Origin of the sequence: Flavihumibacter sp. UBA7668, from assembly GCF_002483205.1 — a bacterium.
Lineage (GTDB): Bacteria > Bacteroidota > Bacteroidia > Chitinophagales > Chitinophagaceae > Flavihumibacter.
Genome location: NZ_DLHM01000005.1, coordinates 807,147 through 864,817 on the forward strand (window position 1 = coordinate 807,147; position 57,671 = coordinate 864,817).

General features: G+C 43.2%; 47 protein-coding genes and 1 tRNA gene (2 of these 48 cut by a window edge). 26 read left to right on the top strand and 22 right to left on the bottom strand.

The genetic code is table 11. From position 1 onward, the window contains the following. Both B2746_RS15545 and B2746_RS15550 read right to left on the bottom strand, forming a co-directional pair. Positions 1–80, bottom strand: partial view of an alpha/beta hydrolase gene (locus tag B2746_RS15545; RefSeq protein ID WP_290795722.1) — the 5' portion only. 703 nt of this gene lie to the left of the window's left edge; only the first 80 of its 783 coding nucleotides appear in the window; it begins with the start codon at positions 78–80; the stop codon falls past the left edge of the window. Between the two features lie 220 nt (positions 81–300). Continuing rightward, on the bottom strand, positions 301–2,286 hold the full coding sequence (locus B2746_RS15550) for a KUP/HAK/KT family potassium transporter (protein ID WP_290795724.1): 1,986 nt from the start codon (positions 2,284–2,286) through the stop codon (positions 301–303). Positions 2,287–2,482: 196 nt separating this feature from the next. Here B2746_RS15550 and B2746_RS15555 point away from each other — a divergent pair, with 196 nt between their 5' ends. The 5 genes from B2746_RS15555 to B2746_RS15575 all read left to right on the top strand — a co-directional run bounded on the left by B2746_RS15555 (position 2,483) and on the right by B2746_RS15575 (position 8,330). Further along, on the top strand, positions 2,483–4,021 hold the full coding sequence (locus B2746_RS15555) for a hypothetical protein (protein ID WP_290795726.1): 1,539 nt from the start codon (positions 2,483–2,485) through the stop codon (positions 4,019–4,021). A gap of 14 nt (positions 4,022–4,035) precedes the next feature. After that, positions 4,036–5,025 carry a hypothetical protein gene (locus tag B2746_RS15560; RefSeq protein ID WP_290795728.1) on the top strand — a complete coding sequence of 330 codons (990 nt, stop codon included), beginning with the start codon at positions 4,036–4,038 and terminating at the stop codon, positions 5,023–5,025. Positions 5,026–5,035: 10 nt separating this feature from the next. Further along, positions 5,036–5,713, top strand: a complete 678-nt coding sequence (gene purQ / locus B2746_RS15565; protein ID WP_290795730.1) for a phosphoribosylformylglycinamidine synthase subunit PurQ — start codon at positions 5,036–5,038, stop codon at positions 5,711–5,713. Between the two features lie 129 nt (positions 5,714–5,842). Continuing rightward, entirely contained in the window at positions 5,843–6,295 is a 453-nt protein-coding gene (locus tag B2746_RS15570) for a protein-disulfide reductase DsbD domain-containing protein (RefSeq protein ID WP_290795732.1), read from the top strand. A gap of 76 nt (positions 6,296–6,371) precedes the next feature. Continuing rightward, complete coding sequence (locus tag B2746_RS15575) at positions 6,372–8,330, top strand: protein-disulfide reductase DsbD family protein (protein ID WP_290795735.1); 1,959 nt, start codon at positions 6,372–6,374, stop codon at positions 8,328–8,330. A gap of 82 nt (positions 8,331–8,412) precedes the next feature. Here the strand turns inward: B2746_RS15575 and B2746_RS15580 are convergent, their stop codons facing one another. The 3 genes from B2746_RS15580 to B2746_RS15590 all read right to left on the bottom strand — a co-directional run bounded on the left by B2746_RS15580 (position 8,413) and on the right by B2746_RS15590 (position 14,008). Beyond that, on the bottom strand, positions 8,413–9,720 hold the full coding sequence (locus B2746_RS15580) for a RagB/SusD family nutrient uptake outer membrane protein (RefSeq protein WP_290795736.1): 1,308 nt from the start codon (positions 9,718–9,720) through the stop codon (positions 8,413–8,415). Between the two features lie 23 nt (positions 9,721–9,743). After that, complete coding sequence (locus B2746_RS15585; RefSeq protein ID WP_290795738.1) at positions 9,744–12,854, bottom strand: SusC/RagA family TonB-linked outer membrane protein; 3,111 nt, start codon at positions 12,852–12,854, stop codon at positions 9,744–9,746. 572 nt (positions 12,855–13,426) lie between these two features. After that, positions 13,427–14,008, bottom strand: coding sequence for an RNA polymerase sigma factor (locus B2746_RS15590; RefSeq protein ID WP_290795740.1), 582 nt, complete (start codon positions 14,006–14,008; stop codon positions 13,427–13,429). Positions 14,009–14,319: 311 nt separating this feature from the next. Here B2746_RS15590 and uvrA point away from each other — a divergent pair, with 311 nt between their 5' ends. Beyond that, complete coding sequence (gene uvrA, locus B2746_RS15595; protein WP_290795742.1) at positions 14,320–17,124, top strand: excinuclease ABC subunit UvrA; 2,805 nt, start codon at positions 14,320–14,322, stop codon at positions 17,122–17,124. Here uvrA and B2746_RS15600 read toward each other — a convergent pair. The 4 genes from B2746_RS15600 to glyA all read right to left on the bottom strand — a co-directional run bounded on the left by B2746_RS15600 (position 17,117) and on the right by glyA (position 20,533). Further along, on the bottom strand, positions 17,117–17,542 hold the full coding sequence (locus B2746_RS15600) for a DUF4293 domain-containing protein (RefSeq protein WP_290795744.1): 426 nt from the start codon (positions 17,540–17,542) through the stop codon (positions 17,117–17,119). The genes uvrA and B2746_RS15600 overlap by 8 nt on opposite strands. A 39-nt stretch (positions 17,543–17,581) precedes the next feature. Then, positions 17,582–18,223 (bottom strand): hypothetical protein, encoded by a 642-nt coding sequence (locus B2746_RS15605; RefSeq protein ID WP_290795747.1) that lies wholly within the window; start codon positions 18,221–18,223, stop codon positions 17,582–17,584. Further along, a complete protein-coding gene (locus B2746_RS15610; protein WP_290795749.1) occupies positions 18,217–19,161 on the bottom strand; it encodes a hypothetical protein in 945 nt (314 codons plus the stop codon). The genes B2746_RS15605 and B2746_RS15610 overlap by 7 nt, the downstream gene beginning before the upstream one ends. Before the next feature lie 91 nt (positions 19,162–19,252). Beyond that, positions 19,253–20,533 (bottom strand): serine hydroxymethyltransferase, encoded by a 1,281-nt coding sequence (gene glyA, locus B2746_RS15615; RefSeq protein ID WP_290795751.1) that lies wholly within the window; start codon positions 20,531–20,533, stop codon positions 19,253–19,255. Between glyA and B2746_RS15620 the strand changes: the two genes are divergently transcribed. The 4 genes from B2746_RS15620 to B2746_RS15635 are packed head-to-tail and all read left to right on the top strand — an operon-like array spanning position 20,532 to position 23,149. After that, the gene (locus B2746_RS15620; protein WP_290795753.1) at positions 20,532–20,705 is read left to right on the top strand and encodes a hypothetical protein; all 174 of its coding nucleotides are present in this window, start codon (positions 20,532–20,534) and stop codon (positions 20,703–20,705) included. The genes glyA and B2746_RS15620 overlap by 2 nt on opposite strands. 37 nt (positions 20,706–20,742) lie before the next feature. Then, positions 20,743–21,741 (top strand): sugar phosphate nucleotidyltransferase, encoded by a 999-nt coding sequence (locus tag B2746_RS15625; protein WP_290795755.1) that lies wholly within the window; start codon positions 20,743–20,745, stop codon positions 21,739–21,741. 9 nt (positions 21,742–21,750) lie between these two features. Next, positions 21,751–22,710, top strand: a complete 960-nt coding sequence (locus B2746_RS15630; RefSeq protein WP_290795757.1) for an NAD(P)H-dependent flavin oxidoreductase — start codon at positions 21,751–21,753, stop codon at positions 22,708–22,710. 10 nt (positions 22,711–22,720) lie between these two features. Beyond that, positions 22,721–23,149 (top strand): carboxypeptidase-like regulatory domain-containing protein, encoded by a 429-nt coding sequence (locus B2746_RS15635; protein ID WP_290795760.1) that lies wholly within the window; start codon positions 22,721–22,723, stop codon positions 23,147–23,149. 78 nt (positions 23,150–23,227) lie between these two features. Here B2746_RS15635 and B2746_RS15640 read toward each other — a convergent pair whose 3' ends face one another. The 4 genes from B2746_RS15640 to B2746_RS15655 all read right to left on the bottom strand — a co-directional run bounded on the left by B2746_RS15640 (position 23,228) and on the right by B2746_RS15655 (position 28,216). Beyond that, on the bottom strand, positions 23,228–24,046 hold the full coding sequence (locus B2746_RS15640; protein ID WP_290795762.1) for a hypothetical protein: 819 nt from the start codon (positions 24,044–24,046) through the stop codon (positions 23,228–23,230). A gap of 283 nt (positions 24,047–24,329) precedes the next feature. Then, complete coding sequence (locus B2746_RS15645; protein ID WP_290795763.1) at positions 24,330–25,619, bottom strand: ABC transporter permease; 1,290 nt, start codon at positions 25,617–25,619, stop codon at positions 24,330–24,332. Between the two features lie 16 nt (positions 25,620–25,635). Beyond that, the gene (locus B2746_RS15650) at positions 25,636–26,598 is read right to left on the bottom strand and encodes an ABC transporter ATP-binding protein (protein ID WP_290795765.1); all 963 of its coding nucleotides are present in this window, start codon (positions 26,596–26,598) and stop codon (positions 25,636–25,638) included. A 61-nt stretch (positions 26,599–26,659) separates the two neighbouring features. After that, the gene (locus B2746_RS15655; protein ID WP_290795767.1) at positions 26,660–28,216 is read right to left on the bottom strand and encodes an NAD(P)/FAD-dependent oxidoreductase; all 1,557 of its coding nucleotides are present in this window, start codon (positions 28,214–28,216) and stop codon (positions 26,660–26,662) included. A 138-nt stretch (positions 28,217–28,354) separates the two neighbouring features. On the opposite strand from B2746_RS15655, the gene B2746_RS15660 reads away from it, so the two are divergent. From B2746_RS15660 to B2746_RS15685, 6 genes are all read left to right on the top strand, one after another. Beyond that, positions 28,355–29,113 carry a 5'-nucleotidase C-terminal domain-containing protein gene (locus B2746_RS15660; protein ID WP_290795784.1) on the top strand — a complete coding sequence of 253 codons (759 nt, stop codon included), beginning with the start codon at positions 28,355–28,357 and terminating at the stop codon, positions 29,111–29,113. Then, positions 29,103–30,041: a bifunctional metallophosphatase/5'-nucleotidase gene (locus B2746_RS15665; RefSeq protein ID WP_290795786.1), complete on the top strand. Its 939-nt coding sequence runs from the start codon at positions 29,103–29,105 to the stop codon at positions 30,039–30,041. The genes B2746_RS15660 and B2746_RS15665 overlap by 11 nt, the downstream gene beginning before the upstream one ends. Positions 30,042–30,134: 93 nt before the next feature. Continuing rightward, a complete protein-coding gene (gene dnaA / locus B2746_RS15670; protein ID WP_290795788.1) occupies positions 30,135–31,568 on the top strand; it encodes a chromosomal replication initiator protein DnaA in 1,434 nt (477 codons plus the stop codon). Positions 31,569–31,668: 100 nt separating this feature from the next. Further along, a tRNA-Ser gene (locus B2746_RS15675) sits at positions 31,669–31,759 on the top strand. 509 nt (positions 31,760–32,268) lie between these two features. Then, positions 32,269–33,333, top strand: coding sequence for a HipA domain-containing protein (locus B2746_RS15680; RefSeq protein WP_290795790.1), 1,065 nt, complete (start codon positions 32,269–32,271; stop codon positions 33,331–33,333). Between the two features lie 16 nt (positions 33,334–33,349). Beyond that, on the top strand, positions 33,350–33,742 hold the full coding sequence (locus tag B2746_RS15685; RefSeq protein ID WP_290795792.1) for a HipA N-terminal domain-containing protein: 393 nt from the start codon (positions 33,350–33,352) through the stop codon (positions 33,740–33,742). 90 nt (positions 33,743–33,832) lie between these two features. On the opposite strand, the gene B2746_RS15690 is transcribed toward B2746_RS15685, so the two are convergent. After that, the gene (locus tag B2746_RS15690) at positions 33,833–34,573 is read right to left on the bottom strand and encodes a hypothetical protein (RefSeq protein WP_290795795.1); all 741 of its coding nucleotides are present in this window, start codon (positions 34,571–34,573) and stop codon (positions 33,833–33,835) included. Positions 34,574–34,588: 15 nt separating this feature from the next. Continuing rightward, positions 34,589–35,632 (bottom strand): helicase-related protein, encoded by a 1,044-nt coding sequence (locus tag B2746_RS15695; protein ID WP_290796192.1) that lies wholly within the window; start codon positions 35,630–35,632, stop codon positions 34,589–34,591. Between the two features lie 32 nt (positions 35,633–35,664). Here B2746_RS15695 and B2746_RS15700 point away from each other — a divergent pair, with 32 nt between their 5' ends. The 5 genes from B2746_RS15700 (at position 35,665) to hxsC (ending at position 40,019) form a co-directional block, all read left to right on the top strand. After that, positions 35,665–36,171: a hypothetical protein gene (locus B2746_RS15700; protein WP_290795797.1), complete on the top strand. Its 507-nt coding sequence runs from the start codon at positions 35,665–35,667 to the stop codon at positions 36,169–36,171. 136 nt (positions 36,172–36,307) lie between these two features. After that, positions 36,308–37,021 (top strand): peptidoglycan-binding domain-containing protein, encoded by a 714-nt coding sequence (locus B2746_RS15705; protein ID WP_290795799.1) that lies wholly within the window; start codon positions 36,308–36,310, stop codon positions 37,019–37,021. A 10-nt stretch (positions 37,022–37,031) separates the two neighbouring features. Further along, positions 37,032–37,406, top strand: a complete 375-nt coding sequence (gene hxsD, locus B2746_RS15710) for a His-Xaa-Ser system protein HxsD (RefSeq protein WP_290795801.1) — start codon at positions 37,032–37,034, stop codon at positions 37,404–37,406. Continuing rightward, positions 37,366–38,892, top strand: a complete 1,527-nt coding sequence (gene hxsB, locus B2746_RS15715) for a His-Xaa-Ser system radical SAM maturase HxsB (RefSeq protein WP_290795803.1) — start codon at positions 37,366–37,368, stop codon at positions 38,890–38,892. The genes hxsD and hxsB overlap by 41 nt, the downstream gene beginning before the upstream one ends. Beyond that, complete coding sequence (gene hxsC, locus B2746_RS15720; protein ID WP_290795805.1) at positions 38,889–40,019, top strand: His-Xaa-Ser system radical SAM maturase HxsC; 1,131 nt, start codon at positions 38,889–38,891, stop codon at positions 40,017–40,019. The genes hxsB and hxsC overlap by 4 nt, the downstream gene beginning before the upstream one ends. Positions 40,020–40,810: 791 nt before the next feature. Here hxsC and B2746_RS15725 read toward each other — a convergent pair. Both B2746_RS15725 and B2746_RS15730 read right to left on the bottom strand, forming a co-directional pair. Then, the gene (locus B2746_RS15725) at positions 40,811–41,263 is read right to left on the bottom strand and encodes a hypothetical protein (protein WP_290795807.1); all 453 of its coding nucleotides are present in this window, start codon (positions 41,261–41,263) and stop codon (positions 40,811–40,813) included. A gap of 56 nt (positions 41,264–41,319) precedes the next feature. Further along, positions 41,320–41,784: a DUF3885 domain-containing protein gene (locus B2746_RS15730; protein WP_290795809.1), complete on the bottom strand. Its 465-nt coding sequence runs from the start codon at positions 41,782–41,784 to the stop codon at positions 41,320–41,322. Positions 41,785–42,045: 261 nt separating this feature from the next. Here B2746_RS15730 and B2746_RS15735 point away from each other — a divergent pair, with 261 nt between their 5' ends. The 5 genes from B2746_RS15735 to B2746_RS15755 all read left to right on the top strand — a co-directional run bounded on the left by B2746_RS15735 (position 42,046) and on the right by B2746_RS15755 (position 48,395). Then, positions 42,046–42,363: a hypothetical protein gene (locus tag B2746_RS15735; protein ID WP_290795811.1), complete on the top strand. Its 318-nt coding sequence runs from the start codon at positions 42,046–42,048 to the stop codon at positions 42,361–42,363. A 62-nt stretch (positions 42,364–42,425) separates the two neighbouring features. Next, the gene (locus B2746_RS15740; protein WP_290795812.1) at positions 42,426–44,168 is read left to right on the top strand and encodes a PAS domain S-box protein; all 1,743 of its coding nucleotides are present in this window, start codon (positions 42,426–42,428) and stop codon (positions 44,166–44,168) included. Between the two features lie 82 nt (positions 44,169–44,250). After that, a complete protein-coding gene (locus B2746_RS15745) occupies positions 44,251–44,562 on the top strand; it encodes a helix-turn-helix domain-containing protein (RefSeq protein ID WP_290795814.1) in 312 nt (103 codons plus the stop codon). Positions 44,563–44,569: 7 nt separating this feature from the next. Then, positions 44,570–45,826: a type II toxin-antitoxin system HipA family toxin gene (locus tag B2746_RS15750; protein ID WP_290795817.1), complete on the top strand. Its 1,257-nt coding sequence runs from the start codon at positions 44,570–44,572 to the stop codon at positions 45,824–45,826. 316 nt (positions 45,827–46,142) lie between these two features. Beyond that, complete coding sequence (locus B2746_RS15755) at positions 46,143–48,395, top strand: hypothetical protein (protein WP_290795819.1); 2,253 nt, start codon at positions 46,143–46,145, stop codon at positions 48,393–48,395. Positions 48,396–48,682: 287 nt separating this feature from the next. Here B2746_RS15755 and B2746_RS15760 read toward each other — a convergent pair whose 3' ends face one another. From B2746_RS15760 to B2746_RS15780, 5 genes are all read right to left on the bottom strand, one after another. Then, entirely contained in the window at positions 48,683–52,243 is a 3,561-nt protein-coding gene (locus B2746_RS15760) for a hypothetical protein (protein WP_290795821.1), read from the bottom strand. Beyond that, positions 52,240–53,523 (bottom strand): hypothetical protein, encoded by a 1,284-nt coding sequence (locus tag B2746_RS15765; RefSeq protein ID WP_290795823.1) that lies wholly within the window; start codon positions 53,521–53,523, stop codon positions 52,240–52,242. Before B2746_RS15765 ends, B2746_RS15760 begins: the two co-directional genes overlap by 4 nt. 80 nt (positions 53,524–53,603) lie before the next feature. Further along, positions 53,604–54,332: a DUF3823 domain-containing protein gene (locus tag B2746_RS15770; RefSeq protein WP_290795825.1), complete on the bottom strand. Its 729-nt coding sequence runs from the start codon at positions 54,330–54,332 to the stop codon at positions 53,604–53,606. Between the two features lie 17 nt (positions 54,333–54,349). Next, on the bottom strand, positions 54,350–56,311 hold the full coding sequence (locus tag B2746_RS15775) for a RagB/SusD family nutrient uptake outer membrane protein (protein WP_290795827.1): 1,962 nt from the start codon (positions 56,309–56,311) through the stop codon (positions 54,350–54,352). An 11-nt stretch (positions 56,312–56,322) separates the two neighbouring features. Continuing rightward, positions 56,323–57,671: the end of a SusC/RagA family TonB-linked outer membrane protein gene (locus B2746_RS15780; RefSeq protein WP_290795830.1), read on the bottom strand. The gene runs 2,131 nt beyond the window's last position; only the last 1,349 of its 3,480 coding nucleotides appear in the window; its start codon lies beyond the right edge, outside the window — the gene reads right to left on this strand; the stop codon is at positions 56,323–56,325.

The following is a 57,671-nucleotide window of genomic DNA, read 5'->3' on the forward strand; positions in this document are numbered from 1 at the left end:
TTAAAGATGAATTTCTCCTGCAGAAAATAACCCAGAATACTGAGGAGAAGGAGAGAGGAGATGATGTAGAGGAGGAGCATGGAGAATGGTCAATGGTGAATAAGGTGAATAAGGTGAATAAGGTGAATAAGGTGAATAAGGTGAATAAGTGAAGGAGGTGAATAAGTGAATAAGTGAATAGGTGAATGAGGTTGTTGTTAATTACTTTTATTGAGATTCATTGAACAAATTATATCCTCCACTCACCCGAGCCTCCTTCACTTATTCACCTCCTTCACCTATTCACCTCCTTCACCTCCTTCACTCTTCCTCCTCATGATACACTCTCTTGAGTCTAATGCTCGTTACCGGTGCCACAATCAAGGGGAATTTTTCTACCACCACATTGGAGGGATCGAGTCCGAAGCCCCGTTCTTCTGAAAGACTGGTTTCTTTCAACCAGAAATAAATTTTCATGATGATCCGCTCCAGGAAAGGCAGTTCATTATCCTGACTCAGGTATTTCTCCATCACAATAAACTGGAAATCGCCCACCACATTGTTGCGCTCCAGACTCTCATACCGGCTGTAAATATTTACTTCTTTATTGTTCACCAGTTCTTCCACCACTTTTCTGAACAGCAGGTTGATCTTGGGTTCCATCCGGAAACCCAACCTGAATTCCACGCGGATAATATCATTCGGGATGATATGATCCACTACATATTCGCAGGTATACGGATCATCCAGGGTATCCACATGCACAAACCAATAGATATCAGCCCGCTTTGGTTTTTTATTCAGTATGGAATAAATGATTTTATGTTCAATCTCCTTTGGATTATTCGCACTGGTCATATAAACCAGGTGGGTTGCATGTTTCGGTACCGTTTTATCATTACTCAGTTCCTGGATCATGGGTACATAATGTTCCAATCGCACAAATTCCACGTAGCGGTTTTTAATCTTCCTGCTGCGATAGGAAACATACATGATGATGAACATGCCCAATCCAATGATCAGGGTAATATAACCCCCATGCGTGAATTTTTCCAGCAGAGCAGCAAGGAAGGTGATCTCGATTATGAGGAAGCTGATCAGAAAGAGATAAATCAAAACAGAGGGAATGCGTTTTGCCACCATATAATTGGAGAAAAGAATGGTGGTGGTAATCAGCGTTACAATAATCGCCAATCCGTAAGCGGCTTCCATTCGGGAAGATTCCCGGAAATAAAGTACAATACCCACACAACCCACAAACATCATGGTATTGATACCGGGAATAAATAACTGTCCTTTTTCTTCCGAGGGATACCGGATTTTCAGTCTCGGCCAGAGATTGAGTCGCATAGCCTCACTGATCAGTGTGTAGGCGCCTGAAATCATAGCCTGACTGGCGATGATGGCCGCCGTGGTGGCTATGATTACACCCGGTATAATAAACCATTGCGGCATCAGGTCATAAAAAGCATTGATCCCTAATTCCGCTTTAACAGCCGGTGTAACGGTGATGCCTGTACGATTGGCAAGCAGAAAAGCACCCTGACCAAAATAATTCAGAAGCAGACAAAGTTTTACATAGATCCAGGAGGTTCGGATATTGTCGCGGCCACAGTGACCCAGATCGCTGTACAATGCTTCCGCCCCCGTGGTACAAAGGAAAACTGCACCCAGCAGCCAGATGGCTTTGGGGTAGTTGGTCAGGAAATTTACAGCATAATAAGGATTGACCGCTTTTAGTATGGTGATATCATCTGTGATATGCATCAGTCCGAGAATACCCAGCATCGTGAACCAGATCAGCATAATGGGACCAAATAGCTTACCAATGGATGCAGTCCCAAACTGCTGCATAAAGAAAAAGGCCGATATGATGGCCAGTACAATATAGACGATGGTGGATGTCTGTAATTCATGGAAAACCGGTAATTCGCGCAAACCCTCAATGGAGGAGGTGATGGTCATGGGAGGGGTGATGATTCCATCCGCCATCAGCGAAGCGCCGCCGATCATGGCCGGCAATACCAGCCATTTTTTTCGTCTGCGTACCAGGGCATAAAGGGCAAAGGTTCCCCCTTCTCCCCGGTTATCGGCACGCAGCACCAGCCACACATATTTTACCGTGGTAACCAGGGTGAGGGTCCAGATGATACAGGATAAGGAGCCAAGGATCAGGTCATCGGTTATTTCCCGTCCGGATATGATCGCATTAAATACGTAAAGAGGAGAAGTACCGATGTCACCGTAAATAATTCCTAAGGCGATTAGCAGGCCTCCAAGGGAGACTTTGTCTAAATTTTTTCCCACAGTTGGACTATTGCGCCGGGGTTTTTACCCCAACTGGTATTCAGAATAAGCCGGGTTTTATTCCGGCTGTCTTGCAAAGGTATAGTTAAAATATTCATACCTTATGTTTATGTTGTGAACATAAACAACCGACTGATGTGTAAAATTGTCTCCTAATTATATGCATTGGATATTACCTTTAACTAAAGCGTACGAAATGAAACTCAAGCTTGTTATTGTCGGCTTTTTTTTGTTTGCCTTCATAGGAGTAAACGCCCAGGCCCCGCGGATAGTATATACCGAACCGGAAAAGGAGGATACCCGCCGCACCTCCTTTGAAATCCTGGGAAAGATTGATGGCGATGTGCTGATCTATAAGAATAACCGTTCGGAGCATGCGATTTCCATCTATGATGAGGAGATGAAGCTGAAGCAGCAGGTTAGTATGGATTTTATGCCAGAGCGCATTATCAATGTGGATTATATCACGTATCCGGATAAGGTCCTGTTTTTCTATCAGTACCAGAAAAAGCGAATTGTGTATTGTGATTATGTAGCTATCGGGGCAGGCGGAAAACCCCTGGCTAACCCCATCACCCTGGATACTACGGAAATCGGCTATTCTTCCAGCAACAAGATTTACACGGTTGTAAACAGCGATGACAAACAAAAACTCATGCTGTTTAAAGTGAACAGCAGCAATCCACGCCGGTTCTTCATCACCTCCTTTCTTTATGATGCCGATCTGAAACTGATTACCCGCAATTTCAGTGAAGTGGCCATGGACGAAAAAGGGGATTATTTTTCTGATTTTCATTTAAGTAATGCCGGCGAACTGGTGGTGGCGAAATTTATCCGGGCAGGCAATAATTCCGATTTTATTGCCGGGGTTTCCATGCTGGTCAAACACCCCGATTCACTGGGTTTCAGTATCCGCAAGGTGGAAATCGGTAAAATGATTCTGGATAATCTCCTGCTGAAAATCGATAATAACAATAACCGGATCCTGATGGCTTCCTTCTTCTCCCGGCAGAAAAGGGGTAATATGGAGGGGCTATACCTGGTAAAATGGGATAAAGGCGCCCATACCAAAGTGATGGATACGGCCATGGTATTTAATGATGAGTTACGGGTGATGGCCAAGGGCACCGATGCCAATAAAAAATCCGCTTTCAACGATTTCTTTATTAAAAATATTTTCACGCGGAAAGACGGAGGGTTTGTAATTGTGAGTGAATCGCTTTATACGACATCGCGGAATAATAGTTTTAATCGATGGGATTATATGGGCTTTGGCAATCCGTGGATGAGCCCCATGAATTACGGGTACTGGTCGCCGATATACTCTCCCTATGGCATGCCCTGGAACCGCTATGGCTGGAATAACAATATGCAGAACCGCTATTTTGCGGAGAATGTACTGGTGCTGTCTTTTGGTCCGAACGATAACGTCGAATGGAGCAATGTGATCACCAAAAATCAGTTTGATGACGAAAGCGATAACATGATTTCTTACGGAAATATGAATACAGGTGGAGAAGTACACTTTCTTTTTAATACTTTCGAAAGGCGGACATTCGTTTTAACTGACCAAAGCCTTGACCCGGCGGGTAAAATAACACGATATCCGACATTGAAAAACCTGGATAAAGGGTACGATTTCATGCCAAGATTCGCGAAGCAGGTAAGTGCGAGGCAGATTATCATACCCTGTTTGTACAGGAATTACCTGTGCTTCGCCAGGGTTGACTTTTAATAAACCATGCCATAGTGATAGGAGTTTTCCGGCAAAAGAATCCAGGGAATGCATTCGTTTTGCTTATTTATGCCCTGATTCTGAAATTTCCCATATTCCTGCATTCCGCCGCTCCTTTGCGGCAGGAGGATGATAATTATCTCTATCGGTTATTACTGAATACCCTTGCGCCCGTTTTTGGGAAGCAGGGGTATTTTTATGCACTACTGGCTTTTTTGCTACTGTATGTACAGGCAAGCCTGCTCAACCGGATTGCCAATAATGTAAAACTGTTGCCCAAACCCAATTACCTGTTTGGGATGTCCTTTTTGCTCGTAAGTTCCCTGTTGCCCGAATGGAACCAGTTTTCCAGCACCCTGCTGGTTAATTTCTGCCTGATCTGGATCTGGTACGGAATGGTCAGGTGGTACAATAATACCCGGGCCATGGGGGCGATTTTTAATACCTGCCTGCTGGTGGGGGTGCTGCCACTGCTGTATACGCCTTCCATTGGATTTGTGGTGATGGTGGTACTGGGCATTTTTATAACCCGACCGCTTCGGATAGGAGAGTTCGTGGTGGCACTGATCGGTTTTCTGGCGCCTTTTTATTTTTTGATGGTCGTGATGTACCTGACGGATAACTGGAAACCGGAGGAATTGCTGCCTTCCATCCAGTTTCACCTGCCCAAATTGCCGGCATCACTCTGGACTACCGGCGGGATGTTATTATTGGTGGTGCCTTTTCTGGTAGGTGCCTATTTTGTGCAGGATAACCTGAATAAAATGCTGATCCAGGTGCGCAAAATCTGGAGTCTGTTACTGGTGATTATGCTGGTCGGACTCATTGTTATATTGGTGAATCCGGGTGAAAATTACCAGCACTGGATGCTGAGTGTAATCCCGATTGCCTGTTTTCATGCCGCTGCTTTTTATTATCCTGAGCGCAAATTGTTTCCCCTGGTTTTACACTGGATCCTCTTTGCCTTTGTTGTGGCGGCGAATTATCTTAGTTTTGCGCTTTAAATCCACTTACATGAAGTTTGGTGTAGTTGTTTTCCCCGGTTCCAATTGCGATCGCGATATGCAGGATGCTCTGCAAAATGACCTCGGACAGGAAGTGATCATGCTTTGGCACAAAGACCGCGACCTGTCGGCCTTTTCAACCGAGGATTGCATTGTTCTGCCCGGTGGATTTTCCTATGGCGATTACCTGCGTTGTGGTGCAGTGGCCCGTTTCAGCCCGATGATGCAGAGTGTAATTGAATTTGCCAACCGCGGGGGTAAAGTGCTGGGAGTTTGTAATGGCTTCCAGATTCTTTGCGAGGCGCACCTCTTACCCGGTGTATTATTGCGAAATGCCAATCAGCAGTTTATCTGTAAAAATGTATTTATAAAAGGAGCGGGGTCCGATCAGGCCCTGAAAATTCCCATTGCGCATGGTGAAGGCCGTTATTTCGCCGATGAAGCAACCCTTGATCAGCTGGAAGCCAATAACCAGGTGATTTACCGCTATTGCGATGCGGGCGGTGAGCTGACGGCTGCAGCCAATCCCAATGGAGCGCTCCGCAATATTGCGGGTATCCGGAATGCATCGGGGAATGTATTCGGTATGATGCCGCACCCCGAACGCGCCACCTCCCTTGCCCTCGGCAATACCGATGGCCGCCTCGTGATCGAATCTCTATTAAGTGTCAGACAGGTGTTGGTATAGGTGTCAGACAAATGTTCTGACATATATCTGACACCTCTCTAACATCGTTCTAACATATATCTGACGTTTTTGGCTTCTTGTGTGACTTGGTTAACATAACATTTGAAATTTTTCATTCAATTTTGTACCATGAAAAAAATGTTACTCTCCTTGTTGGTTATGGTGCTGGCTACAGCCACCTTCGCACAAAGTGAAAAACAGGTTCGCTGGACCTTCGAATCCAAAAAGATTTCAGATAATACCTACGAAGTACGCATCACCGCCGACATCGGTGGAAATTTTCATATGTATGCGCAGGACGGTGGCGATGGCCCCGTATCCACCACCTTCGATTTTACCAAAAACCCCCTCATCAGCTTCGATGGCAAAGTGAAAGAAGTGGGTAAAATGAAAAAAATCTACGAAGAAGCCTTCGGATCCGAAGTTCGGTACTACGAGAAAAAAGTGGATTTTGTTCAGGTCGTGAAAGTGAAAGGCAAAGCAAAACCAACCCTGGCAGGTAAAGTAGAATTCATGGTTTGCAACGATAAAGAATGTCTGCCTCCTTCCACTGTCAATTTTAAAGTAGCATTAGGCGGTTAATTCCCGCCAATACCCATAGTCTGAACGAGTTCCAACCGAACTCGTTTCTTTTTTCACTCCCAAACCCTGGTCGGTTATGTTTAATCGTTTTTGCCTGTTGCTCAGTACCCTTCTGCTGCAGTTAACCCTGTTTTCACAGGAAACCCAATCCCCGGTGCAATGGACCTTTAGCAGCGTCAGTTCCCCCAGCGGCTCCGAGCTCATACTCAAAGCCAGTATCGCTCCCGGCTGGAAACTCTATTCCCTCACCGCCACCGACGATCAACCCAATACCCGTATCGTTGCCGATTCTGCCTGGCTCTCCAAAATGGGCCAGCCCATCGAAATCGGGGCCCTCCAAAACCAACCCGAACCCCTGTTCGAAAACGCCCGAATCCCCTATTTCGAAAAGGAACTCGAAATAAAAATCCCGTTAAACAGGCTCGATGGTATTCAGCTAATCAAAGGATCCATCCTGTTCATGGCGTTAAAAGGGGAAGAAATCATCGGGCCCGAAGAAGTCCCCTTTCGGTTCGAAGTGCAGGCCAATGGACAACTGGCCCTATCCACACTTAAAGCCACCGAAGGAACCCAAAACCAGATCAAACGATCCGCCATCCAGCTGGATCAGCCCGCCGCCGATTGCGGAGGCTCAGGTGTGGCCACCGCAAGCGAAAGCGGACTCCTCAATATTTTTATCCTGGGTTTCCTCGGCGGATTAATCGCCCTGTTTACTCCCTGCGTATTCCCGATGATCCCGCTCACCGTTTCCTTTTTTACCAAAAAATCACAGGATCGCAGAAAAGGTGTCGGAAACGCCCTGCTCTACGGGTTTTTTATCTTCCTGATTTATATCCTGCTCTCCATTCCCTTCCATTTTCTGGACAGCATCAACCCCGAAATCTTAAATAATATCTCCACCAATGTCTGGCTCAACCTGCTCTTCTTCGTGATTTTCGTAGTCTTCGCCCTTTCCTTTTTCGGACTCTTTGAAATCACGCTGCCCAGCAGTTTGTCCAATACCATCGATTCCAAATCCGGCGTTGGCGGCGGCATCGGTATATTTTTCATGGCCCTGACCCTTGCCCTGGTTTCTTTCAGCTGTACCGGACCAATCCTCGGATCACTCCTGGCAGGTTCACTGTCCACCAATGGCGGAGCCATGCAGCTTACGGTTGGTATGGGCGGATTTGGTCTCGCTCTCGCCCTGCCCTTCGCCTTATTTGCCCTTTTCCCGAACTGGCTGAACGCTATCCCTAAATCAGGGGGATGGCTTACCACAGTTAAAATCGTACTGGGTTTTGTGGAACTGGCCCTCGCCATCAAATTCCTGAGCAATGCCGATCTCGTAATGCATTGGGGCATCCTGAAAAGAGAAGTCTTCTTTGGTATCTGGATCATCATCGGTGTGCTCACCACGCTCTATCTGTTTGGCTTACTTCGGTTTTCGCATGAGGGTCCGGTTAAGAAACTCGGCACCACCAGAAAGCTATTTGGTTTCCTGTTTGCGGTTTTCACCCTCTACCTAATACCCGGACTCACCAACACTCCCTATGCCAACCTGAAACTCTTAAGCGGATTTCCACCACCACTTACCTATAGCGTTTACAAACACGAAGAAACCATTATCGTAAACGATTATGAAAAAGCCCTGGCTTTATCCAAACAATTGAACAAACCATTGCTGATCGATTTTACCGGATGGGCCTGTGTCAATTGCCGACGCATGGAAGAAAATGTTTGGCCCGATGCCGATGTAAAAGCACTGATGGAAAAATATATCCTGGTATCGCTTTATGTGGATGACCGGAAAGCATTGCCGGATAAGGAACAGTTCATCTACACAAATGAGAAAGGCGTTAAGAAAGAAATCAAAACCATCGGAGATAAATTCGTCACCTTCCAGACAGAGAATTTCAAGAATGCCTCACAACCCTGGTATGTGGTGCTTTCTCCGGATGAAAAACTGATGAGTCAGCCGGTGGGTTATACCCCCGATTCCAAAGAATATGCAGATTGGCTGCAATGCGGATTGGACGCCTTCAGCAAACAATAAAAACTTAAAAGGCCGCCTCCGGAGAGACGGCCTTTTTTCTTACTGCAAAGAGCCTGACCTATAGTTAATAACCAACTGAATGCTAAAAATTCGGATCGCCCGGGGTATTCGGATTATTATCTCTTTCCCTGAACGGATAAGGGAAGAAATTCCTTTTCTTTTCTACGTTCGGTTCATTCGACCGATTAAACCGCCGCATGTCTTCCAACTTGAATCCCTGCATGTATAATTCGAGTGCACGTTGACGATAGATTTCAGTCAGCACTGCGTCTTGTGTTACAGCACCGGCATAGGGGCCCTGATTGGCGCCAATTCCAAATGGATCAGTAGCACTTGTTTTGGTAAGGATTTTATTGAGTTCTGTAATCGCATCCGGCAAACTTGCGGCTCCCGCACGGGCATGTGCTTCGGCTTTGATGAGCGTCATCTCACCAGGAACATATATTGCCCAGGGAGTAGCCAGATCAGCTCCGAATCCTTTGATTCTCCAGCGGGGAGCGATGGTGGTATTCAGGTTCATATAAAATGCCAGACGACCATCCGACATATCCGGTCTTAATGCTTCCGGTAATCCAAAAGTAGAATCAATTACCTGGAAAACATTGTTGGTGGCAGTTGCTACATTGAAAACCGGATTTGGAGAGATGGCATCAAAATTCATGGTGCTCTTCGATGTCAGGTTAACCGCATTGGCTGCGGTTAGTGCCGCCGGAAAATTGCCTGTAAATAATGAGTAGCGTGCTTTCAATGCCTGTAGGGTATTGGGAATTTCAATGCCTGCAGGAATGTTTGCTAAAAACTGATTGCTGATTGGATTTGCTGCGATGGCTGCCAACGCTGCGTCAATCGTTTCGATTGCCTGCGCAAATCCCTCTTCTCTGTCAACAAAGCTCACATTTGTTCCTATTGATTCAGGAACCTGCTCCCAAAACATGGCCAGATTTCCCAATGCAAGCGCTTTAAAAATTGAGGCATAGGCGATTAATCCGGATGCATAATTTTTGTCACCCAGTTTAGGAGCATTGTCAATGACATTGTTTGCATCGAAAATTACTTTCAAACTACTGGTCCAAAGATTGCCAAGGACACCATTGTTACCATCTACGTTAATTCCACCTTTTGATAAATTAAACTCATCCACATTTCCTTCGTTGCGCAAACTCAACTCAAAACTGGTAAATCCATTGGCGGTTACCAGGTTATAGAGTGCAGATTGGCGGCCTACACTGTATTGCTTTTGCACACCAACCGCTACACCTGTTAAACCTGTTGAAGTGCTTAGCGCATTATTATTAGGAGTTGCACTGGGGTCATCGAAATTCTTGCTGCAACTAGCCAAACTTAGTGCCAGTGTTGCAAGCAGTAAAAATTTACTATTATATTGTTTCATACATTTAATTTGGAGGTTAGTCACTAGAATTTTGCACTTACATTAAAGGCAAATGTTCTTGGAATGGGTACGTTTCCAAAATCAATACCGCGGGCAATATTGCTGCCTCCACCTGCATTGGTTTCCGGATCAAATCCTTTATAATTGTCCCAGCTGATCAGGTTTCTGCCGGAGAAGCCTAAGCGCAGATCACTGATCACTTTATTGATTTTGCCCAAACTATAACTCAAAGAGATTTCCCGCAGTTTTACAAAACTTCCATCATCAATTCTCCACTCTTCAATGGCATACACACCACTGATATATCCTCTTGGAATTAAACCGCGATGTTCTTTTTCTGCAAATTCTGCACCGTTACCTACGCCCTGGCGGGTACGGAAATCGGCATTGAATACATCCACTCCCTGAACAGCATCCAGTTGAACACGCAGGGAAAGTTTTTTGTACTCAAAGGTGTTCACCATAGTTCCGGTCCAATCAGGATTGGGATCGCCAATGATTTTTCTTAATGGAGTTCCTGTTGGCAAACCATCCGCCCCTCTTTGTGTAGTATAAGACTGCGGATTATTTTGAACGCCTCTTTCCTGAACAGGTATGCCTGTTGCATTTTTGATTTCGTTTCCGTTTTCATCTTTCGCAAAGAAGAATCCATAAAATACACCAATGGGTGCACCTCTAAGCAGGGATACTGATCCTGCAGGAAGATTGAATTGAATAAGTCCCTGTGGAATTTCTTCTACCCGGTTGCGGTTACGGTTATAAATCACATCCACATCCCAGCGGAAGTTTTTGCTTTTTATTGGCGTAGCTCCAATCATCAGTTCAATTCCCTTATTACGAACCATACCCACATTGTCCAGTAAACTGCTATAACCGGTGGATGGTGCAATAAATCGGCCGATCAGTAATTGGGATACTTTTTTGTTATACCAGTTGAACGTAATATTCAAACGGCTATCAAAGAAGGCCATATCTGTTCCGATCTCCAACTCTTTCTGTACCTCCGGCTGCATATTCGTGTTTGCTAATTGAGAACGGGACATCAATGAGGTTCTACCCACCAGTGGCCCTGCAGAGTATGTATTAAATCTATCGTATGCACCAATACCAGTCAGGTTGCCACTCTCACCATATGCCGCACGTAATTTGAAATAGTTCCAGGTTTTAGCCAGTCCCAGTTTCTCCCAGAAATTTTCATCGCTCATTACATACGAGCCACTGAGTTTCAGGTAGAACTGATTGCGCTGGTCTTCCCCAAATACGGAGGAACCATCCACCCTTCCCGCTGCTGTTAGAAAGTACCTGTTTCTAAACTTAAAGTTTTGTTGCAGATAAGCACCGGAGATGGAGATCTCAGAACGTGCATCCACACCGGGTAATACTGTACTGGCACCTCCTACTGTTTGAACAAAAGGAGCCAACCCACGGCCTTGTGCAACCGAATAATTGGTTCGCTCGTATTGTAAGGAGTATCCCACCTGTGTGGTGGAATTGAAATCATCCGTAATGTTTTTATTCAGCGTTGCATTGATCTCGTGGTTGATAAGGAACTGCTGGTTATTACCTACCGAAGCATACCCATTCTGAGCAGGATCAAGTGATGGACCTCCGCCCCAGAAACCCGGACTCGCATTATAGGTATAGGGAGGAATATAAGTGGTTCCAACCTGGGCAATATTGTCAATCCCCATTGTATAATCAATTGTAAGATCTTTCAGTGGTTTCAATTTCAATCCCAGTGAACTGATGATGCGGTTGGTTTGATTCCGTTGTTTGATATCCTCTATGATACTAACGGGATTGATCCGTCCCCTTTCGCCCACTGCCTGCAGGTTACCATTTGCATCCCGCTGCCAGATATCATGAAAATTACCAATGATGGTGACACTGTTGATAGGAGAGAAGAAGGAGTTGCCATCCGGTTTTTCATTCGCCAGACTGTTCACATAATTCAGTCCCACATTAACGCTTACCCATTTGGCAATTTCCTGATCAATATTGGCTCTGAAACTGAATCGCTGAAAATCGGTATTCTTGATAATACCCTGATTGTACATATGCGAAGCCGACATGAAATATTTGGTCTTGTCTTTTCCGCCGCGCACAGAAATATTATTATCCGTGCCGATTCCATCACGGAAAATATAATCCCAGTAGTTGTAGCGGGTTACATTAGTTGTATTGGTTAGTCCGGTTAACAGAATATCCTGTGTTTCTGCACCCGGTCCATCTGTTGGTCCGCCAAATTTGGTTGGCGCTTTATTATAACCAACATCCTTGCGGAGCTGGTTTAAATTAACCGATGTATTAAAGTTTACCACCGGCGCTCCTGTACTACCGCGTTTGGTAAAAATTTGAACCACACCCGCATTTGCCCGGCTGCCGTAGATGGCAGCAGCTGCAGCACCATTCAGAATTTCAACCCGCTCAATATCTGCCGGATTGATATCAACCAAACGGTTAGGGGCAGGTGAAATAAGTCCGTCATAGGCATCCTGGGTATTGGTTACCCTTCTGGCACTATTACTTACTATAACACCGTCTACGATATACAATGGCTCACTTGATCCGTTAATGGTACTGGTTCCTCTCAGACGAACGGAAATACTTCCACCCGGATCACCACTGTTCTGAATGATTTGTGCACCGGGCGTTTTACCCTGCATGGCAGCCAATACGTTTCCAGTGGCGCCTTTGGTGAGTTCATCGCCCTTTACCGTAGCTACGAAGTTTCCAAGTTGTCTTTTGGTAGTACCCAGGGAAGTTCCTGTTACGATTACCTCATCCATATTGGTGGCATCGGATCGAAGGCTGGCATTCAACGTGTAGGTAGTAGCTTCTGTGATCGTCAGGTTCTGTGTGATCGTTCTGAAAGCAATACCGGAAAATTCCAGCACATAGCGGCCTGGTTTTAAATCGCTGGTAATGGTGTACACCCCATTTTCATCTGTTGTTGCACCGGCAGTGGTGGATCGCACCTGTACCGAAATGGAAGGCAGGGCCTGGCCGTTTTCATCGGTTACTGTGCCGGAGATTCGTACCTGACCAATAACCGCCATTGCAAAGAGCTGTAGCGTAAGGCCAAGAAGAAGCTTCTTCCAGTTCCGAAGTTTCGAACTTTTTTTTGGGTTCATAAAGCAGTGTTTAGTTGTAATGAAAGCGTTGATTAGTTATTCTGTCTGCGAGATACAGGAGGAATGCTGCGGATAACGGAACAGATCCGTTCTACAGAGGGGGTGCGGGTTGGTCGGCAGCAAAATTCTTCTCAGTGACTAGCAGTACTGAAAATTAACCAAATTCTCCGACAAATAGTTGCATAATCCGGCAAAAAATCGCAAATAATTTCAATTAAACTTATCTGATCCGGTTAATACTCTCTAAATCAGGCAGCTTTGCTCACGTGTTGAGGTTCTTTGCAGGTTTTCCTTTTCACCCGACCGGTGCCACCGGTCGGGTGCCACCGGTCGGGTGCCACCGGTCGGGTGAAAAGGAGGAAAAGAAAAAAGCCCTCGGGAAAGAGGGCTTTAGTTAGGCGTCATTCTGTAACAGCCTTCTGGCTGGCAAGCGAAACATTTGAGATGTCAGAGGGAGCTACAGAATGACATTATGTTTGATGGAATCATCGTCGTTTTACGTAGCAATATTACAGTGTAAAATTGATTCGGTTCAGTATACTTGTTTAAAAAATTATTAAAAACAGAAAATATTAAAGCGCAATGTTTTTTTCTGTCATCATCTTACGCAGATTTATCAGTCCGTAACGCATCCGTCCCAATGCAGTATTGATGCTGCAATTGGTTAATGCTGCAATCTCTTTAAAACTCAATTCTGCATAATGACGAAGAATGATTACTTCACGCTGATCTTCCGGTAAACGATCCAGCATCTGACGTACCCGATCATGGCTCTGGCGCTTCATCATCTTAACATCCGCACCATCTTCAGTGAAATTGATTACTTCAAAAATGTCGCGGTCATCACTTGTTTTGATGGCAGGTGAACGCTTCACTTTTCTGAAATGATCTACACAGAGATTGTGCGCAATCCGCATAGCCCAGGGAAGGAATTTTCCTTCTTCGGTGTACCTGCCAGCACGCAGGGTGTCAATAATTTTAATGAGTACATCCTGAAAAATATCTTCGGCCAGATATTTGTCTTTCACCAGGAAAAGAATGGACGTGTACAATTTGTCTTTGTGACGGAGGATAAGGGTTTCAAGAGCGGGCATGTCACCATCCATAAACATATGGATTAGTTCATTGTCTGTTTTAACGCAATGTGATTTCATAAACATCTACGGTTTTAGTATTAAATGGGATATTGGTTATTTGGATTTGGGAAAATTACGATTGTAGTAGTAAATCTACGATAGGCGTGCGTTTGATGGTTTTTGTTACTGGATTGATTACATAATAAAAATAATAATTTCTTCGAATAAACAAGAGGTTGTTAAAATTATTTTCCATTTATCGAAAATTACCGGCTGATTGTCTAAATAGATTTACTTAAACACAATATACGGAACGGCTAAAAAGGCAGATTTCGCCCTAAACTATTTATTTCCGGGGATGTTTTCCTGTATCGTAAATTTGCTTTTCTATGAAATCAGCTTCCCGCTCTGTCGATACACTCTCACAGGATATATATATAAAAGGTGCTCGTGTTCACAATCTAAAGAATGTAGATGTTACCATCCCCCGGAATAAACTGGTAGTAGTAACCGGTGTTTCCGGCTCCGGTAAGAGCTCGCTCACCATTGATACCCTCTTCGCAGAAGGACAACGCCGCTATGCCGAAAGCCTCAGCGCCTATGCCCGCCAGTTCCTGATGCGGATGAATAAACCCGATGTCGATTATATAAAGGGATTATGTCCCGCTATCGCCATCGAACAAAAGGTAATCACCCGCACCCCCCGATCCACCGTGGGCAGTATGACCGAAATCTACGATTATCTCCGCCTGCTTTTCGCTCGTGTCGGCAAAACCATTTCCCCGATTTCGGGTAAGCTTGTCCGTAAAGACGATGTCAGCAATGTGGTGGAAGCTATTCAGCAATTACCCGAAGGATCCAAAGTGCTGGTATTGGTGCCTTTTCTCCTGCATGCCAACCGATCGGTTCCCGAAGAGTTGAATATCCTGCTGCAAAAAGGATTCAGCCGCTTATTCGACGGCGAAATCCTCCGGATAGAAGACCTGCTGGAATCCTTTCAGGAAGGAGGCGGCAAACCCTGGAAGCCCTCCCCAAAAAAACCGGTCTACCTGCTGATCGATCGCCTCGTGGTAAAAACATTTGAAGAAGAAGACCTGCATCGGATGGCCGATTCCATCGGAACGGCTTTTTATGAAGGTGAAGGCAAAGTTGAATTACAGGTGGATGGTGCTAAACATCTTCAATTCTCCAACCGCTTTGAACTCGATGGCATCCTCTTCGAAGAACCTGTTCCCAATCTATTTTCCTTCAACAACCCCTTTGGTGCCTGTCCCACCTGCGAAGGCTTCAGTCAGGTCCTCGGCATTGATGAAGACCTTGTTATCCCCGACAAACGTTTAAGTGTATACGAAGGAGCCGTTGCTCCCTGGAAAGGCGAAAAACTCGGCTGGTGGAAAGAACAGTTTGTAAAAGCATCCAAAGCAACCGGATTCCCCATTCATAAAGCCATTGCCGACCTCAGCAAAGAACAATACCGTCAACTCTGGAAAGGCATTTCACCCGCATTGGGAATCGATGATTTTTTCCGTGAAGTGGAAGCGAACCTCTATAAGGTACAGTACCGTGTATTGTTATCACGTTACCGCGGCCGAACCACCTGTACCGATTGCGGAGGTTATCGCCTTAGAAAAGAAGCACTCTATGTAAAAATTGGCGATAAACATATTGGTGAACTCTGTGAACTGCCGGTGCGCGATCTGCAACAATGGTTTAGTAAACTAAAATTGTCCGACTATGATCGCCAGGTTGCCAAACGGATTCTGCTGGAAGTAGAAACACGAATCGGCACCTTAATGGAAGTGGGACTTGGTTACCTGACCCTATCCCGCCTCGCCAATTCCCTCAGTGGTGGCGAAAGCCAGCGGATTCAACTGACCCGCAGCCTGGGTTCCAATCTCACCAATTCGCTCTATATCCTCGATGAACCTTCGATTGGATTACATTCCCGCGATACCGAACGGCTTATCGGCGTATTAAAAAACCTACGCGATCTGGGAAACACGGTAGTAGTAGTTGAGCACGATGAGATGATGATGCGCGAAGCGGATTATATCATCGATATGGGTCCGCTTGCCTCCCACCTCGGCGGTGAAGTAGTGGCGGCCGGAAATTATGAGCAACTCATCGCGAATAAAAAAAGTTTAACCGGACAATACCTCAAAGGCCAGCTCACCATTGATCCGCCGGCGCAAACCAGAAAATGGACGCGCTCAATTTCGGTTATGGGGGCACGGCAGCATAACCTCAAAAATATTAATGTAGAATTTCCTCTGGGTATTTTCACAGTGGTGAGCGGTGTGAGTGGAAGTGGAAAAACAACCCTGGTAAAACAGATTCTCTACCCCGGACTCCAAAAAATAAAAGGAGAATCGGCCGATAAAGTGGGCATGCACAAATCTCTGGAAGGTGATATAGATTTTGTAACGCAAATTGAACTGGTAGATCAGAATCCAATCGGAAAATCATCGCGCTCCAATCCGGTTACCTATATCAAGGCCTATGATGAAATCAGGGATCTCTACGCATCACAACCACTTAGTAAAATGCGCGGATTTCAACCCAAACATTTTTCTTTCAATGTCGACGGCGGACGATGCGACGCCTGCAAGGGAGAAGGCGAACAAATTGTTGAAATGCAATTCCTGGCCGATGTGCATCTTACCTGCGATGTATGCGGTGGTAAACGCTTTAAAGAAGAAGTACTCGAAGTAACCTATCAGGAAAAAAACATCCACGATGTATTGCAGATGAGTGTGGACGAAGCCCTCGAATTCTTTGCCAAAGAAAAAGATGTGGTCAATAAAATCAAGGCATTGAGTGATGTGGGATTGGGTTATGTAAAACTCGGCCAGTCATCCGACACCCTCTCCGGTGGAGAAGCCCAAAGAGTGAAACTGGCTTCCTTTCTGGGAAGAGGACGCGCACAGGGACATATTCTCTTTATTTTTGATGAGCCCACAACCGGACTGCATTTTCATGATATCAAAAAACTCCTCGCTTCCTTTAATGCACTGGTTAATCAGGGACATACCATCCTCGTTATCGAACACAATACAGATGTAATCAAATCTGCCGATTGGGTAATCGATCTCGGACCTGAAGCCGGTGATGGTGGGGGAGAATTGGTATATGCGGGACTGCCATCCGGACTCAAAAAAAATAAAGAAAGCCGGACGGCTAAGTTTCTTACCTGAGCCGATCCAGACTTTTAATGAGTTTCTCATCTTTACGAATACCGCTGGCAGCAAGGAACAGAAAAATCAGCATCGCAATAGGCAACAGTCCGCCCCACTGGTAAGTGCCCTGCGTCATATTCACAGATGTCTTAAAACCTTCTACCGAGTACACCTGCAAACCAATTACCACCGCGGACAATAAAATGCCAATCCAAACCAGTTTGGTTTGCGTCTTTCTGTCTTTAAACAGAAAAATCGTAACGGTGGATAATACCGCAATGCCAATGGCCAGTGCAAAAGAAAGCAGGCTTTCCGTTGCCAGAAAATGCCGCACGGTACCATCCTGTAAAGTAGCTGCAAACAAAGGCACTTTCGCCATCGCGAATCCACAAATGGCAGCCAGTGCCAGCCAAACCGATTGTATACGTTGAATCATATAGTTGTCTGATTGATGGACGTAAAGATATAGAAATTGCTAATTGCCGGCTTGCAGCTCCTCCTGATAAAAGGCCAGGGCGAGATCCATGTACCTATAAGTTTTCCTGCTCCATTCGGTAAGTTTAAATTGAGCCTGATCCGCACTCTTAACAATACCTTCATAACTGCGATGAAAACCCACATTGTATGCCGCCGCATAAAATCGTAATTTCTCTGCAGTAGACGACCATCTCTTACTCTCATATCGTTTATCCATGGCAGTAAGAAAATTTCTCAGATACGCAAACTGTCCGGCTGTGGTTGTCAACGCTGCAATTCTTTTCTCCCGATTCGGTTCGTTCTCCTGCAACTCATCCAGTCGGGATGCAAAACTGGGTTTCATCTGAAAAGGCCCGATCGAGAAATCTGCATAGGCAGGCCCCAACTGAATATACAGGACCTGTAGCGCAATGGTTTCCAACTGATCGCGGAACTGCGAATAGCGTAGCAATTCAGGATAGATGATGGCTTTAGCGAAGGCCGGATCATATCCCGCTTTGCGTAAAGCATCCCATCCCTGTCCTTCCTGCTGCATCCACTGCCTGGCTTTTGCAGCAGCTTCCCGGAATTCCGGATCTGTATGGCGCTGAGCTAACAACGCAAACGGCAGAAACAGTAGTATGAGCAGGCATCTTACCATGCAACACTGCTTAGCACTACCTCTTTGGAAGCATTCACCTGCAAATAATGCAGTGTGCTTGAACCACCTTTTGTTTCAACTGTCGGAACAAAAGCACGTTCAATCAGTTTGCCATCCGAAAAATTGATGCCTTTGTAATTGATTTCGGCGTACTTGCTGGCATCCGCATTAAAGATGTAGGAGGCGCTGGAATTGAGGCGCTTCAGGGTGTAAAGTGATTTCCCGTCGCGGTACACTTTCTGAGCATCAGTCTGCTGATCAGGATCCATTATTATTACCGAGCTGCCATTGAGGTCGTATGCCTGGGCATAATTGCCATAGGGACCAACCTTGCTGCCCGCCTCGGTATAATATACCTTTTGCATATTGGCATCCATGGTTTCAAATAAAAAAGCGCCGGTAACCGGATTTACAAGAATCTTACTCATTACCACACCGGGCAGTTGAATTTTTTTGCCTCCGGGCAGATGCACGGTGCTATTCATGCCGCCGGTGTTATCATCAGTTTTCATAGATATAAAAGCCACTCTTTTTTTTACCGGATCTTCTGCCACAGCCGCTGGTATTTCTCCCGGCTCCAGGGTGCCCACCAGTTTGCCACCCAGTTTGATTTGCATTCTGCCATCAGACGTATAGCCCATTTCAGGTTGCCCTTTTGTTTCCTGAAATTGTTGCATGGAACTGGAAGACAATCCTCCTTTAGGCAACAGGTCCTCCGGCAACTTATCCAGCGGACCGGTTCTGCCTTTCTCCGTGTTGATGTAAAACTTTCCCTTGATTTTGGTAACGATGGTATAAGCGGATGCATTACCGCCCACCAGTAAGCGGGATTCATTGTAGACGATGGTTTCTCCTTCCTGCAGGGCGAAGAGTTTTTTTTCTGTCTGGAATTCCGGTGCAAACAGGAAACTCCAGATCAGTAAGAGGATCGGGTTCATTTGGGTGTAATATTAGGGTGATGAAGTACTTTTAATTTACAACAAAAAAGCGACTCATTGAGTCGCTTTTACAAAATTTCGTTGCATGGTATTATCCTAATTCCGGATACAGCACAAACTGCTGCATGAACTCGTTCACCTTTTTCTTTACCGCTTCCAGTTTGGTTTCATCATCGGCATGCATCAATACGGTGTCGATCGCATCTACCACAAATTCCATATCAGATGCTTTCATACCCCGGCTGGTAATAGCGGGAACGCCTACCCGAATTCCGGATGTTACAAAGGCTGATTTATCATCAAAGGGAACCATGTTTTTATTCAGGGTGATATCAGCCTTGCCCAATACCTGCTCGGCTTTTTTACCACTGATATTTTTATTGCGCAGATCAATCAGCATCAGGTGGTTATCGGTTCCGTTGCTGATGATCTGGTACCCGCGATTTACCAATGCAGTTGACATGGCCTGTGCATTTTCAATTACCTGTTTGGCATAAACGGTAAAGGAATCGCTGAGGATTTCACCGAATGCCACCGCTTTTGCTGCAATCACATGCTCCAGCGGTCCGCCTTGTGTACCAGGGAAAACCGCCATATCCAGCAGGTTACTCATCATGCGGATATTTCCTTTTGGATCTTTCAGTCCGAATGGATTTTCAAAATCCGATTTCATCAGAATGATACCGCCTCTTGGTCCGCGTAATGTTTTATGGGTAGTAGACGTAACAATATGACAATGTTCAAAAGGAGAGCTCAGGAGGCCTTTGGCGATGAGTCCCGCCGGGTGCGCCATATCACACAATACAAAAGCACCAATTTCATCGGCCACTTTTCTGATGCGGGCATAATCCCAATCGCGGCTGTAAGCAGAGGCACCACAGATAATCAGTTTGGGTTTTTCTTCACGCGCCACTTTTTCCAGCATGGCATAATCAACCAGACCGGTTTCTTTTTCCACACCGTAGAAAAGGGGCTGGTACAATTTACCACTGAAATTCACACCCGATCCGTGGGTAAGGTGTCCGCCCATGCTGAGATCGAGTCCGAGTATTTTATCACCTGCCTGCAGAATAGCAAGCATCACGGCTGCATTGGCCTGTGCACCACTGTGCGGTTGTACGTTGGCGTATTCGCAGTTGAAAATTTGTTTAAGGCGATCAATAGCCAGCTGTTCCACCTGATCAACGATTTCACAACCACCATAATACCGACGCCCCGGATAGCCTTCCGCGTATTTATTGGTTAATACGCTTCCCATCGCCTGGATTACCTGCAGCGACGTAAAGTTTTCTGAAGCAATCAGCTCAATACCATGCCGCTGCCTTTCCAATTCCTGGTTAATCAGGTCGAATATTACTGTATCTCGGGTCATGAAATCAAAATTTGCCGCAAAAATAAGGGAGAAAGGGGAGAAAGGGGAGAAAAAGGAGACAAAGGAGGAAAAGGAGGAAGGGGAGAAAAGGACCGCTTCCCCCTTTCACCGTTGTCTCCCTTTCCCCGTTGTCTCCTCTTCCTCCTTTTTCCTTATTTTCACGCCCGGTTAAGGCCTGTTACAAAGGGCTTTTCCTGTAAAACAATCGGATGAAAGCGATTATTCCCGTAGCAGGTGCCGGTACCAAGCTGCGCCCTCATACATACACCCAGCCCAAAGCGCTGATTCCCCTGGCTGGGAAAACTATTCTTGGAATCATTGTGGATCAATTGGTGGATGCAGGCGTCCGCGAATTTATTTTCATCGTGGGTTATCTCGGTGATAAAATCCAGGACTTTGTTGAAGAAAAATACCCCGATCTCACCACGCATTTTGTGCAGCAGCATGAACGCATGGGTATCGGTCATGCCATCCTCATCACCCGTGATATTGTGCAGGACGATGAAATCATCGTGGTATTGGGTGATAGTATCTGCGAGTACGATGTGAAAGCAGTGATTCAGTCCGAAACTTCTTTATTGGGCGTGAAGCGCGTGGATGATCCACGTGATTTTGGTGTGGCTGAAATAAATGAAGACGGACAAATAACCAAAGTGGTGGAGAAGCCGCAGATTCCCAAATCCAATATGGCACTGGTGGGGATTTATCGAATCAGAGAAACACATTTTCTATTCGACTGTCTTGATAACAATATTAAAAACAATATCACTTCCTACGGTGAATTCAACCTCACCGATGCACTGGAATGTATGATCAGCAGTGGTGCTGTCATTCGCGCCTATAAAGTGCAGAACTGGTTCGATTGCGGCAAAAAAGAAACCCTGCTCGCCAGCAACGCAACGCTGCTCAAGAAAATGGGACAAAGCATTGCTGCTGATAAACCATTTGAGAATACGATTATTATTCCTCCGGTCAGTATTGCGGCGGGTTGTGATATTTCCAATAGCATCATCGGACCAAATGTAGCCATCGGAGAATGTGTAACCATTACCGATTCCATCATCAAGGATTCTATTATCGGTGCCTTCTCTGATCTGAAAGATATTGTGCTTACCCAATCACTGATTGGTTCTGATACTGAAGTAAGAGGAGAGAGTCGCAGTCTTAATATTGGAGACAACACAGAGATTGATCTCGGGAAGAGGTAATATATTCAAATGGAACAGCCGCAACAATTTTCTAACAACCGCATTACCGCTTTGTTTGGGATTCAATATCCCATCATTCAGGCAGGCATGATCTGGGCAAGCGGATGGCGGTTAGCCAGCGCTGTTAGTAATGCCGGCGGATTGGGATTACTGGGTGCCGGCAGTATGTACCCGGATGTGTTACGCGAGCATATTCAGAAAACAAAAGCAGCCACCACAAAACCTTTTGGTGTAAATATTCCCTTACTCTATCCCAATATTGATCAGCTCATTGATTTGATTATTGAAGAAGACGTGAAAATCGTTTTTACTTCGGCCGGTAATCCCGCTACCTGGACACCCAAACTCAAAGCACAGGGTATTACCGTAGTGCATGTGGTCAGCAGCAGCAAATTTGCAAAGAAAGCTGCACTGGCGGGATGTGATGCCGTGGTAGCAGAAGGCTTTGAAGCAGGCGGACATAATGGGCGCGAAGAAACCACCAGCTTTGTATTGATTCCTGCTGTGCGGAATGCCGTTCAAATTCCGGTGATTGCAGCAGGTGGAATTGCAACCGGACAACAAATGCTGGCGGCCATCGTTCTTGGTGCAGATGCTGTGCAGGTGGGAACCCGTTTTGTTGCCAGTGAAGAAGCCAGTAGTCATCCCGCTTTTAAGCAGGCCTTAATTAGCAGCCAGGAAGGCGATACCCAACTCAGCCTCAAAAAACTGGTGCCGGTTCGGCTCCTGAAAAACGCTTTTTTCCAACAGGTGCAGGAGGCAGAAGCCAGAGGCGCTTCCGAAGCTGAATTGAAGGAATTACTCGGTAGGGCGCGTGCTAAAAAGGGGATGTTTGAGGGCGATTTGGATGCCGGTGAATTGGAAATTGGTCAGGTGAGTGCACTCGTAAAAGAAATTTTACCAGCAAACGAAATTATTCGTAATTTAATTAAAGAATTCCGGACGGCTGTGGATACCAGGTACGATTAAAACTGCTTTTATGAAAAATTTCCGTTCTTTCATTCTGCTAACAGGAACCATCCTGAGTACGCAGTTGGCATTGGCCAATAATGGCACAAGTCCTAAGCCAAACAGTGAGCTCCCCAAGGAAGAAGGTACCGTTCATGGGTATGTAGTGGATGCCAATACACGAAAGCCGGTTTGCGGAGTGGTGGTGTCTGCTTCCAATCAAAAAAAATCATTTAAGAAAGAAGTAGCTACCGATGCCTCCGGCTATTTTAAGCTGGAAGAAATGCCCGCCGGCGATGTGCTGATTTATTTTGATAAGAAAGGTTATCAGATGCTGAAAAAATCTCCCCTTACCTTAAAAAATAAATCTGTGATGAAACTTTCTGTTGACCTCACAGAAGAAGAAAGAGATACCGTGTATGAGCACCCGGTCTTGCGTTTAATTGATGGAATATTTTAAGCAATCAACTTATATAATTGAAAGAGCCTGGTAATTTACCAGGCTCTCTTTTTTTCACAGATGATAAGGTGGTGCAGATCAGTCGAACTTATCCTGATCTGATTCGATTTCAAAATGGTTGTTCCTGTTTTCGATCACCATTTTTTTCTTCTTAAAATAGGATTGGTATTTTTTGTAAACAGATTCCGGTTGTTTCACGCCATCAATGGTGAGGCTTGTTTCATCGTATTCAATTTTGTAATTGGATGCGTCTTTTATCAGTCCCTCGGTTTTCATTTTTGAAATCATTTCTTTATAACCGGTGAACTCCTTCCGAACATTCGCAATTTCAGTTTTCGCTTTTTTCAGTTCGATCTCTATATTGGGAAGTGATTTTTCTATTTCCAGTTTAATTTCCTTACGTTGACTCTCCATCTCCGCCTTGATTTTTTGCTGATCGATTTTGAGTTCCTGCATGGCTTTTTCCAGGGCCTTCAAATGAACCGCCATTTCCTCCTTGCTGAAAACATTTTCTTTCAATTGTTCAGCCAGCTCAAGTTTGGATTCTTCCAATGATTTCATGGCTTTTGCCAGTTCCCGTTCAATTTCGCCTGAATTGATTTTTGCCAAAGCCGATTGCATGCTTTTCTCTACTTCCAGCCAGTTTTTACTGCTCAGTTCTTCGGTCAGTTTTTTCTCCGCCTTATCCAGCGAACGCAAATGATCCTCCAGTGATTTCGGAACGGTATCAGTCAAACTGCCTTTTGTGGTGTAGCATTCGGCAAGGATTTCCTCCGTTGGTTCATCGCTGATTAATCCGCCCATTATTCCGCCGCTGTGGAAAAAAGGGAACGCATAACCTGAGCTAAATGATACGAGACATACACCCGCTAACAATACCCGTTTAAATTGATTCATAGTATTTGGTTTGTGAATTACGAATTGGTTCGTATAAATGTACGATTAGTTTCGTAATAACGCAATGGTAACGCATCATTTAGAAAAAATTAACACAGAAGAATAAGTGAAGGAGGTGAATAAGGTGAATAAGTGAAGGAGTGAAGGAGGTGAATAAGTGAAGGGTGAATAAAAAAAGGACCAGTGGTTGCCCCTGGTCCTTTGATAATGCTAATTTTCAGTTAGGTGCTCCGATACTCAGAGGCCCCACTTTTAACTTTCTACTTTTTACATTTTACTTTCTTTACGCCCTCGCCCACTTCAGCAGCTCCTTCCAAGTCACCTTCTTTCCATACATCAAAATCCCCGTGCGGTAGATCTTCGCAGCCAGCCAGGTAGTGCCGAGGAAACCGCCAATGAGCAGCGCAATGGAGAGAATCAGCTGCCAGGCCGGAACACCATAGGGAATCCGGGCCATCATCACAATTGGAGAAGTGAGGGGGAAAAGGCTGCCAAAAATCGCCAGTCCGCCATCCGGATTATTAATCGCCTGGGTCATGATAACAAAAGCGAAAATGATGGGCATGGTGATCGGCAACATCAATTGCTGTGCATCCTGCGGATCTTCATTCACCGCACTGCCTACTGCTGCAAACAGAGAAGAATACAGGAGATAACCTCCGAGGAAATAAACGATGAAGAGGAAAATAATCATCGCCATATTTACTGATTGCATATTGTTGAGAATGGTGGATACCATCGATGCTTTTCCGCCACCGGCCGCAGCCATCGCACCTGCTGTTCCTGCCTGATCCAGCATCTCGGGGAAAATAACTGGTAACAACAATTGCAGCGACATCATCAGCACTCCCCAAATCAGGAACTGTACCAAACCAACTGCACCAATACCAACGATCTTACCAATCATCAGTTGATACGGTTTCACGCTGCTCACCATTACTTCTGCAATGCGGTTGGTTTTTTCTTCCATCACACCGCGCATTACCATAGAGCCATAAATAAACAATACAATGTAAATCAGAAAGCCACAAATGAATCCAAGTGCGGTAGCAAATCCGGCATTGCCCGCCTTGCCATCGGATTTTTCAATCTTCAGATCAATAGATGTTTTATTGCTATCTACCTGCGATAAGGTTACTCCCGGTGCCAGCATTTGCTGCAGACTGTTTTTCTCCAGTGCTTTATTGATGCTGCGTTCTATCTTGCCCTGTGTCATGAGTCCCACATTGGATCTGCTGTGGTATTGCAAACTATCGCGCTTACCCAAACTATCGGGCATAATAATATAACCGGAATATTTTTTGTCTTTCAGGTCCTGTTCCAGTGATGCCTTATCTGCCTGCTTCAGAAAACTGAATTCCAGGGAAGGATCCGATTGGAGTTTTCCTTCCAACTGGCCCTTACTATCAACAATGGCTACCCGAATATTGTCTTCGCCTTTTACGCTGAAATAAATAATCAGTCCGTATAAACCGAAAATCAAAATCGGTAACAGAATGGTAGAAAGTAAAAATGTTTTTTTCTTAACCCGCGATAAAAATTCGCGTTGTATGATTATAAATGTCTTGTTCATGTGTTTGGTTTAGGAGTTAGGTGGTTGCTTGCTGAAAGGCACGGGTGGTAGCCTGGGTTCCTTCAACCAGGCGAATGAAAATATCATTCAGTGAAGGCAGTATTTCCGTGAAGCCATAAATCGGCACCTGCTGACGAATCAGTTCTTCCAATACGGTATTGGTGCTGGAACCATCGGTGATTTGAATTACATATTCAGCGCCATCAGCAGATACAGAACTGAAATGTGCCGAATGCGGCAACACAGCGCCGGGCTCGGACTGAATCCGGAACTGATGTTTCTTAAACTCCTGCTTCACACCACTCACGGTACCATCCAGTATTTTCTTACCCTTGTTTACCAGAATAATCTGATCACAAATTTCTTCCACCTGCTCCATCCGGTGGGTAGAGAATATAACGGTGCAACCTCTTTTCGCCAGTTGATAAATTTCTTCTTTGATCAGGTTGGCATTCACCGGATCCAATCCGCTGAAGGGTTCATCCAGAATAATCAGTTTGGGTTCATGCAAAACCGTGGTAACGAATTGCAGTTTTTGTCCCATCCCCTTACTGAGGTCTTCCACTTTTTTGTTCCACCAGCTCTGCATTTCAAATTTCTCGAACCAGATTTTCACTTTCTCCAGTGCGTCTGCTTTGGATAATCCTTTTAACTGAGCCAGGTAAACGGCCTGCTCGCCAATTTTCATTTTCTTATACAGGCCACGTTCTTCGGGCATATAACCGATGCGCAGAATATCTTCTTCGGCTTTAAACGGACGGCCATCAAAAATGATCTGTCCGGCATCCGGATAGAAAATTCCCGTGATCATGCGAAGCAGGGTAGTTTTTCCTGCGCCATTCGGTCCCAGTAAGCCAAAAATAGTTCCGGGTTCAATAGAGAAACTGATATCATCCACGGCCCGGTGGGCGCCATAATGTTTTTTCAGGTTGCGTACATCCAATAAAGGCATATAGGTGTTGTTGGTTTGAATTCTCAATGGTGTATATATATTGGATGCAGGAAAAGCAGAATTATTACAGCAATTCGCAAATAAATTTTCAGGCATTGACGATTGCGGCAATACAACGTGCAATCCGTTCCCCGTCCATAGCGGCACTCACAATTCCACCTGCATAACCGGCACCTTCTCCAGCAGGGTATAAATTTCCGATCTGCGGGTGGTTTAGCAACTCCGGGTCTCTGGGTATTCTCACGGGCGATGAGGTTCTGGATTCGGTGGCTACCACCACGGCATCACGGGTATAATAACCCCGCATTTTTTGTCCGAATGCTTTGAAGCCCTCTGCCAGACTCTTAAAAACAAAATCAGGCAGCACTTCCCATAAAGGGGCTGGCAGCACACCCGGCAAATACGAACAATCGGGCAAATCAGCCGAAATGCGTTTACTAACGAAATCGGTCATGCGAAGTGCCGGTGCCACCAGCCTGCCTCCGCCCGCCGTAAAAGCACGTTGTTCCACCCCGCGTTGAAATTCCATCGCAGCCAGGGGCGATCCCTTCGAATGCCAGTCTTTTTCTTCCACACTCACCACCATGCCCGAATTGGCATAGGGATTATTTCGTTTGGAGGGACTCCATCCATTTACCACAATTTCTCCCGGTGCAGTGGATGCCGGCGCAATAATGCCACCCGGACACATACAAAAAGAAAACACACCCCGGTTGCCCACCTGTTGTACCAGGCTGTAGGAGGCAGGGGGTAAAAATTCTCCCCTAACCGGACAATGATATTGTATACTATCAATCAGTGTCTGTGGATGTTCGATGCGCACGCCCAGGGCAAAGGGTTTGGCTTCAATCAGGATCTGCTGTTGGTGCAGCAGTTCAAAAATATCACGGGCAGAGTGACCGGTAGCCAGTATCACAGCCGCGCCTTCAAATCGGTTGCCCGATGCAGTTAGCACTGCTTTGATGCGATCCTTTTCCAGCACCAGCCCCGTCATTTTTTCTTCAAAGAGAAATTGTCCGCCGCTTTGCAGAATCTGTTCCCGCATGGCCACCATAATATGCGGCAGTTTGTTGGTACCGATATGCGGATGCGCTTCGTAGAGAATACGTTCATCGGCGCCGAACTGCACAAAGAGTTGCAGAATGCGATCGATATTGCCTCTTTTATTGGAGCGGGTATATAATTTGCCATCGCTGTAGGTACCGGCACCACCTTCACCAAAGCAATAATTGCTTTCGGGGTTTACAATGCCTTCCTTGTTCATGGCGGCCAGATCACGACGGCGGGCCCGCACATCCTTGCCTCTTTCCAGCAAAACCGGACGAATGCCGAGCTCAATCAACTGCAATGCAGCAAAAATGCCACAGGGTCCCGCACCTACTATAATTACCTGATGTTCTGCATTTCGCACATCGGGGAAATTAAACCGCTGCAGCCCTCTTTCAACGAAAGGCTCACTGATAAAGGCTTTGAGTGTTAAGTTGACACGTATTTGGCGCCCGCGGGCATCGATGGATTTCTTCAGAATATGAAAACCTGTTATAGCAGACAGAGGATTGGCACTGGCCGAAGCCAGGTAGTCGAGTAAGGCACTGGGGTTATTGGCCTCTTCGGGGCTCACCTGAATTGTGTAGTTCTGCTGCATGGTTAGGTAGTTTTCCTAAAACAGCACAAAATTAGGTGCTCTAAATTTAACCGGCGCGTAAAAACACTTCATTTATATTTGCACCCCTTTATTGGGGTACAAGCACTTCAATAAAGTTGTATCTTAAGTCATCGCTTTATGTCCATGTTTTCGTCTGCGTCCATACGAATAATAGGTCTGTTGACCATCTGTACCGCAATTGCCTGTACAGGCTCTTATAGTCCGGCTACCGTACAATACGATAAAGTCCGCATTACCACTGAATCTCCAAAAGACAAAAACCTGGAACAACTGCTGAAACCCTATTCAGACAGTGTGAACCACAGTATGAATATTGTAGTTGGCGAACTGGAGCGGGAGCTTGAGAAAAAATTACCTGAAGGAACCCTCAATAATCTGCTGGCCGATGCCATGCAGGTGGAAGCTTCCAAAGCATTTGGTGTACCGGTGGATGCCGCTTTTGTAAACTATGGAGGAGTGAGAACATCGCAATTACCAGCGGGACCCATCACTATTGGAAAAGTATATGAAATAATGCCCTTTGATAATCTGCTGATCATCCAGGAATTAAAAGGAAGCGTGTTGCAGCAATTATTGAATCGTATAGCAGAAAGAGGGGGATGGCCGAGTGCCGGTGTGCAATTCACTATAAAAGATAAAAAAGCCGTGGATGTGCTGGTAGGCGGAAAACCATTGGATCCATCCGCCAACTATATAGTGGCCAATTCTGATTATATAGCCAATGGAGGGGATGATTGCGACATGCTAACTCCCATTCCGCAACAAAATAAGGGTGTATTGGTGCGGGATGCCTTCCTGCATTATTTTCAATCTATCACGGCAGCGGGAAAAAAAATTAATGCGCAAATCGAAAACAGAGTACGGTATGCTCAATAGAAGAAAATTTTTACAATCGGCCTCACTGGCAACAGGCGCGCTGCTAACACAGCGGGTAATAGGGCAGGAATGGATGGAAGATAATCCGGTAAATCAACTCACCATCCTGCATACCAACGATGTACACAGCCGGCTCGATCCCTTTCCGATGGATGGAAGCCGCAACCAGGGATTGGGTGGTGTGGCAGCAAGAGCAGAAATCATTAAATCCATTCGTGCAACAACGGAACATGTTTTGCTGGTAGATGCAGGAGATATCTTTCAGGGCACGCCCTATTTTAATTTTTACAAGGGAGAACCGGAGATGAAAGCGATGGCAGCCATGGGATATGAAGCCGTTACCATGGGAAACCATGATTTTGATGCGGGACTGGAAAATTTCGCAACACAACTGCAACTGGTGAATTTTCCGGTAGTGATAGCTAACTATGATTTTACGAATACGGTGATGGAAGGAAAAGCAAGGCCTTATCATATAATTAAGAAAGGCAAATTAAAAATCGGACTAACAGGTGTTGGTATAGAGTTGAAGGGACTGGTGCCTGACAACCTGGCTGGAAATACAAAATATTTAGATCCGGTAGTGGAGGCCAGCAGGCAGGCAGAATTCCTGAAACGCAAAGCGGGCTGCGATCTGGTGGTATGTTTATCGCATCTGGGCTATAAGTACCGGGAAGCCAATAAAGTCAGTGATGAAATTTTGGCACGGGAATCGGAGCATATAGATGTTATAATAGGTGGACATACACATACGTTTTTAGATGCACCTGTTGTGTATAAAAATAAATTTGGTTCGGATGTAATAGTTAATCAGGTGGGGTGGGCAGGAATCCTTCTAGGCCGCATGGACTTTGGGTTTCAGCGAAATAAGAAGAAAAATTTGGAGGCATCTCGCAGTGTTATTATTGGGAAAAAAACAAGTGAGTAAAAAATTTTTTTTTCAACGAAAAAATTTGATATTCGTCCCCCTGCGTTAATTTTTTATCAACGTACTACTAACAAAAAAACTTCACGTTCACAAATGACCAAAACCTTAGATACAGTCTGGAATAGTTGTCTGGAGATCATCAAGGATATCGTGGAGTGGCAGCATTTCAAAACCTGGTTCGAACCAATCAAACCCGTTGAACTCAAGCAAACCGTACTCGTGATTCAGGTGCCCAGTCAATTTTTTTATGAGTATCTTGAAGAGCATTACGTAAACCTGTTGGCAAAAACATTGCGCAGGGTATTGGGAAAAGACGCACAGTTGGAATATCGTATCATGGTAGACAGTGGAAATCATAAGAACAAGCCATTAACGATGGATGTACCTGCACACGGGTACAAGACTTATTCCAATAATGAAATGGATTTTCCACTGGTCATCAACAATCCGGTTAAGAATCCCTTTGTGATTCCGGGTTTGAAGAAAATGCAGATCGATCCACAGCTCAATCCTATTTATACATTTGATGCCTATGTAGAGGGCGACAGCAACCGGGTGGCACGCCGTGCGGGTAAAACCGTGGCAGAGAAACCGGGTGCCAACTCTTTTAATCCACTCGTTATATATGGCGGTGTGGGTTTGGGTAAAACGCATCTGGCCCAGGCCATTGGTAATGAGGTAAAGCGCCTGAATCAGAACAAAGTGGTCTTGTATGTGAGTTCAGAGAAATTCATCAACCAGTTTGTAGATCATAGCCGGAACAATGCCATCAATGATTTTATTCATTTTTATCAGTTGATAGATGTATTGATCATAGATGATGTACAGTTCTTTAACCGGGCAGAGAAATCGCAGGATGCGTTTTTTGCCATCTTCAATCATTTGCACCAGAGTGGCAAGCAGTTGATTCTGACTTCTGACAAGGCGCCGAAAGACCTGGAAGGGGTACAGGAGCGATTGCTGAGCCGGTTCCGCTGGGGCCTGAGTGCTGACCTGCAGGTGCCTGATTATGAAACCCGGATAGAGATATTGGAGCGGAAGATGAAGAATGACGGGCTGGATATGCCGCGGGAGGTAGTTAAGTACCTGGCTTATAATATCAACAGCAATGTGCGGGAGCTGGAGGGGGCCTTGATTTCACTTTTGGCACAGTCTTCGCTTAACCGTAGGGAAATTGACCTCGATTTGGCCAAGAAAGTACTCCGTAACTTTGTGAAGACCTCTTCCAAGGAAATAACCATTGAAGCCATTCAGAAGATGGTATGTGATTATTTCGATGTTCCCTACGATAAATTATTGCAGAAGACCCGGAAGCGGGAGATTGTGCAGGCGCGTCAGATAACGATGTACCTGGCCAAGTCCTTTACCAAAAACTCTTTAAAAACCATTGGCGAGCATTTTGGGGGTCGGGATCATACCACGGTAATTCACAGTTGCCAAACGGTGAAGGATCTGATGGATACGGATACCATATTCCGGGAGAATGTGATGGAATTGCAGCAGAAAGTGCAGTTGGCCGCCTTATAAGGGGGTAGGTTTTCCTCTGGAAAAAACAATTGAAATTTTTGGGTGGGAACCCTGTAAATACTTATTTTTGCGCTCCCTGAATGAGATTCGGGGATCGGTAGGTGAGGTGCCTGAGTGGCCGAAAGGGCCGGTTTGCTAAACCGTTGTACGGGCTTAAACCTGTACCGAGGGTTCGAATCCCTCCCTCACCGCAAGGAACGCAGTCTATAACAGGCTGCGTTTTTTTGTGCCGGGTGGGCAATTCTTCATTGCGCGGGATTATCATTACTTCATCCAAGCTTCATCCTAACTTCATCGTAGCTTCCTGGAGTTGATCCAAATTGTCTTGTGTTCCTGTTGGGGGGTATTTTCCCCGTTTTTTCAAGAAGTTCATTTTCTCGTTACTACCAACTATAGATTATGTTTGATCTGCTCTTATGCGATTGGTTTTGGTAGCATCTCGATTACAGTTTTTAAAAGACAAGTCTACAGCTTCAATATCTCTTCTATATTTTTTCGTATAGACAGCTTGAGTCGGAACAAAGGGGTAAAATTGTCCGTTATCTGAATGAAAAAAAGTTGAATATTTAAATAATAACTTCATTGTGCTTTATTATTTGGGGAGTTTTTATATTATGGGTATTCTATATCAAATGCTATTACTATTTTATTTTCTTTTAATTTGAAGATGAGAAAAAATATATGAAATACTAGTATTATAATGACTAAAAATCAAAAACCTGGACATGCCTTTAACAAATTTGCTATGGGAAATTTGAGAGTAGAAAAATCTATCAATAATTCTGGTAAATTAGCTAACAAAGCTTCAATTCCTTTACTTAAGGAAAGAGATTACTATGTTAAGGATTACACGCTTGATGGTGATGCGCCAAAACAATTTATCAAAGCTTATTTTTATGAAAAGAATTCTACTACCCGAAAGTGTAGTCGACGTTCATGGCCGGGCTTTATTGCAAAGACAGCTGAAAAATGGTACCCCCACGAATCCGTAACTGAATTTATGATGAATCGAGTAGGTGAAGAATTGGGATTGCATATGAATGAAATCAGGTTAGTGCGTGCTAATGGGCAAATCCGGTTTTTAAGCCGATATTTTTTAAAAGAGGATGAGAAACTAATACATGGAGCTGAGATTTGTGGTGAACATTTGGGAGATATGATAATGGCTAGGGAAATAGCAATTGATAAAACTTCCGCAAGGGATTTATTCACTTTCGAATTTATACGAGATGCTATCCGCTCAGTATACCCTAATTGCTTTGAAGAATTACTTAAAGAATTAGTTAAAATGATTGTTTTTGACGGACTGACCGGGAATAATGATCGACACTTTTATAATTGGGGAGTAATTGATACGAAAAAAAAGACAACTAAATTACCTACCTTTGCACCCCTTTACGATTCTGCAAGGGGGATGTTATGGAATATGAGTGACTTAAATATTAAGGATAATTTAAATTCTTATTTAAAATACATTCAACTGGAGAATCCCAAATTTGGTAATAAAGTTGTAAATTATATAGAGGAAGCGTCACCACGTATCAGTATTGAAAGTAACAATAAGGCTAATCATTTTGAACTAATCGATTTTATTAGACGTTTTAATGCTGATTATGATGAAATTGTTAGAGACTTGACATCTGAAAAAAATGAATATAAAGTACTAAATATGCTAAGAGGTGAGTTTTATCCTATGTTTACAACCGAAAGACAGGAATTACTATCTATAATTGTTCGAAAACGTTTTCAAAAAATCAGAAACTAGTAAAAGTAGATATGGTATGTTAAAAAAACTGAAATCTTGGTTCAACAAAGAACAAGATGATATTATATTACCATTGCCAAAAGATAAGGATACCCGCTTTTTATTATCAGTTGATAATCTTAAAATTGGCTATCTATGTTCGAGGCATGGTGAGTGGTATTTTGAATACACTGAAGAGTTTCAAAAACACTCAGATTACAATCGAATAATTGGATTTCCAGAATTAAATAAAGTCTATAAAAGTGAAGAATTGTGGCCTTTTTTTCGAATTCGTATTCCTGGCTTAAAGCAGCCAGTTGTTCAAGAAATTTTACAAAAAGAGAAAATTGACAAAAACGATGAAGTGGAATTATTAAAGCGTTTTGGTCATAAGACAATTGCAAATCCTTATGAATTGATCGTTGGATAAATAAATACAACTATACTTAATAATTTTCAAACGTCTTTGCGTTATTTCTTATTCATTACTTGGCTACATTTATTATTTCAATCACGAATATTAATTTTTCTGCATTTCGCGAAAGGCCCCATGATAATCCATTGACCTCTCAATAAGGGTTATTCTGGCGGTATCTTCACGAAGGCAGGGGCTAAATTTGGAAAACCAGGATGCTTTAATATGATGTTTTGCCTGGTCAGTCATTTCTTCCGCTGAATAGTTTTTTAATTTTTCAATGAATTGCTTCCAGTCAAATGCTTCCTTTGAGTTATGTTTATCAATTGATAGATTTTGATAGCTGGCTTTTAATTCAACACCTTCCAGAACAAGTGCCATTTTAGCAATAGCGCGGTTTATTTTATCACCACAATAGGTCCATAGAACGCTGCTTAGCCCTTCTTCTGAATCCTCGATGAGCCATTTACCCGTCTGCCAGTTGATTTCGGAAACACTGTTCCGGAAATGCTGTAGTATCAGTTTGGCAGGTTTGTTTAGATAGTCCAGGTCTTCCTGCGTATGTAAAATCCGGCCAACTTCCTGTGCTACTTCAAAGGGCACATCCGTGCCATGAAAGGTTTCCCATTTGGGTGCTATGCCTGATTTATTATATACTGCTTTAATTCGCTGCATTTCATGATCAATCTCCGTTGCCAGCCATTCTTTTCCTCCTAAAATAAAGACAAAGGGTACTTTTAATGTCTTGGCAAAAGAGGTATCCAGCGTGCCTATAATATTTTTCCCGTTTACCACTTCATACATGGGGGCACTGTCAAATATCGCAAACAGTCGCCGGTAGTTCATTCTAAGAAACTCCGTTTAGGTTTGATCTCCGGTTACCAATAAATCTGCACCTGCTTTTCTCAGATAGTCTTTCTCCAGCATGCTGGCAATTAATTCATCAAATTCTAACCTGGATATGGAGGAGAAGCAATAAGCGTTTTTCAGTATATGCCAGCAGGTATCCGCTTGTATGCCCTGTTTCTGGAGGGTTAAACAGATAACCTGATGTGCCAGTATATGGAACGCTTTTCGGGGAAATAACACATTTTCTGAAATTCCCTTTTTGCCCAAACTAACAGATGCTGTAAGAAGCAGGAGATCTTTTTCATCACTGCATAGTCCCCGAAAATATTGTGGCTTCCCATCCCTTCTGCCTGTTCTGCCCACCCGTTGCAGAAAGGAGCCTGCACTGGCCAATCCCTCAATCTGAATTACTTTATCCAGTTCGCCTATATCAATTCCCAATTCCAGCGTGGAGGTGGATAGTATCGCATTTAAATCATCTTCCCCTTTTTCAATTTTTATTAATTTTTCTGCCTCTTCACGCATGTATTTGCTGACGGAAGAATGGTGGGTCCGTACTTTTAGCGGCACCTTGTTCCCATTCACTTCATTGATCTCATTCATTTTCCCTGCCAATGCCTCCGTAAAGTATCTGGAACGGGAAAACACGATCGATTTATGATTTATCAATTCCTTGTACAAGGCAATATCCATTCCTTTCCCATCATCCGGAAAGAATTGAATCTGAAAATCTTTTTCCTTCTGCCGCTTACTGATTACTTTGATGGCTACTCCGGTTCTGTGCGGTTGTAACCAGCGCATTAATTCTTCCGGATTTCCAATGGTAGCTGTAATGGCAATCCGCTGAACCGCTTGGGTAAGCGGAGATGTCAGTCTCTCCATTAAACTAACCAGGTGCGAGCCTCTTTCTGTTAAAGCAAAATAGTGGGCTTCATCGATTACTATTATTTCCAGGCTTGCAAATACGTCTGTCCAGTTTGCCCTACGCAGCAAGATTGCTTCCAGGGATTCTGGTGTGGTGAGTAAAATGTCGGAAGGGAACAACATCTGCTTGATCTTATCGGTTTGCCTATATTGCCATGTATCTAATGAGAGCCAGGATGTTGGGTGATAAACTCGATAATAAAACCTATCAGGAAATTCTGGATAATGCCAAAGCGCTTAGAGCTAAAGCTGAGAAGGAACAGGCTGAAGCAAAAGTATTAGCTGAGAAAGCAGCCCTGGAGAAAGAGCAACAACGACAATTGTTTGCTAAAGTTTTAACGGTTGCATTATATGATAAAGGATATTATAAAGGAGACTGGGAAGCCTACCTGACGTATGAAGTGGCTTTCGAAAATAAATCGGAGAAGGATATCAGGGCAATTAAAGGTTCAATGCTAATTACAGATTTGTTTGATACTAAAATCAAGGAAATCAATATTGTTGAAGACGATAGAATTCCTGCGGGAAAAATACTTAAGAAGTCATATTCAACCGATTATAACCAGTTTATGGACGAAGACACGCGGTTGCGAAGCAAAGACCTGAAAGACATAAAGGCAATTTGGACACCTGAAAAAATTATATTTTCTGATGGCTCTATATTGGAATAGGAGGAATGCTGAACCAATTAAGCTGATTTTTAGGCTTTTAGATTAAATAGAGCTATTATATTTTGTTTTTTCAAAATAAATCTGCATTTTGTAATATCCTGCCCATTTTGGATTTCTTACTCTAAACCTTAATCGTATGAATAACAAAACTCGAATGGGATTGTATTTATTGTCTCAGAGGGTTATGGCTGTTATAGCTGCCTCTCTGGCATCTTTATCTGGTGCAGAGGCGAAAGAGCCAATTCATTTACCTGATTTATCTGAAGGCCAGTCTACAATAAAGGGAACTTTACCAGTTAAGCCTAAGCTTGTACTAAAAATGGCAGCAGATGGCCATTTTGACCTGATTGCCCAACACCGGTCCCATAGTTCCCACCGTTCCCATTCCTCCCACAGATCGCATTCTTCACATTCTTCGCATTATTCTTCTTCGCCTTCTTTACGTCGTAGCACAACTACGGTAACGCCTTCATCCGGATCCACTTCCTCATCCTCATCCAGTTCTTCGTCTTCCTCTTCTTCTAATAGGCGTACAATTAAATCATCTCCATCACCTGCTCCAAGCCGACGGATTTATCAGTCTACAGATTCGAATATTCTGCCGCTGAGCTCACCATCTACAGGAACAAATGGAGTGGTGTACTTCCAACGAATATTATATAAAGGATGTAAAGGAGATGATGTGCTTAGGTTGCAAAATAAATTATTTGCTCTGGGGTATGATATTATTGTAACTAATTATTTTGGCGATAAAACTGAAATGGCAGTAAAGAAGTTTCAACAAGCCAATGAACTGGAGCCAAATGGAAAGGTTGATAAGCAAACCTGGGATTCAATTTTCACTAAATAAATCGATTTATATGGATGTCTATAATAATTGCATAGAAATATTTGTTCCTTCCCAGTATAACATGCAAGTTGTTCATAAGTGCCTTTATTGGTTTACTGGTAAGTATGATATTGAGATTATTGACGCTGTAAATGGGATAAATGTAAAAATATCACCACTAAATGTGCCATTTAAGGAGGATGAAAAAAATGAAATTAGAATCAGGATAAATAAAAGTCTGATTGATTATTATCTGCGTGAACAAATACAAAAAGAAACAAAAACAATAAGGGAACTGATTATAGCGAAAGCCTTTTCTCATTTTGATGATGAGATAATTCCGGAAAGTTTGGTAAGTGATCCGATTGGCTTTGATCCACACAAACTTAGCAATGATACTAAATAGTGATAAAGAGAGATTTACGCGTAAGTTTAAAGACTTTTCTGATTTTGATACAGGTAATGAGCTGTATCATTTATTGCCATTTCGTTTTAGACGTATCGCGAACAATAGAGAATTGCTAGTAAATGATTGGGGTGATTATCTGCTTGTTGATAACGGTGTAGTTGATAAGCTGGTTAACAGAAGGCTTTCAAAAGTATTGGATGCAGAAGTTTATCATGATTTGTTAGCAAACTTCTTTATTAGTGAAAAGCCTGTACCATCCTTAATTGATCTTATTTCAACCCGATATAGAACAAAAAAGTCATTTCTGGATAGTTTTACCTCTCTGCACATCTTTGTTATTAGTTTGAGATGTGATCATAGCTGCCACTATTGCCAGGTTTCCAGAGTGAGTGCTGATAAACATTTATACGATATGAATGAACAGCATATCATAAAAGGAATTGAGATGATGCTGATGTCACCCGCTCAACACCTGACAATGGAGTTTCAGGGTGGAGAATCATTGTTGGCATTTGAAAAAATAAAATTTGCTGTACAATTAGCAAAACAAAGGGCCGAGGATAAGAATAAAATTTTGACTTTTGTAATTTGTAGTAACCTGGTACCCCTTACTGAAGAAATTCTTGAATTCTGTAAAGAATATAATATACTTATCTCTACCAGTCTTGATGGTCCTTCTTATGTTCATAATAAAAATCGGCATCGCCCTGGAAAGAATAGCTATGAACTTGCGCTAAGTGGAATATTCCGGGCACGTGAAGTATTGGGTGAAGATGCTGTTTCCGCATTGCTGACAACCAGTTCACTTTCCTTACAATATCCGGTTGAAATTGTGGACGAGTATTTCAATCTTGGTTTTAAAAGTATTTTTCTCCGTCCTATTAGTCCATATGGCTTTGCAGTTAAGAACAATACTAAAAATTATTATGAGTCTGAAGCTTTTGTTGAGTTTTATAAAAAAGCTTTAAACCGGATTATCGAGTATAATCTGAATGGTCATTTTTTCAGGGAAGATTATGCTACAATTCTTTTAAAAAAGATGGTAACTCCGTTCCCGGTAGGATATGTTGATCTGCAATCGCCCGCAGGAATGATTAGTAGTGTTATTGTGTTTAATTATAACGGTGAAATTTATGCCAGTGATGAATCACGTATGCTGGCTGAGATGAATGATTATACGTTTAGATTAGGTTCTTTGGATACTCATGAATATAATGATATATTTTATGGATCACAGTCAAAAGCATATAGTGAAGCTTTATTAAATGAGTCACTACCTGGATGTTCAGATTGCGCTTATCAGCCCTATTGCGGGGCCGATCCTGTTCTTCATCATGCTACCCAGGGTGATATGATTGGACATCGGCCGACCAGCGTATTTTGCCATCGTAATATGGCGCTTTTCGATTATTTATTCGACCTCATGCAGGATAAACGAATGGAGAGGATTTTTAGAAACTGGATAACTGGTACACACGCATGAAACTAAAAACAAAAGGCGTTGCATGTTGTATTGACAATTCAATTGTTGCCAGGGTAACATTCGATCCGTTACAAAAAAGTGAAAGTACTGTTTTGTTAGTTAGTGATCGGCTGGACGCTTCAGTTATTGCAAATTTTGATGCTATAATAACTACCTGGCCATTGGATGAACAATTTGACTATCCTTCCGTGTATGAAGTTCCTGATTTTGATCATCTGGAAGAAGGAGATATTGTCGCGATACATTCTGATGGTATAATAAATACACTATATCGTGTCAGATCTCAGCATAATTTTCTGTTGTTTACAGAAAGATGTAATAGCAATTGCCTTATGTGTTCGCAACCTCCTCGCGACAAAGAAGATTCCCATTTGGCCCAGCTCTACAAAAGAGTTATTCCTTTGATTCCTAAAGATTGTACCGATTTAGGAATAACTGGTGGTGAACCAACCTTGCTTGGTAATTTATTTTTTGAATTGCTTATCCTCATAAGTTCTGAATTACCTTTAGCAAATATTCATTGCTTAACAAATGGACGATCTTTTGCATGGCCCGATTTTACCTATAAATTGAATGACGCAATAGGGGGTAATCTTGTGTTGGGTATTCCGCTTTACGCTGATTCTTATCTTGTTCATGATTATGTTGTGCAGGCGAAAGGAGCGTTTGATCAGACATTGTTGGGGTTATATCAATTGGCTCGATTTAATCGGCGAATAGAAATTAGAATAGTATTACATAAACTAACTATTCCCAGATTAAAAAAGTTGGCTCGGTTTATTTACAGAAATTTGCCTTTTGTTGAGCATGTTGCATTCATGGGGTTGGAATATCAGGGATACACGCCGCATAACATAGATAAGTTGTGGATAGATCCCAAAGATTATGCAGAAGAACTTTCTGATGCCATGCTTTTTCTTGCAGATATGGGAATGCAGATATCATTATACAATAGTCAGCTTTGTTTAACCCCTAAAGAACTTTGGCCATTTTACAAAAGATCAATTTCGGACTGGAAAAATATTTATCTGCCCATTTGTGATTCATGTTCGATGCAAGACGAATGTGGTGGATTTTTCGCATCTTCTTTAAAATTTCACAGCAATAACATAACACCATTTATTTAAATTGGTTTTATAATTGCTAATGAGCAATAGATTTAAATAGTTCGAAAATGATGTTGTGGAATTATATACTTTTTAAATAATGATATGAAGAGATAGATTATATTTATTTTATGCGTTGTATGTAATTGTTCTTATTAGTTGGACATGTATCTGTAGTAATGTTGAGTTTTCCAGTTCATATAATAGTAAAAGTTTATCGTATCAATATTTTGGTGTTGTATTGTGTTTGAATTATTTCTTGTTTATTGCTGTACATTTATTTGTTTACAAATTCCGTTTTTCAATACTCTTAACTGTTCCTATTGCCATTTTTGGGGGCAGTTATATGTTTTTTTTATTCCTTTGTTTTTTGTTTGATATTTATAGTATAAGTGGCGGATCGCTTTTTATTTTTCTTGTCATTATTTTAATATTGGTACTCCTTATAATTAGAAGGCTATATATATATATGGCGATGTAAGAAATACATCTTCAGTGGGTTCAATCTACCAAGCGTAATTCTCTATTTTCATACACCGTGCTAAAACCATTTAGCCATAAATAATGAGTTAAACAAATTTGGTAGTTTATCCATCCGCTGCCATCGTAATGTTCCACTTTTTCTATAGCGTTAAATATAGACAGGACCTCAATTACGTCTGTTTTTTTCAGATTTTCATTTTCCTCTAATACCTTATTAATTTTTTGGGAGGTTTCAAATTCGAATCTGAAAATTTCATGACTCTGTATATGCTTTTCAAAGTAAATACTGATGGTTTTCAGGTTATTTAATACCTCCCTTGATTGTGATATTAACATAATAGTATTTCTGAATTGTTTAGTTCTCTTTTGAAGAGGGGGAGGTTGGGATAAAATGGGAGTGATATCAGAATATCAACTATTGCGTATCCTATAAAGAGGTGTCTGGCAGTAAATAGAGCAATCGAGCAGGAAATAAAACAGGAGAATAGGAACCAGATCAGTCTGAATTTGTAGAACTTTTCATATTCATTGATTCTTACATCAAAATCTTCTATTGATTTGATTTTAGATAGCTGCTTTTTCTGGTAACCCGTGTGTATCCAGGCAAGGGCAACCATTCCAATGAGAATATGTAACGTGAATCTGGATACAGGAACAGTATTGATAAACACCAGCCCGTTATTTAATAAAAGGTAGGATGCTAGTACAAAAATTGCTTTAACCGCGAGCGATTGAAAGAAAATGGCGCTGTATTTGTTCTTCTGAATGGGGTATAAATTCATTGTATTTTATTTAAAAATTTCTTCAATGTCTTCCTTGGTATGGTCGGAAATCCAATTTAAATGTGAATCATATATCTATCGTCGTTCATGTGAAACCCCGTATTGTTTTCAGCATCTAAGAAATAAACACTTTGACCTATTTTGGGGTCAATCCCATTATCTCGGTTCGCTATGCCGGTAAGTATATTTTCGATATTTATTTTTTCGATTGTAAATTTTCCTATTGATATGGCGGCACCAATCTTTTCGTAGTATTCGTCGTTGGTTTCAATAAGTTGTTCGCCATCGTATTTATAGGAAATAATCCACAAGGGGGTTTGGTTTTTACCAAACATTTTGTTCCAGATGAGGGTAGCGCGACTGACGGCCTGACTAATTCTTTGGTTAGTTTCCACCGTTTCTTCTTCAGAAGTATTGATTCGGATGGTTATTTTTCCACCGAATGTATGTTCAGTTTCAATATGCGTGTCAGGGTAATTTTTTGTCAGGTAATTTTCTAATTCGTGGCGGATACTATGCATACTTAAACGTGTTTATGTTGCTTTTTTTCCCAATTTATAATTCTTTGCTGTAATGTACTGATTTTCAATCTGTAGAATTAATTGTCCTGAATGCTAATGGGTTTCCCTTATAAATGCACTCGTTGTTTAACTAAAACTCAGGCAGGAGGTCCAAATGCTGTACATTTGTTAGGAATCAGGCCTTTTTTTAATCCAGTATCCGTACCTACCCTATTGCGCTTTTTTTGAAAGGAATTTAGCCACCGGGACAAACGAATGAAAATGAAAGAGGAGAGAGATGACTTCAACAGTTATTTATACCAACAGGCATTACAACTGGCCAGAATTGGTAGTTGGGAATTTGATCTGGTAACGAATAAGATTTGCTGGTCGGCCATGGTACACCAACTCCACGAAACCAATCCGAAAACTTTTCAACCGGATGTAGAAAATTCCATTAATTTTTATCGGGAAGATTTTAGACCAATGGTCAAAGACGTTTTGGAAGCATGTTTTACATCAGGAGCGGCCTTTGATTATGAAGCTGTCATTATTACCAAAAAAAAAAGGAACGCTGGGTTCGGGCAATTGGAAATGTAGAGCTGGTTCAGGGAGAATGCCGGCGCATCTATGGTAGCTTTCAGGATATTCATGCTTCCAAAATGCTGGAACTTCAGATCCGGGAAATCCTGGAAAGTATCTCCGATGCCTTTTACGCGCTTGATAACAACTGGAACTTCACCTACTTCAATAAAGAAGCTGAAAACCTACTCCTGAAAAGGGCAGATGAAGTATTGGGTAAAAATATCTGGGAATTATTTCCGGCAAGCGTCCATACTCCTATTCGCAAAATTTATCAAAAAGTTGCCCGTACCAAAAAAAAGGAGTCCTTTGAATATTATTTCCCCGGAGATGGGAAATGGTACGAAATAAACGCTTATCCCTCTAATGGTGGCATATCCGCCTACTTTAAAAACATCGATGAACGAAAGATGGCAGCTGTACAATTGGAAAAAGCCCACCAGGAAAAAATTGATATCCTGGAAAGTATTGGCGATGCTTTTTTTTATGTTAATAAAGACTGGGTAATCACCTATTGTAACAAAGAAACCGAACGGATTTTAGGAAAGAAAAGAGTGGACCTTATCGGAAAAAATCTTTGGGAAGAATATCCGGAAGCTGTTGATACGGCTATTTATCACCAATACCACAGAGCCCTGGAAACAAAGGAGCACCTTACCTTTGAAGAGTTTTACAAGCCGATGCAGATCTGGCTTGAACTAACGGTATATCCTTCTCCTAACGGACTCTCAGTTAACTTCAAGGACATTACCCAGCGAAAAGAAGCCGATCTCCAACTCAAACAGTCGAATGAACGCTTCGAAAAAGTAACCGAAGCTACACATGATGCAATATGGGATTGGAATATCATAGAGAATACCCTCTACTGGGGGGCTGGATTTAAAATTCTTTTTGGCTACCAAATTGAGAAAATTACACCAACCCTCGAATCCTGGTCGAATCATATTCATCCCGAAGATCAGGAATGGGTATTAGAAAGTATTTATGGCGCGCTGGATAAAGTGGATCAATCCAACTGGGTGGCTGAATATCGCTACCAAAAATCCGACGGCTCCTTTGCCGATGTAATTGACAGAGGGGTGGTGATCCGGGATGAAAAAGGGAAACCGATTCGCATGGTGGGGGCGATGAATGATGTTACGGAGAAAAAACAGTTATCCATTCAGCTGGATCGCGAACGATTAATCAAACAACAGGAGATTACCGATGCTGTAATTACAGCAGAAGAAAATGAACGACAGGAAATAGGCCGTGAACTGCATGATAATATCCAGCAGATATTAGTTAGCAGCAGACTGTTTCTGACCATGGTAGAAGAAAAAGACATTTCTAAAACGGGCTATTCCTACCTGCAGGAAACGAATAAACTGATTATGTCTGCCATTGAAGAGATTCGTAAATTGTCTCATTCCATGATTACTCCTTTTGTGGAAAAAACAACCCTGAAAGAAGCAATCGATAAACTGGTCATCAATACGGCAGGTGCCACCGGCCTGCAAATCAAGCTGGACATAAGGGGGCTGGACGAAACGAAACTTTCTGAAAAACTTCGGCTGACAACCTATCGTATCATTCAGGAGCAATTCAATAATATTCTTAAATACGCGAAGGCTTCCACCGTGTTACTGAAACTAGTTCAGGAGCAGGAGCAACTGGTGCTTAAGATAATGGATGATGGAATAGGAGTGGACCTGTCCAAAAAAACCACCGGCATCGGCCTGATGAATATCAAAACCAGGGCTTCTCTTTTTGATGGGGAAGTTGTTCTTCATTCCGAGCCTGGTAATGGCTTTGAGTTGTTGGTAAGGATGAGGTTATATTGATTTTAGCTTGGAATCGTCTGTAAATGATAATGTAAAGAATAATTTACAAAAAATACTATCTTTGTAAAGAATAATTTACATTATGAATAATAATAAATCAGGAATAGTACCAAGTGCCGGCAAAATTCTTACTGAAATTGGGGAAAATATCAAGCTGGCCCGTTTGCGCCGTAAACTAAGCGCAGAGCAGGTTGCTGAAAGAGCAAACATTAGCCGGCCAACCCTGCTTTCCATTGAAAAGGGCATGCCTGGAGTTGCTATAGGTTCTTATGCTCAGGTACTTTTTGTATTGAACCTCGAAAAGGATTTATTGAAAGTGGCAGCAGATGATTTGCTCGGCAGAAAATTACAGGATGCGGAGCTTACGGTAAAAGAAAGGGCACCCAAAAAATGAAACAGCAATGGCAGCAAACACGAAAAAGGAAATTCAGGTATTTGCACACTGGCTCGGTTTACATGAGCCATCCTTTATGGGTAAGTTGTCGGTAGCCCCGGCAAAAGGAAAGGAATCCTTTTCATTTGAATATGCGGATACCTGGTTAAAATCCGGGTTCTCTCAAATGATTGACCCTGATTTACAATTCTATTCCGGAGCATATTATCCAAGAGATGATAAACCCAACTTCGGTGTTTTTTTAGACTCCTGCCCAGACAGGTGGGGAAGAGTTCTTATGCAGCGCAGGGAAGCTGCCATAGCAAAACAGGAAGACAGAACAGCAAAAAAATTGTTAGAATCAGATTTTTTATTGGGAGTATATGACGGGCACAGAATGGGGGCATTGCGTTTTAAATTAGATTACAATGGTTCTTTCTTAAATGATAATAAAGAAATGGCAGCCCCACCCTGGACATCGTTAAGAGAACTGGAACAGGCAAGTTTAAAATTTGAAGAAGACGATACAGATGACCCGCAGTATTTAAAATGGCTGAGTATGTTAATGGCCCCGGGTTCTTCATTAGGCGGTTCCAGACCGAAAGCAAGTGTGATGGATGCACAACATAATTTATGGATTGCAAAATTTCCAAGTAGGAACGATGATAAAGATGTAGCTGCTTGGGAATTGGTAACAAATAAGTTGGCAATAACAGCAGGATTAAATGTAGCTGAAGGAAAGCTGTTACAGTTTAACAACAAGTACCACACCTACCTCACAAAACGTTTTGACAGAACAACAACTGGTGAACGGATTCATTTTGCATCAGCAATGACGTTGCTTGGTCACATGGATGGAGAAGATGCTTCGAATGCAAGCTATCTTGAACTAATGGAATTTATTTCACGGCATGGTGCAGCGGTAGAAAAGGATTTACAAGAATTATGGCGAAGAATTGTATTTAGTATCTGCGTAAAAAATACAGACGACCACCTTCGTAATCACGGCTTTTTACTCACTGATAAAGGATGGCTGCTTTCACCCGCTTACGACATTAACCCCAATGAATATGGTAAAGGATTAAATCTTACTATTACTGAGACAGATAATTCGCTGGATTTAAGTTTAGCGATGGAAGTGGCGGATTATTTTCGCCTATCTCCAGACAGGGCTTCACAAATAATAAAAGAAGTTACCGCTGTTATAAAAGATTGGAGGAAAGTTGCGGCTGCTTATAAAATTTCTAAAGCAGAACAAGAAAGGATGTCAGGAGCATTCATTTAATTATTTTCGTAAAAATACCTCCCTGTTATGAAAGCATTAGAAATTGGCCAGTCTTCGGGGTCAGCACTACCATGTTCAGCCACATTTCAGCTATATATTCAGGGGTCTTTAAGCAGGAGTTAAAAGCCTTGTACACTGATTTCCGCGGGTCAGCAAAGTTTGATCCCCTTGAGAAGCAACTAGTTTTAGGCATACAGGGAGATGGGTTGGGGCCCGTTAACTCGAGGCGATCACAAGAAAGTTTCCAATTGATGGTAACTTTAATCTAAAGGGTTAATCATTATTCGATGAATAATTGCAAAAAAAATCGCACCGGATGTTTAGAAGATTGGCTTGTTTGATCGCTTTATTGTTGGCATTCCAGTTTAGTAAGGCGCAATGGAATTTTTCAACGGATTATTTTAGTATTCATGTTAATAACAAGGGTTTTATTACCAGTATGAAAAATCGTACGGTTAAACCGGCGCCTGAGTTTAGTCCGGCTGATAAACCATCTCCCTTACTGTTGATCTATGATGGTATCAAAAAAAAGTATTATCAACCCGTCAAAGCTTCTTATCATTCAGGAACGAAACAGTTTACGATTGCCTATGAAAATGGTTCGGTTGCGGTTATTTTAATCGAATCAAAAAAGAAGTATTTCCGGCTTAAATTGCTTTCCCTTACCCGGAAGGATGAAATTGAAGCCATTCAGTGGGGAGCATACGCAACCACTATTACCAACCTGATGGGGGAAATAATTGGAGTGGCCAGAGATACCAGTGCTGCTGTCAATTATGCTATTGGCTTATTGGCACTGGATGACAACACCCTGGGCGGATTAGCTACAACGATTGGAGATGCTGCGCCGTTTCAGTACATTATTCATACCCCGGATGCCAAACGATTTCCATTACCCGATAGCTTACGAGAGGGGCAGGTATTCAGTTTGGGTGGAAATGGAATCAGTGATGTGGCATTTTATGCGCATAAGGAACCCTGGTATCGAATTCTATATGGCGATGCCGCGCAGGTGGATGAGAAAGGGCGGATTTCCATCTCCTATCAATCCAGAGACAGATCCAAAGAACGGGAAGTGTTTTTTTCACTGATCCCGCATATGGATGCAAATATTCCCAATCATATTCAGGTTCAACCCTTACCTGGAGTAGATTATATTGGCTCCTCTGTAGCTTTTTATGGGGGTCCGGATAGTATTGCCCTAATAGATGTAATTCAAACAATCGTAAAATCGGAAAAACTGCCCATGCCAACATTTAATGGAAAATGGGTAAAGGATCCATCCGGTTTTGTACCGGATGCCATGGCAGCCGGAAATTTGAATGACAGTATTATTTCCTACACAGAGCGTCTTGGATTTAAGGCAATAAGTTTATATGACCAGGGCTTTTTACGTCCCGATAGAGGAAATGCAGGATTTATTGACGGAGCAGACTTTAGTAAGAAACCAATCCGGCGAACTTCAGGAAATTTATCTCATAAGGCATTTTCTGAATTGGCTGCAGCAAGAGGATTAATAATCGGTAGAACCACTATTACTAATTCACTGGCGCCAGGAACACTGGATGCGAGTCCGGTTCCGAGTGATAGTTTGTGTTACCAGCAAAAAAGAGTACTTGCCAAATCCATCGGAGTAACGGATACCATTATTATAGTCGATGACCCAACTCACCTTGAAGAAATAGCCAGTTGGGAAGGACATTGTACCAACCTGAATATGATAAAAATCGGAAAGGAGTTGATTTATTACGTGGGGGTATCTGAAGAACCACCGTATCGGTTATTGAATGTTAAACGGGGTTATTGGAATACAAAACCGTCGCTTCATGTTGCCGGAGATACGGTTTATAAATTGCAGGTAACCGTCAATTATGGATACGATGGGTTGATCCCCAACATGCAACTGCAGGATAAGATTGGGGAATATTATGCGGAGGTGTGTAAGCAAAATGGTCTGGCTTATTATGATTTTGACGGACAGGAGTTTTTATTTAATAACGGTCACGGCTACTATTCAACCAAACGTTTTTTTAGAAAGATGTTTGAACGCGGTGCTTCCATCGGTGTTCCTTATATACGATTCACCGGTGCCACTTTATCAGAAGGTTCCTGGCATTATCAAAGCATCTGGAATGTAGGAGGTGGAAAGAATTTGTATGACGTCTCTACCCGGGAATGGGGCAGTGCAACCAGCCAGGGAAAAGATCTGCGGGATGTTTCCTATGCCAATTTTTTCCCTGTGGGTATGGGAGGGAATTTTGCCATCGGAGCCAACTCGGTGGTGGAAGAATACGAGCACATACAGGCAATTTCAGTCGGTGTAGGTACTACTTACAGCCTGATTCTGAATCAGCAAGAAGTAGAAAAATGTCGGCAGAAAGAAGCCATTTTTTCAGCGATACGAACCTGGGAGAAAGCAAGGGCGACGGATGTTTTTCCCAGGTGGTTGAAGAATCAGTTAGCGGATCCGAAAAGGAGTTGGAGACTTGAAGAGGGAAAGCAGGAAAATAGTTGGATACTATATGAGATGATTAAGGGTCAAAAAACAAATCCTGTATATTTAAGATGAGTATCATTGCTTTTGGGGATAGTACTTTTAAATAACTACAATTCTGAAATATCTGTTTGCCATATGGTTTTTGCTATTAATCGATCAACCATCTCTTGCTCAACCTTACAGGAGTACGTTAGATTCCGGGTTGCATACAATCCGGCAATCCAATGTCGATACGGTCATTTGTTATGTTCCTTTTCAGGGATACCTCTATGGATTGAATGACAGGAAATTTTATGTTGTTTACCCCTTTTATTTTATCTGGAAAAAAGGGAATCCCAAACGCCAAGATGATAGTTGAATTATAATTCCTTTCCACTAAACACCACCTTAATTTTCCCCTTTTCTACATCCGTTAATCGTATCATCAATTTTCTAAACCCACTATTGGCACTGTTTGTCGTCAGGGGAAATGTTCTGTCGTTTAAATAGGTAGCCGCCCCTTCCGTAAATACTGCGTTTCCGGGTGTTTCCAGGTACACATATAGTTTTTTATCCTCCAGGCTCAATACCGCCAGTCTGCCTTCCTGTTCAATGGAAATGCTGGCCATGGTATGCATGCTCCACCAGAGCTCCGTGTTCTCTTTGGTTTCAATCGAATCAATTACCCAGGCCCTACCTGATAAACTGTCCAATCCTATTTCACGCGTATACTGCTTCGCATTTCGTGTATAACAATCCGCTAGATCCAGTTTAAAACTGTGATCTGTTTGATGGATTAACCTGGCTACACCTTCGGGGTTTTGATCCGGCCGATGGTCGGGATGAATTACCAAACAGTTCTTGCCTTCTGCCCGTAATCTGTAAAAATGCCATCTTGCCGGCTGCGTCGGTGTTTGCTCTGCCTCCCAATATGCAGGCTGCGCGCTCATGTTGAAATATCCCGGATATGTGTAATTATCCCTCCCCAAATTTCCAGTGGCCCACACTTTTCCCAGCACCTGTAATTCAAAACTGCCGGCATCCAAATGACCGTGACTGGCATTGTTAGCTCCTCCATGCATAGCAATATACATCGACTCATGACTGGCGTTCTGCCTCAGCCCATACAAGTCTATTCCCCGTATAACGGTTTGTAAGGGTTGGTTTTTTTCGCTGCGCGCTTTCAGCCAGGCGGTTGTATAATAGATTAGATCAGGCCAATAAAACTGTCCGCCTTTTAATAAGTTGTTTACCTGCCATTGTCCCAATACCGTATCCTTGTACTGATGAGCAAACCAACTGAGTCCGGGTAATTGGCTGTTCTTAACAGGGTCATCCCCAATGCTTAAACTGGTTACCGGCCCACTGAACCTATAGGGAAACCATCCCGCCTTACTGAGTCCTTTAAAACTTTCATACCCCGTTGAACTACCCGTATATCGCTTGAATGCTTCCAGTGCCTGGGTGGTATACATCAATCCGTAATTCCAATACATCAGGCCTTCTTCACTTTGTCCGTCCGGGTCAAAGGAGTGCAAGTAATTTGGCAAGGCATTCAGGGCGCGGGTTGCCAGCCAGGCTGAAAGCTCCGGAGCCCTGCTGTAATACTGCATGGCCGATACCAGCAAACCGCCATTGCAGATCCCATTCCAATTATGCTCCGAATGATGCCACCAGGCACCTGCACTAATTTGTTGTTGAGCAGGCAACCATACCTTTTCCTTCAAGGCAGTAAACAATGTTTCTTCCTGCTGCCTGGTTAGATAACCTTTCAATCCATCCTGAACATAACTGACTACAAAAGCTGCAATGCCGGCATCGAGAAAATGTCTGTCGGCTCCCCAATCAGGAAAGCCGCACAATTCCTGCATCTGTTCCCAGGCTTTGCTCGCATATGCTTTATTGCCGCTGAGTTGATACAGCAGAATTAAAACAGGCGCTTCTGTTGCAAACTGATGGATAGCCGGAATGCGTAATTGTGCAGCATCGAGGACATATCTTGATTTGGCTGCAGCAAGGGCCTTATCGGCCTGTGCTTTTAACACAGCATATCCTTTCATTAAAAAAGGGTCCTGCTTTTTCAATAGGCCTTGTATGCGTTTAATGGCAGCAGCATCATAATACAGGAAAGGTCCTTTCGTAGTTGGTTGGGCTTTTTTGAAATAAGTATGAATCGAAGTACTGCTCCAGGGTAATTCAATGATATCCCAGTTGCCGGAATAATAGGCTTTATCCAATTGCAGTACCAGCTCTTTGTTTTTCTCGCGGCTTGCTTTTTCCCGAAGATCACGGTATATGTAAAACTGCAGCCAATATCCATATTGATATTTTTCCTGGAGCGATTTGGGATTTTTGTAAAATGCATACCAACTGGTTGTTAGCTTCCATTTCTCCGCCAGTTGAACCACACGCATTGCATTTTGCCAGCTTTGCTCAGCAATCTTTCGAAAGAGCTCCTGTATGTCGGAATAACTCAGGTTAGAAGGATCAATTAATGGTTGTTGGTCAGAAAGTCCGAGCGCATGAAAGGATACGGAATCTTCAAATTGCTGATCACCATCCAAATCATAGAATAGCTGATCAATAAATCCATTCTTGTCGGTGTCTTTGTAGAGTATGGTTGGGAAACGTTCGGGTTGGCCTTGCAGGCGACCTGGTTTCCAGCGATCATATAAGCCGCCAAATCCCTGGTGATAAAATCCCGTCTGGTCAATTCGCCAGACACCCCATTCAGCGCCAGCTAAATGGATGCGCTGGTCAAATCCTCCGATATACCAATGCCCCTTGCCAGATCCATCCAAATCAAACTCACCCCGATCTCCCGCCACATCTGCCTGTCCGTTGTGATCCAATCCGCCTTTTTCTCTTCCGGTAATAAAAAGATTTTTCGGATCATAAAACTCTACCCGTTCCCAGCGATTGCAATCATCATCCTCATCCATTACCAACCTGTATTCCTGCCAGTCTCCTTTGTTGAAAATTAAATTCCAGGCACTATCCCGATTTGGATAAATGAGTTCCTCCAATTCCCGCCAACGATGATCATAAAACAAGGGCTCTTCTCCCGGAATTCCTTTTAACGAGTTGTACCGGTGTTTTTGATTGCGGTAATCAAAGCCTTTGCCTTTGTACAACATGCTCAAATCAAAATCAAATTCATTGCCGGGTGCATTGTCATTATCCAAATCCCAGGTGAGGGCCGCATAATGAATTTTACCGGAGAATTGAACCTTCGTGCTGTCGGTAGGTAATAAATCCGGACTGTCCACAAGCCGGATCGCCCATTCCGTATATCCATCTTTATCAGTGTCATAAAAGATGAAAGGATTTTCCCAGTTGTACCGGAGATCACGGATACTAAAACTGGAAGCATGCATTTTCAAAAAACTGGTATTCCCACTATAGTCTTCAAAAAAGTTCGCATGTCCATTGTGTTCCCAGGCCTGCATCATTATCTTATTCCAATCGATATGATGCAGGATGCCATCTTTGTCCTCATCAAATAGGTACATAAAATCAGCCTCCCAATCGTATACTGTTTTTCGTTTGGCAGCTCCATTGTTTACGATCAGCTGGATATCCGCTTTGCCATCCTTGTCTTCATCCATCCAGTCGAGACTTAGGTCAAATGGTCCGGCAAATATGCCGTCTTTATTTTTATCTATCAACAGGCAATCACTGTCTGTATCCCCCTCCAGATCACCAGCCCGCATGTCATCATCATCGTCGATCCAGCATATGGAATATCCTCCTGTCAGCTCAGCTGTCAGCACATCCGGATCGCCATCTTTATCTAAATCATGCCATTTATGCTGACTGAGTGTCATTGCCGGTCTCCAGGGAATCAGTTGGGTCTTTTCATTCCAATAGCGTTGATTGTCCTGGCTGAATGCAGCACAGGCATACAGCACCAGGGCTGTTACAATACTGCATTTTTTCATTGGTTGCTAGAAGCGCTGGACATGGTATCCTGCAAGCGGTGTCCGGCATTGTTTAGAAGTACATCAAAATAATCTGCTGCGAAACTCATGGTGCCATCCGGACGAATCAACCAGAAACCGCGCATCTCATCGGTTTTACGCACATCATTCAGTTTGCGTAATGCTTCATCCTTGGGTTCATTGCAATAGAGTTCCCATTGAATCAGGTAGGGGATATCGAGTGCCTGGCAAACCCCAATGTAGGCATCCCAGCGATCCACCACCGGTTCTCTTTCCGTTAGTCCTTCATAGCGCTGTTCCGGAATTCCGATTTCACCCAGGAATACCTGGCGTTTGCCTTTCATGTAGCGGGTTGGTTTCATATTGGCCTGTAAATATTCCACGCCTTTGTAGAGTTTGAGTCCGGTTGCGTCCAATCCATCGTAGCAGGACCAGGATACCATATCAGTTTCTACCAGGGGCAGTACGGCATTGGCGATACCTGGTATGCCATCCATACAATCCATTACCTTATTGGCTTCGATTGCATGGTATACCGTTGCTTTGGAATGCGGCACCGCTTTGCGGGCCCGATCTACGCCTCGTTGGCGGGCTTTGAACCATTTTGCCATAGCCTGGATGCGATCTAGTGAATCGGTGGGAACGAGCACGGTATAGCGGTCACCATCAACCGCCCGGATTAATTCGCCAGCTTTTCTTGACCACCTGGCAGCATCTCCTGTACCACCGCGCATGATCCAGTCTCCTTCCCAATTGTGCAGGATAAAGGAAACCTTTCTGTCTTTGTAGGTTTGCAATAAATAGGAGGCAAGGGCGAAAACTTCTTCTTCTTCTGCTTTGGCGGAGCTATCCGTCGTTCTTACACCAGCACCATCCAGACTTAAGGCAAAGGTGGAAAAAGGGAGATCAAAAGTGGCTTTCCAATAAGGGTGTTGGGCCAATTCTTTCAGGCTGATACCTGGGTTGAGTTGCCAATCGGAATTGTAGGGATAGCCTCCCCCGTTTTTTCGGAACCAGACTTTGAATACTCCGTATCCCATAGAGTCTAATTTTTTGGCACCTTCTATCAGGTAGGGCTCCTTACTGAAATAATATTTGCCGGCTACATGGGTGGCACCGAGCCGATCTTTGATATTGGCATCAATGGGGGCACCTCTTAAGGGCCTGTTACTATTTATTTTTTCCAGTATTCGTTCATCGGACAATTTTTGTTGTGCCAGCAATTGATTGGAAACGGCACTGATTGTCCATAGAAGTATACTGCAAACAATGTTTCGCATAAAAAATGATTTTATAGGAAAATACAGTGTCAGGCCGCCGGTTCAAGAACCGACGACCCAACGAACTGTCTGACCAAAAATTAAAGTTTGATTTTTACAATGGGTGCATAGTTATGCCGGATGGTTCCTACTCCGGAAACATCTGCCAGCGCCCCTATTCTGAAAAAATACTCTCTGCCGCTTATCAGGAAATTCGCGTGAGCAGTTGCATCAATAGAAAGCTGAACAGTTTCTTCTTCAATGGTTTTGGAAGGTGTAAAATTTTGGATAGTAGCACCTCCTGCTATATTGAATTTGACAGGTTCTCCTACATACTGATCACTGAACGCATACAGCCGAACGGTGCGTAGTTTTACACCTGGTTTGCCAGGAAGAATTTTTACGGTGGCAGTTATTTTTTTGGTGGCCTGATCATAGTTGATTTGTACATCCCGCAACCGCAGATAAGGCACTACCTGGAAATCCCGCTGATTATCACCTTTTCGAATCTCAACACCATTCACATCATAGGGAAAAAAGTTTCCGTTTTGTAATTTGAAATTATAGGTGTTGGCGAATACTAAATTGTTGCGGAATTCTCCCGTGTTCATGATTACCCAACGCTGGAGTACGGGGGATTCAAATCCCTGTTCAAAAGCATCGATGGAAGAACCATTGATCAGATCGGTTTCTACCAGGGAGCCATCAAGGCTGTCTTTGATGCTTCCAAAAAAACGAGCATCGGGTCCTTCCATATTATCCTTTTCACAGGAATACAAGGCCATCAGGGAAAGAGAAAAAATGCCAAGTAGGATGGTTGATAATTTCATGTCAAATCATTTTTGAATTAATACTGGGGATTCTGGATTAAGCGATTGGAGCTGATACCCGGAATACCTTTGTAATAGGACATCATCTGGAAGTTTCTTCCATTGGCCACTTCATCGTAATAGTTATTTGCCCGAACAAAGATGTATTGCGGGGTAGCACCGCGTAAATCCAGTATGGGTACCAATGCTTTTCTTCTGGCAGACTGAAATTCATCATGAAAATCACGACGCCGAACCAGATCCCAATACCTGCTGCCTTCAAAAGCCAGTTCCACCCTGCGTTCTTTCAGAATATTCTCAATGGTAGCAGGTATGTTATCTGTATGTCCGGCACGTTTACGAAGTGCATTCAGATAAGTAGCTGCCAATGCAGGATCACCCTTTCCGCTTTCAATTACGGCTTCTGCATAATTCAGCATGATTTCAGCTATTCGCATATCAATGTAATCAGTGGTAGAGCTGAAATAAGTACCTGCCACATTTTTACCTTCCTGCAGGAACTTCTTTAAAAGAAAACCGGAATTGGAAAAATTCTGATTGCTGGAGCTGCCCAGGTTCAGAAATCCTGAATAACCACTGGGAGCCGCAGCACCATAGGAATAATAGGTTTTGCCATCCTGACCGGTTGCGGAACCATCTGCATAAATAATGGTGGAACCATCCGGTGCAATCAGTCCGCCCTGCATAATGATCTGCACCCCTTTCCAGGAAGAACCGGGTGTAATGATACTGGCCTGCAGGCGGGCATCCTTGTTGGCAAAAATATCGGTCAGGTTAGTGTACTTTTTATAAGGAATGGAAAGATTCAGTTGGCGTGGATTGGAAACAAATTCTGTTTCATTGCCGTCTTCTCTTGTAACTAATGGAGCAGCTTTTCCCTGGCCATCATCTGAATAATCTTCAAACAGATCCACCAGATCCAGGGTAGGGCTCCAGCGGCCATAGAATAATCCGCCCGGATTGGTTTGTGATGGATTGAAAAATACATCTGTGCTGTGGCCCTGGAGCAGGGTGGTAGTGCCATCAATATATCCTTTTTTGAAAAGGACTTCCACCTCTGCCAGGTTGGGACTTTGGAAAATATCCTGGAAGTTTTTAGCAGCTTCTGCACGATTGGAAGGGCTGGGTTTATACAGCGCTTTACCGGATGTCTGAATCACCTGCAAAGAAGCATCTATACATTGCTGATAGAAAAAGTCGGCATCTGCCATGGTCATACCACCTGTCAGTTTTTCATCAACGGCCTGTCCGGTTAAAGGAGCTTTATTCCAGAATTTGGCAATGGAAGCTGCGTGTAAGGCAACCCTTGATTTTAATCCCAGTGCTGCCCATTTGGTTGCTCTGTAATTACCTTCCACTGCAGTATAAGCCCCTGGTAAATTGGCAATTGCCTTATCCAATTCGGAAAGGATATACATCCAGGTATCCTTTTCTGTACTTCTGGGAACGTACAGATTTTCGTTATCCGATCCTGAAATATATTCCTGAACGCCTTCAATAAGAGGTACGCCGCCATACCGTTTGGCCATTCCGAAATAATAGTAGGCACGTATGAAATGTGCTTCGCTTTCAAGTGCTGCTCTTTGTGTGGCTGGCATTTCCACATCCGGCAATTGTTCCAGTAATTGATTTACCTGCCTGATAGAAGCATAGGCCCAGAAATTATCATTAACCGGGCCAACACCGGAACCTGCCGAAAGCGTACTTTCATCTGTATAAAAACTGGTTGCGAAGCCAGGTTCAATGTAGCCGGATCCTGCGGTACGATGGTAATTAAATCCGACTCCCGGATTATATACGAAATCTTCAACCGGCATTTGTATATAAAGATTTGCCAGTAACACTTTTATACCACTGATATCGGTTAATAGTCGGGATGCAGGAACTCTGTCAAGTGGTTCCACATCCAGGAACTTTTTGCACCCTTGAGAAAGGGTAGCTGCAACAATTGCTGCTATAATTATTGATTTCTTGTTCATTTGGGGTTCGTTTAAAAATTAACATTGAAACCAAAATTGAAAGAGCGCATTAAAGGATAGGTCAGGTCGGCTGTATAGGCTCCTTCCTCTCTTTCTGGATCCAGTCCTTTTGCCAGTTTGTTTGTAAAAGTCAAGAGGTTGAATCCGTTGAGATATACCCTCAGGTTTTCAATTTTTGCTCTCCGGATAAGCTTGGCCGGTAGGGAGTATCCTATTTCCATACTTTTCAGACGGAGATAATTTCCTTTAAGTCTCCAGCGATCTGTTGTTAAAGCATCTGTTGTGCCAACAAAATTGGAACGAAGGGCAGGGAACTCACCGGATACCCATTTAGAATTAGGATCATAAGGGTCCATAGAAGGATCTTCCAATCTCCAACGATCCATGTATTTTTCCCAAAGATTGGGATATCTTCCATATCCCCAGACATCGTTAGGTGATGCATAAATGGTAAAAAGAGCCGCTCCCTGAAAAAGAATATTCAAATCAAAATTTTTGTATCCCAGGTTGAGATTCATTCCGTATTGGAGGGGAGGATTCCCTGCATAACCCTGGTATTGCCCAGACCAGAAACTGGGAAGCTGGTCATTTCCATCTATAATACCGTTTCCATCAACATCCTGAATCCGGTAACTCCCCGGCAGCATTAGTGAATTGCCACTGGTTCCACCAAGTAAGGGAGCTGTCTGGTATTGTGTGATATTGGTATAACGCCCGTCATAGACATATCCCCACTCTCTGCCCATATAACGATCACTTCCCCAGGGGTCTTTCCACTTTTGCATGGAACTTTGGTAAGGAGCACGTTCTGTATGTACCAGGTATTTTCTGGCGTAGGTTCCATTTACACTCAGATCATATCGGAAGGAGCCAAGTTTCCCTTTGGTGGAAAGCAATAGTTCAATTCCTTTCACCAGATCGGAGTTGATATTTTCCTGCGGGAAAGATGCGCCAAAGGTATTGGGAACCGATTGAATACGATTGGCCAGGAGTCCATCGCGGTTTTTCTGAAACACATCCAGGATCAAACCCAGCTTACCATTCCATAGACTCAGATCAATTCCTATATTGGCAGTTTTGGTTTGAATCCAGGTCAGGTTATTGTTTACCACACCAGGAGGATACATTCCAAGGGTGAGTACGTTTTCATTAAATACATATCCTCTGTCGATACCCCCGAAACGATAGCCGGGATAGTACTCAAAGGCATTGCCGGCATCTGCACCCATTAAACCATAAGAAGCGCGCAGCTTAAGCTGTGATATAAAGGGCAGGCTGTTTTTTATAAAATTTTCCTCTGATACTCTCCAGCCAATGGAAGCAGAAGGGAAAAAGGCCCATCTTTTCTCCGGTGCATAGC

Excerpts from the sequence above, each read along its gene's own strand:
- B2746_RS15555 (WP_290795726.1), top strand. The coding sequence starts at position 2,483 with ATGAAACTCAAGCTTGTTATTGTCGGCTTTTTTTTGTTTGCCTTCATA.
- purQ (WP_290795730.1), top strand. The coding sequence starts at position 5,036 with ATGAAGTTTGGTGTAGTTGTTTTCCCCGGTTCCAATTGCGATCGCGAT.
- B2746_RS15570 (WP_290795732.1), top strand. The coding sequence starts at position 5,843 with ATGAAAAAAATGTTACTCTCCTTGTTGGTTATGGTGCTGGCTACAGCC.
- B2746_RS15575 (WP_290795735.1), top strand. The coding sequence starts at position 6,372 with ATGTTTAATCGTTTTTGCCTGTTGCTCAGTACCCTTCTGCTGCAGTTA.
- B2746_RS15580 (WP_290795736.1), bottom strand. The coding sequence starts at position 9,720 with ATGAAACAATATAATAGTAAATTTTTACTGCTTGCAACACTGGCACTA.
- B2746_RS15585 (WP_290795738.1), bottom strand. The coding sequence starts at position 12,854 with ATGAACCCAAAAAAAAGTTCGAAACTTCGGAACTGGAAGAAGCTTCTT.
- B2746_RS15590 (WP_290795740.1), bottom strand. The coding sequence starts at position 14,008 with ATGAAATCACATTGCGTTAAAACAGACAATGAACTAATCCATATGTTT.
- uvrA (WP_290795742.1), top strand. The coding sequence starts at position 14,320 with ATGAAATCAGCTTCCCGCTCTGTCGATACACTCTCACAGGATATATAT.
- B2746_RS15600 (WP_290795744.1), bottom strand. The coding sequence starts at position 17,542 with ATGATTCAACGTATACAATCGGTTTGGCTGGCACTGGCTGCCATTTGT.
- B2746_RS15605 (WP_290795747.1), bottom strand. The coding sequence starts at position 18,223 with ATGGTAAGATGCCTGCTCATACTACTGTTTCTGCCGTTTGCGTTGTTA.
- B2746_RS15610 (WP_290795749.1), bottom strand. The coding sequence starts at position 19,161 with ATGAACCCGATCCTCTTACTGATCTGGAGTTTCCTGTTTGCACCGGAA.
- B2746_RS15620 (WP_290795753.1), top strand. The coding sequence starts at position 20,532 with ATGAAATCAAAATTTGCCGCAAAAATAAGGGAGAAAGGGGAGAAAGGG.
- glyA (WP_290795751.1), bottom strand. The coding sequence starts at position 20,533 with ATGACCCGAGATACAGTAATATTCGACCTGATTAACCAGGAATTGGAA.
- B2746_RS15625 (WP_290795755.1), top strand. The coding sequence starts at position 20,743 with ATGAAAGCGATTATTCCCGTAGCAGGTGCCGGTACCAAGCTGCGCCCT.
- B2746_RS15630 (WP_290795757.1), top strand. The coding sequence starts at position 21,751 with ATGGAACAGCCGCAACAATTTTCTAACAACCGCATTACCGCTTTGTTT.
- B2746_RS15635 (WP_290795760.1), top strand. The coding sequence starts at position 22,721 with ATGAAAAATTTCCGTTCTTTCATTCTGCTAACAGGAACCATCCTGAGT.
- B2746_RS15640 (WP_290795762.1), bottom strand. The coding sequence starts at position 24,046 with ATGAATCAATTTAAACGGGTATTGTTAGCGGGTGTATGTCTCGTATCA.
- B2746_RS15645 (WP_290795763.1), bottom strand. The coding sequence starts at position 25,619 with ATGAACAAGACATTTATAATCATACAACGCGAATTTTTATCGCGGGTT.
- B2746_RS15655 (WP_290795767.1), bottom strand. The coding sequence starts at position 28,216 with ATGCAGCAGAACTACACAATTCAGGTGAGCCCCGAAGAGGCCAATAAC.
- B2746_RS15660 (WP_290795784.1), top strand. The coding sequence starts at position 28,355 with ATGTCCATGTTTTCGTCTGCGTCCATACGAATAATAGGTCTGTTGACC.
- B2746_RS15665 (WP_290795786.1), top strand. The coding sequence starts at position 29,103 with ATGCTCAATAGAAGAAAATTTTTACAATCGGCCTCACTGGCAACAGGC.
- dnaA (WP_290795788.1), top strand. The coding sequence starts at position 30,135 with ATGACCAAAACCTTAGATACAGTCTGGAATAGTTGTCTGGAGATCATC.
- B2746_RS15680 (WP_290795790.1), top strand. The coding sequence starts at position 32,269 with ATGACTAAAAATCAAAAACCTGGACATGCCTTTAACAAATTTGCTATG.
- B2746_RS15685 (WP_290795792.1), top strand. The coding sequence starts at position 33,350 with ATGTTAAAAAAACTGAAATCTTGGTTCAACAAAGAACAAGATGATATT.
- B2746_RS15690 (WP_290795795.1), bottom strand. The coding sequence starts at position 34,573 with ATGAACTACCGGCGACTGTTTGCGATATTTGACAGTGCCCCCATGTAT.
- B2746_RS15700 (WP_290795797.1), top strand. The coding sequence starts at position 35,665 with ATGAGAGCCAGGATGTTGGGTGATAAACTCGATAATAAAACCTATCAG.
- B2746_RS15705 (WP_290795799.1), top strand. The coding sequence starts at position 36,308 with ATGAATAACAAAACTCGAATGGGATTGTATTTATTGTCTCAGAGGGTT.
- hxsD (WP_290795801.1), top strand. The coding sequence starts at position 37,032 with ATGGATGTCTATAATAATTGCATAGAAATATTTGTTCCTTCCCAGTAT.
- hxsC (WP_290795805.1), top strand. The coding sequence starts at position 38,889 with ATGAAACTAAAAACAAAAGGCGTTGCATGTTGTATTGACAATTCAATT.
- B2746_RS15725 (WP_290795807.1), bottom strand. The coding sequence starts at position 41,263 with ATGAATTTATACCCCATTCAGAAGAACAAATACAGCGCCATTTTCTTT.
- B2746_RS15730 (WP_290795809.1), bottom strand. The coding sequence starts at position 41,784 with ATGCATAGTATCCGCCACGAATTAGAAAATTACCTGACAAAAAATTAC.
- B2746_RS15735 (WP_290795811.1), top strand. The coding sequence starts at position 42,046 with ATGAAAGAGGAGAGAGATGACTTCAACAGTTATTTATACCAACAGGCA.
- B2746_RS15740 (WP_290795812.1), top strand. The coding sequence starts at position 42,426 with ATGCTGGAACTTCAGATCCGGGAAATCCTGGAAAGTATCTCCGATGCC.
- B2746_RS15745 (WP_290795814.1), top strand. The coding sequence starts at position 44,251 with ATGAATAATAATAAATCAGGAATAGTACCAAGTGCCGGCAAAATTCTT.
- B2746_RS15750 (WP_290795817.1), top strand. The coding sequence starts at position 44,570 with ATGGCAGCAAACACGAAAAAGGAAATTCAGGTATTTGCACACTGGCTC.
- B2746_RS15755 (WP_290795819.1), top strand. The coding sequence starts at position 46,143 with ATGTTTAGAAGATTGGCTTGTTTGATCGCTTTATTGTTGGCATTCCAG.
- B2746_RS15760 (WP_290795821.1), bottom strand. The coding sequence starts at position 52,243 with ATGAAAAAATGCAGTATTGTAACAGCCCTGGTGCTGTATGCCTGTGCT.
- B2746_RS15765 (WP_290795823.1), bottom strand. The coding sequence starts at position 53,523 with ATGCGAAACATTGTTTGCAGTATACTTCTATGGACAATCAGTGCCGTT.
- B2746_RS15770 (WP_290795825.1), bottom strand. The coding sequence starts at position 54,332 with ATGAAATTATCAACCATCCTACTTGGCATTTTTTCTCTTTCCCTGATG.
- B2746_RS15775 (WP_290795827.1), bottom strand. The coding sequence starts at position 56,311 with ATGAACAAGAAATCAATAATTATAGCAGCAATTGTTGCAGCTACCCTT.